At 53.6% G+C, this 55,470-nt stretch carries 59 protein-coding genes (2 of these 59 running past the window's edge); 27 read left to right on the forward strand and 32 right to left on the reverse strand.

Features of this window, described 5'->3' with window-relative positions:
• The 4 genes from Q1L85_RS08950 to Q1L85_RS08965 form a co-directional block, all read right to left on the reverse strand.
• Positions 1 to 158, reverse strand: the 5' end (the start) of a protein-coding gene (locus tag Q1L85_RS08950) for a sulfatase-like hydrolase/transferase (protein ID WP_300424990.1). 1,783 nt of this gene lie to the left of the window's left edge; 158 of the gene's 1,941 nt are visible here — the first part of the coding sequence; it begins with the start codon at positions 156 to 158; its stop codon lies off the left edge, out of view.
• Between the two features lie 55 nt (positions 159 to 213).
• Complete coding sequence (locus Q1L85_RS08955; RefSeq protein ID WP_300424992.1) at positions 214 to 678, reverse strand: prepilin-type N-terminal cleavage/methylation domain-containing protein; 465 nt, start codon at positions 676 to 678, stop codon at positions 214 to 216.
• Between the two features lie 282 nt (positions 679 to 960).
• Positions 961 to 1,812 carry a carboxylating nicotinate-nucleotide diphosphorylase gene (gene nadC / locus Q1L85_RS08960; RefSeq protein ID WP_300424993.1) on the reverse strand — a complete coding sequence of 284 codons (852 nt, stop codon included), beginning with the start codon at positions 1,810 to 1,812 and terminating at the stop codon, positions 961 to 963.
• 121 nt (positions 1,813 to 1,933) lie between these two features.
• Positions 1,934 to 3,271, reverse strand: coding sequence for a sodium:alanine symporter family protein (locus Q1L85_RS08965; protein WP_300424996.1), 1,338 nt, complete (start codon positions 3,269 to 3,271; stop codon positions 1,934 to 1,936).
• 107 nt (positions 3,272 to 3,378) lie between these two features.
• On the opposite strand from Q1L85_RS08965, the gene ampD reads away from it, so the two are divergent.
• Entirely contained in the window at positions 3,379 to 3,930 is a 552-nt protein-coding gene (gene ampD / locus Q1L85_RS08970) for a 1,6-anhydro-N-acetylmuramyl-L-alanine amidase AmpD (protein WP_300424998.1), read from the forward strand.
• Positions 3,931 to 3,933: 3 nt separating this feature from the next.
• Positions 3,934 to 4,809, forward strand: a complete 876-nt coding sequence (ampE, locus tag Q1L85_RS08975; protein ID WP_300424999.1) for a regulatory signaling modulator protein AmpE — start codon at positions 3,934 to 3,936, stop codon at positions 4,807 to 4,809.
• Here ampE and Q1L85_RS08980 read toward each other — a convergent pair.
• Positions 4,798 to 5,709, reverse strand: coding sequence for an ROK family protein (locus Q1L85_RS08980; RefSeq protein ID WP_300425001.1), 912 nt, complete (start codon positions 5,707 to 5,709; stop codon positions 4,798 to 4,800). The genes ampE and Q1L85_RS08980 overlap by 12 nt on opposite strands.
• Positions 5,710 to 5,766: 57 nt before the next feature.
• Positions 5,767 to 6,111, reverse strand: coding sequence for a PilZ domain-containing protein (locus tag Q1L85_RS08985; protein ID WP_300425002.1), 345 nt, complete (start codon positions 6,109 to 6,111; stop codon positions 5,767 to 5,769).
• A 90-nt stretch (positions 6,112 to 6,201) separates the two neighbouring features.
• On the opposite strand from Q1L85_RS08985, the gene Q1L85_RS08990 reads away from it, so the two are divergent.
• Complete coding sequence (locus Q1L85_RS08990; protein ID WP_300425004.1) at positions 6,202 to 6,828, forward strand: histidine phosphatase family protein; 627 nt, start codon at positions 6,202 to 6,204, stop codon at positions 6,826 to 6,828.
• Between the two features lie 2 nt (positions 6,829 to 6,830).
• Here Q1L85_RS08990 and Q1L85_RS08995 read toward each other — a convergent pair whose 3' ends face one another.
• From Q1L85_RS08995 to Q1L85_RS09070, 16 genes are all read right to left on the reverse strand, one after another.
• Positions 6,831 to 7,652: a methyltransferase gene (locus Q1L85_RS08995; protein WP_300425006.1), complete on the reverse strand. Its 822-nt coding sequence runs from the start codon at positions 7,650 to 7,652 to the stop codon at positions 6,831 to 6,833.
• 19 nt (positions 7,653 to 7,671) lie between these two features.
• Positions 7,672 to 8,613: a LysR family transcriptional regulator gene (locus Q1L85_RS09000; RefSeq protein ID WP_300425007.1), complete on the reverse strand. Its 942-nt coding sequence runs from the start codon at positions 8,611 to 8,613 to the stop codon at positions 7,672 to 7,674.
• A gap of 111 nt (positions 8,614 to 8,724) precedes the next feature.
• Positions 8,725 to 10,725, reverse strand: coding sequence for a TonB-dependent siderophore receptor (locus Q1L85_RS09005; protein ID WP_300432905.1), 2,001 nt, complete (start codon positions 10,723 to 10,725; stop codon positions 8,725 to 8,727).
• The gene (locus Q1L85_RS09010; protein ID WP_300425010.1) at positions 10,722 to 11,459 is read right to left on the reverse strand and encodes a hypothetical protein; all 738 of its coding nucleotides are present in this window, start codon (positions 11,457 to 11,459) and stop codon (positions 10,722 to 10,724) included. Before Q1L85_RS09010 ends, Q1L85_RS09005 begins: the two co-directional genes overlap by 4 nt.
• Entirely contained in the window at positions 11,456 to 11,938 is a 483-nt protein-coding gene (locus Q1L85_RS09015; RefSeq protein ID WP_300425012.1) for a DUF2878 domain-containing protein, read from the reverse strand. The genes Q1L85_RS09010 and Q1L85_RS09015 overlap by 4 nt, the downstream gene beginning before the upstream one ends.
• Complete coding sequence (locus tag Q1L85_RS09020; RefSeq protein ID WP_300425013.1) at positions 11,938 to 13,188, reverse strand: cyclopropane-fatty-acyl-phospholipid synthase family protein; 1,251 nt, start codon at positions 13,186 to 13,188, stop codon at positions 11,938 to 11,940. The genes Q1L85_RS09015 and Q1L85_RS09020 overlap by 1 nt, the downstream gene beginning before the upstream one ends.
• Positions 13,189 to 13,193: 5 nt before the next feature.
• A complete protein-coding gene (locus Q1L85_RS09025; protein WP_300425015.1) occupies positions 13,194 to 14,072 on the reverse strand; it encodes a DUF1365 domain-containing protein in 879 nt (292 codons plus the stop codon).
• On the reverse strand, positions 14,069 to 15,331 hold the full coding sequence (locus Q1L85_RS09030; protein ID WP_300425017.1) for an NAD(P)/FAD-dependent oxidoreductase: 1,263 nt from the start codon (positions 15,329 to 15,331) through the stop codon (positions 14,069 to 14,071). Before Q1L85_RS09030 ends, Q1L85_RS09025 begins: the two co-directional genes overlap by 4 nt.
• Positions 15,328 to 16,119 (reverse strand): SDR family oxidoreductase, encoded by a 792-nt coding sequence (locus tag Q1L85_RS09035; protein ID WP_300425019.1) that lies wholly within the window; start codon positions 16,117 to 16,119, stop codon positions 15,328 to 15,330. The genes Q1L85_RS09030 and Q1L85_RS09035 overlap by 4 nt, the downstream gene beginning before the upstream one ends.
• A complete protein-coding gene (locus tag Q1L85_RS09040) occupies positions 16,116 to 16,562 on the reverse strand; it encodes a nuclear transport factor 2 family protein (RefSeq protein WP_300425021.1) in 447 nt (148 codons plus the stop codon). Before Q1L85_RS09040 ends, Q1L85_RS09035 begins: the two co-directional genes overlap by 4 nt.
• Positions 16,559 to 17,506 (reverse strand): acyl-CoA desaturase, encoded by a 948-nt coding sequence (locus Q1L85_RS09045; protein WP_300425023.1) that lies wholly within the window; start codon positions 17,504 to 17,506, stop codon positions 16,559 to 16,561. Before Q1L85_RS09045 ends, Q1L85_RS09040 begins: the two co-directional genes overlap by 4 nt.
• A 23-nt stretch (positions 17,507 to 17,529) precedes the next feature.
• Entirely contained in the window at positions 17,530 to 18,954 is a 1,425-nt protein-coding gene (gene phrB / locus Q1L85_RS09050; protein WP_300425025.1) for a deoxyribodipyrimidine photo-lyase, read from the reverse strand.
• Positions 18,951 to 19,805 carry a MerR family transcriptional regulator gene (locus Q1L85_RS09055; protein ID WP_300425026.1) on the reverse strand — a complete coding sequence of 285 codons (855 nt, stop codon included), beginning with the start codon at positions 19,803 to 19,805 and terminating at the stop codon, positions 18,951 to 18,953. The genes phrB and Q1L85_RS09055 overlap by 4 nt, the downstream gene beginning before the upstream one ends.
• Positions 19,802 to 20,776, reverse strand: a complete 975-nt coding sequence (locus Q1L85_RS09060) for a DUF523 and DUF1722 domain-containing protein (RefSeq protein WP_300425027.1) — start codon at positions 20,774 to 20,776, stop codon at positions 19,802 to 19,804. The genes Q1L85_RS09055 and Q1L85_RS09060 overlap by 4 nt, the downstream gene beginning before the upstream one ends.
• 103 nt (positions 20,777 to 20,879) lie before the next feature.
• Complete coding sequence (locus Q1L85_RS09065; protein ID WP_300425029.1) at positions 20,880 to 21,278, reverse strand: CbiX/SirB N-terminal domain-containing protein; 399 nt, start codon at positions 21,276 to 21,278, stop codon at positions 20,880 to 20,882.
• The gene (locus Q1L85_RS09070) at positions 21,275 to 22,252 is read right to left on the reverse strand and encodes an NAD(P)/FAD-dependent oxidoreductase (RefSeq protein WP_300425031.1); all 978 of its coding nucleotides are present in this window, start codon (positions 22,250 to 22,252) and stop codon (positions 21,275 to 21,277) included. Before Q1L85_RS09070 ends, Q1L85_RS09065 begins: the two co-directional genes overlap by 4 nt.
• A 139-nt stretch (positions 22,253 to 22,391) precedes the next feature.
• Here Q1L85_RS09070 and Q1L85_RS09075 point away from each other — a divergent pair, with 139 nt between their 5' ends.
• The 5 genes from Q1L85_RS09075 to Q1L85_RS09095 all read left to right on the forward strand — a co-directional run bounded on the left by Q1L85_RS09075 (position 22,392) and on the right by Q1L85_RS09095 (position 28,738).
• Positions 22,392 to 24,161, forward strand: coding sequence for an acyl-CoA dehydrogenase C-terminal domain-containing protein (locus tag Q1L85_RS09075; RefSeq protein WP_300432911.1), 1,770 nt, complete (start codon positions 22,392 to 22,394; stop codon positions 24,159 to 24,161).
• 15 nt (positions 24,162 to 24,176) lie between these two features.
• Positions 24,177 to 25,082, forward strand: coding sequence for a TIGR01777 family oxidoreductase (locus Q1L85_RS09080; protein WP_300425035.1), 906 nt, complete (start codon positions 24,177 to 24,179; stop codon positions 25,080 to 25,082).
• A gap of 236 nt (positions 25,083 to 25,318) precedes the next feature.
• Positions 25,319 to 25,648, forward strand: coding sequence for a hypothetical protein (locus Q1L85_RS09085; RefSeq protein ID WP_300425036.1), 330 nt, complete (start codon positions 25,319 to 25,321; stop codon positions 25,646 to 25,648).
• 170 nt (positions 25,649 to 25,818) lie between these two features.
• On the forward strand, positions 25,819 to 27,345 hold the full coding sequence (locus Q1L85_RS09090; protein WP_300425037.1) for an FMN-binding glutamate synthase family protein: 1,527 nt from the start codon (positions 25,819 to 25,821) through the stop codon (positions 27,343 to 27,345).
• Positions 27,346 to 27,451: 106 nt separating this feature from the next.
• Positions 27,452 to 28,738 (forward strand): methyl-accepting chemotaxis protein, encoded by a 1,287-nt coding sequence (locus tag Q1L85_RS09095; protein ID WP_300425039.1) that lies wholly within the window; start codon positions 27,452 to 27,454, stop codon positions 28,736 to 28,738.
• Positions 28,739 to 28,740: 2 nt separating this feature from the next.
• Here Q1L85_RS09095 and Q1L85_RS09100 read toward each other — a convergent pair whose 3' ends face one another.
• From Q1L85_RS09100 to Q1L85_RS09120, 5 genes are all read right to left on the reverse strand, one after another.
• The gene (locus tag Q1L85_RS09100; protein ID WP_300432914.1) at positions 28,741 to 30,273 is read right to left on the reverse strand and encodes a deoxyribodipyrimidine photo-lyase; all 1,533 of its coding nucleotides are present in this window, start codon (positions 30,271 to 30,273) and stop codon (positions 28,741 to 28,743) included.
• Positions 30,274 to 30,275: 2 nt separating this feature from the next.
• Positions 30,276 to 31,643, reverse strand: a complete 1,368-nt coding sequence (locus Q1L85_RS09105) for a DASH family cryptochrome (RefSeq protein ID WP_300425043.1) — start codon at positions 31,641 to 31,643, stop codon at positions 30,276 to 30,278.
• The gene (locus Q1L85_RS09110) at positions 31,643 to 31,822 is read right to left on the reverse strand and encodes a DUF2256 domain-containing protein (RefSeq protein ID WP_300425045.1); all 180 of its coding nucleotides are present in this window, start codon (positions 31,820 to 31,822) and stop codon (positions 31,643 to 31,645) included. The genes Q1L85_RS09105 and Q1L85_RS09110 overlap by 1 nt, the downstream gene beginning before the upstream one ends.
• Positions 31,822 to 33,351, reverse strand: coding sequence for a cryptochrome/photolyase family protein (locus Q1L85_RS09115; protein ID WP_300425047.1), 1,530 nt, complete (start codon positions 33,349 to 33,351; stop codon positions 31,822 to 31,824). Before Q1L85_RS09115 ends, Q1L85_RS09110 begins: the two co-directional genes overlap by 1 nt.
• A 61-nt stretch (positions 33,352 to 33,412) precedes the next feature.
• Positions 33,413 to 34,318, reverse strand: a complete 906-nt coding sequence (locus tag Q1L85_RS09120; RefSeq protein WP_300425072.1) for a LysR family transcriptional regulator — start codon at positions 34,316 to 34,318, stop codon at positions 33,413 to 33,415.
• Between the two features lie 99 nt (positions 34,319 to 34,417).
• On the opposite strand from Q1L85_RS09120, the gene Q1L85_RS09125 reads away from it, so the two are divergent.
• The 6 genes from Q1L85_RS09125 (at position 34,418) to Q1L85_RS09150 (ending at position 41,488) form a co-directional block, all read left to right on the forward strand.
• Positions 34,418 to 35,680, forward strand: a complete 1,263-nt coding sequence (locus tag Q1L85_RS09125; RefSeq protein ID WP_300425049.1) for a 3-hydroxyacyl-CoA dehydrogenase — start codon at positions 34,418 to 34,420, stop codon at positions 35,678 to 35,680.
• A gap of 23 nt (positions 35,681 to 35,703) precedes the next feature.
• Positions 35,704 to 37,488: an acyl-CoA dehydrogenase C-terminal domain-containing protein gene (locus Q1L85_RS09130; RefSeq protein WP_300425051.1), complete on the forward strand. Its 1,785-nt coding sequence runs from the start codon at positions 35,704 to 35,706 to the stop codon at positions 37,486 to 37,488.
• A 48-nt stretch (positions 37,489 to 37,536) separates the two neighbouring features.
• Positions 37,537 to 38,700, forward strand: coding sequence for an iron-containing alcohol dehydrogenase (locus Q1L85_RS09135; RefSeq protein WP_300425052.1), 1,164 nt, complete (start codon positions 37,537 to 37,539; stop codon positions 38,698 to 38,700).
• A gap of 14 nt (positions 38,701 to 38,714) precedes the next feature.
• Positions 38,715 to 39,149 (forward strand): thioesterase family protein, encoded by a 435-nt coding sequence (locus Q1L85_RS09140; protein ID WP_300425053.1) that lies wholly within the window; start codon positions 38,715 to 38,717, stop codon positions 39,147 to 39,149.
• Position 39,150: 1 nt separating this feature from the next.
• Positions 39,151 to 40,578, forward strand: a complete 1,428-nt coding sequence (locus tag Q1L85_RS09145) for an aldehyde dehydrogenase family protein (protein ID WP_300425055.1) — start codon at positions 39,151 to 39,153, stop codon at positions 40,576 to 40,578.
• 112 nt (positions 40,579 to 40,690) lie between these two features.
• The gene (locus Q1L85_RS09150) at positions 40,691 to 41,488 is read left to right on the forward strand and encodes a DUF2059 domain-containing protein (protein ID WP_300425057.1); all 798 of its coding nucleotides are present in this window, start codon (positions 40,691 to 40,693) and stop codon (positions 41,486 to 41,488) included.
• A 13-nt stretch (positions 41,489 to 41,501) separates the two neighbouring features.
• Here Q1L85_RS09150 and Q1L85_RS09155 read toward each other — a convergent pair whose 3' ends face one another.
• The gene (locus tag Q1L85_RS09155) at positions 41,502 to 42,329 is read right to left on the reverse strand and encodes an outer membrane protein assembly factor BamD (protein WP_300425059.1); all 828 of its coding nucleotides are present in this window, start codon (positions 42,327 to 42,329) and stop codon (positions 41,502 to 41,504) included.
• A gap of 99 nt (positions 42,330 to 42,428) precedes the next feature.
• Here Q1L85_RS09155 and rluD point away from each other — a divergent pair, with 99 nt between their 5' ends.
• The 10 genes from rluD (at position 42,429) to Q1L85_RS09205 (ending at position 50,641) form a co-directional block, all read left to right on the forward strand.
• Positions 42,429 to 43,388, forward strand: coding sequence for a 23S rRNA pseudouridine(1911/1915/1917) synthase RluD (gene rluD / locus Q1L85_RS09160; protein ID WP_300425060.1), 960 nt, complete (start codon positions 42,429 to 42,431; stop codon positions 43,386 to 43,388).
• The gene (pgeF, locus tag Q1L85_RS09165) at positions 43,381 to 44,103 is read left to right on the forward strand and encodes a peptidoglycan editing factor PgeF (RefSeq protein WP_300425061.1); all 723 of its coding nucleotides are present in this window, start codon (positions 43,381 to 43,383) and stop codon (positions 44,101 to 44,103) included. Before rluD ends, pgeF begins: the two co-directional genes overlap by 8 nt.
• A gap of 330 nt (positions 44,104 to 44,433) precedes the next feature.
• A complete protein-coding gene (locus Q1L85_RS09170) occupies positions 44,434 to 46,158 on the forward strand; it encodes an acetolactate synthase 3 large subunit (RefSeq protein ID WP_300425062.1) in 1,725 nt (574 codons plus the stop codon).
• 2 nt (positions 46,159 to 46,160) lie between these two features.
• Positions 46,161 to 46,652 (forward strand): acetolactate synthase small subunit, encoded by a 492-nt coding sequence (gene ilvN / locus Q1L85_RS09175; protein ID WP_300425064.1) that lies wholly within the window; start codon positions 46,161 to 46,163, stop codon positions 46,650 to 46,652.
• 387 nt (positions 46,653 to 47,039) lie between these two features.
• Positions 47,040 to 47,303 carry a hypothetical protein gene (locus tag Q1L85_RS09180; RefSeq protein WP_300432920.1) on the forward strand — a complete coding sequence of 88 codons (264 nt, stop codon included), beginning with the start codon at positions 47,040 to 47,042 and terminating at the stop codon, positions 47,301 to 47,303.
• Positions 47,304 to 47,404: 101 nt separating this feature from the next.
• Positions 47,405 to 47,788, forward strand: coding sequence for a hypothetical protein (locus Q1L85_RS09185; RefSeq protein WP_300425066.1), 384 nt, complete (start codon positions 47,405 to 47,407; stop codon positions 47,786 to 47,788).
• 81 nt (positions 47,789 to 47,869) lie between these two features.
• Entirely contained in the window at positions 47,870 to 48,172 is a 303-nt protein-coding gene (locus Q1L85_RS09190) for a hypothetical protein (RefSeq protein WP_300425068.1), read from the forward strand.
• A gap of 758 nt (positions 48,173 to 48,930) precedes the next feature.
• Positions 48,931 to 49,338 carry a hypothetical protein gene (locus Q1L85_RS09195; protein WP_300427358.1) on the forward strand — a complete coding sequence of 136 codons (408 nt, stop codon included), beginning with the start codon at positions 48,931 to 48,933 and terminating at the stop codon, positions 49,336 to 49,338.
• 64 nt (positions 49,339 to 49,402) lie between these two features.
• The gene (locus Q1L85_RS09200) at positions 49,403 to 50,191 is read left to right on the forward strand and encodes a DUF2071 domain-containing protein (protein ID WP_300427359.1); all 789 of its coding nucleotides are present in this window, start codon (positions 49,403 to 49,405) and stop codon (positions 50,189 to 50,191) included.
• A 75-nt stretch (positions 50,192 to 50,266) separates the two neighbouring features.
• A complete protein-coding gene (locus tag Q1L85_RS09205) occupies positions 50,267 to 50,641 on the forward strand; it encodes a hypothetical protein (protein ID WP_300427360.1) in 375 nt (124 codons plus the stop codon).
• A 191-nt stretch (positions 50,642 to 50,832) separates the two neighbouring features.
• Here the strand turns inward: Q1L85_RS09205 and Q1L85_RS09210 are convergent, their stop codons facing one another.
• Positions 50,833 to 51,591: an SDR family NAD(P)-dependent oxidoreductase gene (locus Q1L85_RS09210; protein ID WP_300427362.1), complete on the reverse strand. Its 759-nt coding sequence runs from the start codon at positions 51,589 to 51,591 to the stop codon at positions 50,833 to 50,835.
• Between the two features lie 115 nt (positions 51,592 to 51,706).
• Between Q1L85_RS09210 and Q1L85_RS09215 the strand changes: the two genes are divergently transcribed.
• Both Q1L85_RS09215 and Q1L85_RS09220 read left to right on the forward strand, forming a co-directional pair.
• Positions 51,707 to 52,642, forward strand: coding sequence for a LysR family transcriptional regulator (locus tag Q1L85_RS09215; RefSeq protein WP_300427364.1), 936 nt, complete (start codon positions 51,707 to 51,709; stop codon positions 52,640 to 52,642).
• Positions 52,643 to 52,687: 45 nt separating this feature from the next.
• On the forward strand, positions 52,688 to 52,903 hold the full coding sequence (locus Q1L85_RS09220) for a hypothetical protein (RefSeq protein WP_300427366.1): 216 nt from the start codon (positions 52,688 to 52,690) through the stop codon (positions 52,901 to 52,903).
• Between the two features lie 87 nt (positions 52,904 to 52,990).
• On the opposite strand, the gene Q1L85_RS09225 is transcribed toward Q1L85_RS09220, so the two are convergent.
• The gene (locus Q1L85_RS09225) at positions 52,991 to 53,173 is read right to left on the reverse strand and encodes a DUF6435 family protein (protein ID WP_300427367.1); all 183 of its coding nucleotides are present in this window, start codon (positions 53,171 to 53,173) and stop codon (positions 52,991 to 52,993) included.
• A 241-nt stretch (positions 53,174 to 53,414) separates the two neighbouring features.
• On the opposite strand from Q1L85_RS09225, the gene Q1L85_RS09230 reads away from it, so the two are divergent.
• Positions 53,415 to 53,750 carry a zinc ribbon domain-containing protein YjdM gene (locus Q1L85_RS09230; protein ID WP_300427368.1) on the forward strand — a complete coding sequence of 112 codons (336 nt, stop codon included), beginning with the start codon at positions 53,415 to 53,417 and terminating at the stop codon, positions 53,748 to 53,750.
• A gap of 20 nt (positions 53,751 to 53,770) precedes the next feature.
• Here Q1L85_RS09230 and Q1L85_RS09235 read toward each other — a convergent pair whose 3' ends face one another.
• Positions 53,771 to 54,007: a hypothetical protein gene (locus Q1L85_RS09235; RefSeq protein ID WP_300427369.1), complete on the reverse strand. Its 237-nt coding sequence runs from the start codon at positions 54,005 to 54,007 to the stop codon at positions 53,771 to 53,773.
• A gap of 167 nt (positions 54,008 to 54,174) precedes the next feature.
• A protein-coding gene (locus Q1L85_RS09240) for a hypothetical protein (RefSeq protein ID WP_300427371.1) crosses the window boundary here: on the reverse strand, positions 54,175 to 55,470 show its 3' portion. 960 nt of this gene lie beyond the right edge of the window; 1,296 of the gene's 2,256 nt are visible here — the last part of the coding sequence; its start codon lies off the right edge, out of view — the gene reads right to left on this strand; it ends in the stop codon at positions 54,175 to 54,177.

The following is a 55,470-nucleotide window of genomic DNA, read 5'->3' on the forward strand; positions in this document are numbered from 1 at the left end:
AGAAAGTGGATCAGGTCGAAGAGAACAGCGCCGTTTACATACTGATCCAGTGAGATGTTATCCACCCGCTCAGGGAAGCGGATATCTTTAAATCCTATGTAATAGATCAGACCATAGAGGGAAAGAAAAAAGGCGAGTCGTGATGTCAGTATTTTCATAGCGGCCACAAAAGAAAGGCCGGCATATGCCGGCCTTTTACCTTACTGGCTGATTTTATTTCAGCTTAGGCAGGTAGATTGAATCGATTGGGTCAGCACCACCTACGCTGCTTGTCCAGATTACAACACCGTTAGAGTTGATGTTAGGCGTCAGCAGGTACGTTTTACCAGCCAGCTCAGCAGGTACATCAGCGGTAGAAGCAAACAGAACTTCCAGCTCACCTGTTGCGGAGGTAGTAATAGAAGCAACTTTACCGGCAGCGTGGCTTACTGCAGTGGTATCGATACCGGTGTAGGATTCCAGTTCAGCTGTTGAGCCAGGCAGGCTGGAATAACGGGCAGCGTATTCACCAACTGCCAGCTGCAGTGGACGTGCTACTGCCAGAGTGTTAGTGGCATCAGTACGCAGTACATAGTTCTGGTACTGAGGTACTGCAACAGAAGCCAGTATACCGATGATCGCGATAACGATCATCAGTTCGATCAGGGTAAAACCTTGCTGTGCATTCATCTTTTTCATAGGGGGTTCTCCACTCTCTTTCGAGATTTTGTTATTGGGCTGACTGCTTTCTGGCCGCTAAACAGTGTGAGTAGCGAAGATCCTTCCGGCGGTCTTACCTGTCATGTTTCATGACTGTGAGGGCAGTTTGCCAAGCTTCCTGACACCCTGCAAGCCCTTGAATCGGGCTTGGGTCACATTTTTTCAGGCGATTTTTTTTCGTGTTCAGATTATGAACAAATTGTGGTCAAAGACTGACAAAACTGGTCACTTTTGCAGCGCTTCTCATTCTCCATGAGGCTGTCAGCCAATCATTCTCATCGACAGGTCGATGGCTTTGCAGTCTTTGGTCAGTGCGCCAATGGAAATGAAATCTACGCCGGTTTCCGCATACTGGCGCAGAGTGTCTTTTGTGATACCACCCGATGCTTCCAGTTTTATGCGGCCTTCGCTGCGTTGACGGGTGTGTTCGACAGCACGACGCATAGTATCGGTGCTGAAGTTATCCAGCATGATTGTGTCTGCTCCAGCAGTAATGGCTTCGTCGAGTTGTTCCATCGTTTCAACTTCAACTTCGACGGGCTTACCGGGAGCAATCTCATGAGCCTGCTGCACGGCGGCAGATATGCTGCCTGCGGCCATGATGTGATTCTCTTTAATCAGAAAGGCGTCATACAGACCGATGCGGTGGTTGTAGCAACCTCCTACGGTGACAGCATACTTCTGAGCTACGCGCAGGCCCGGAATTGTCTTGCGGGTATCCAGCAGGCGGACATCCGTCCCCTTCACCAGAGTCGCGTAGTGGTGACACAGCGTCGCAGTGCCGGACAGACTCTGGAGAAAATTCAGCGCACAACGCTCGCCCGTGAGTAGCGAACGCGACAGGCCCTTCAGTTCGAACAGCACAGTATTTGGAGCGACGAGTTCGCCCTCTGTGACCTTCCAGATAACGTCAACTTCGGGGTCGACCTGACGAAATACTTCGTTGACCCAGGCTTGTCCGGCAATGACGGCCTGCTCGCGGGAAATAATACGGGCATGGCTGCGTTGATCGGCGGGAATCAGCATCGCGGTGATATCGCCGGTGCCTATGTCTTCGGCGATGGCGCGGCTGACAGAGGTCCGGATGTCGTCTTGGTACTGTTGAAGGTCCATGGTGTCGGGTTCTTTCTGATAAACAACAAGGGCGGTGATTTTACATGAAAACAGCGCTGGAGGCGTCCCTCATCTTGCACCGTCAGGGACGCAGCGAAGACGGTGCAGAGAGGGAGAGCACTTATTGTTTTTTCAGGTATTCCTGAGTCAGCCGGAATACCACAGGGCTGAGCAGAATAAGTGCAATCAGATTGGGGAGTGCCATCAACGCATTCAGGGTATCGGCGATAAGCCACACCAGATCAAGTTGCTGAGTGGCTCCCACCGGAATCGCGATGACCCAGATAAAGCGGAAAACAGGAACTGCCTTAAGGCCAAACAGGTATTCCGTGCAGCGCTCCCCATAAAAGGACCAGCCGATAATAGTGGTAAAGGCAAACACTGCCAGACCGAGCGTGACAATATATTGGCCGATGACCGGCAGTCCCGAATTAAAGGCAGCAGTGGTCAGCGTCGCACCAGACGCACCGGACTGCCATTCACCGGACGCCACAATGACCAGGCCAGTAATAGAACAGATAATGATGGTGTCTATAAAGGTGCCCAGCATGGCGATGGTGCCCTGACGGACAGGGCTGTCTGTCGTGGCGGTTGCATGAGCAATTGGCGCACTGCCGAGTCCGGCTTCGTTGGAAAATACACCGCGGGCAACGCCATATCGGATGGCGGCCCAGACCGTTGCACCGGCGAATCCGCCCGCCGCCGAAACAGGCGTAAAGGCGTGCGTAACGATGACTGAAAATGCTTCAGGCAGACGGTCTGCGTAAATTATCAGCAGAACAACCCCGGCAATCAGATAAGAAATCGCCATAAAAGGCACCAGCTTACCTGCGACTTCTGCGATGCGGCGGATACCGCCGATGAGAACCAGGGCGACAAGTGCTGCAACGGCCAGCCCTGTTACCCACTCCGGAATGCCCTGACCCCCAATCTCAATATGATGCATCGCGTCAGCGACCGAGTTGGCCTGCACACCGTTACCAATGCCGAAGCCGGCGAGCATACCGAAGAAGGCGAAGGTACCGGCCAGCCATTTAAATTTCGGGCCCAGGCCATTGCGGATGTAGTACATAGGGCCACCAACGAAATGTCCCTGCGCATTTTTTTCACGGAAGCGAACTGCGAGTACTGCTTCTGAGTATTTGGTCGCCATCCCGACCAGGGCAATGACCCACATCCAGAAAATAGCGCCCGGGCCTCCCATGGCAACCGCAGTCGCAACCCCCGCAATGTTACCGGTACCTATGGTGGCTGACAGGGAGGTCATCAGTGCATTAAAGCCTGAAATTTCTCCCTCTCCCTGACGATGACGGCCGCGCCAGAGTTCGGTAAAGCCGTTTTTCAGGTGGCGCACAGGGTAGGCTTTCAGGCCGATGGTCAGATACAGGCCCGTCAGTGCAATCAGAGCCAGCATAGGCGGCCCCCATGCCCAGCTGTTGAGGATGTTGATAAAGTCCATGAAGTATCCGTCTTATCTGTATTGTTCTCTGTATTGACTACGGACTATATCGGGATGCCCTGTTTATGCCAAACTGCAGGCTCGCGAATCGTACACTATGGAAACTTATGCACGTCGAAGATGGACGTCTCACTGACGCAGTCTGGATACCTTCGCCGAATTTTGGTCCGCGCCCGGACCCGGCTGATATCTCTCTGCTGGTGATCCACAACATCAGTCTGCCACCCGGGCAATACGGTACCGGGTGTATCCCTCGCTTTTTCTGCAACACGCTGGATTGTGAAGAGCATCCGTATTTCCGCGAAATAGAAGGGATGCAGGTATCGAGTCACCTTCTGATCGAACGTGACGGCCGGGTGCTGCAGTTCGTCCGGTTTGATCAGAGGGCATGGCACGCTGGGGTGTCCACGTTTGGCGGCAGAGAAAACTGTAACGACTATTCTGTAGGTATTGAGCTGGAAGGTACTGACACCGATCCATACACCGATGCGCAGTATCAGGCACTTGCTGACGTCACTTCTGCGTTACAGCAGGCCTATCCCGGGATTTCCAGTGACAGAATTACCGGGCACGAGCATATTGCTCCCGGCAGAAAAACCGACCCGGGTGAAGCCTTTGACTGGTCGAGGTACCGACGGTCATATCAGCAGGGAGTTTAATGTATGAAGTTTTTAGTCCTGTTTGTCGTTTTACTCTGGCAGATCCGTTTTCCGCTGCCGCACCGCAGCACCAGTAGCCGGACGTTTGCCCGCTGGCTGGGTGCACTGGAGAAACTTCCGGGCTTTTATCGTTTTCCCCGGCACATGCGTTACGCCCTGGTGGTTGTTCTGCCCACCGTCGTTATTACGCTGACGATGTTACTGGCCGATCCTTATGCGTTCGGTCTGCTCAGTGTTGCGTTAAAAATCCTGTTGCTGCTGTACGTTCTGTCTCATATGAGCATCGGCAAACATCTGCAGGCCTATCGCAGCGATCTGCGGCGCGGCGATACCCAGGGCGCGTATCACTGTGCAGAACAGTATCTGGCGGTGCCCGAAGTGAATGTGACTGATGATCTTGAAGCAATGAATCATCAGGTGATACGAGCACTTCTGCACCGCTGGTTCGAATATTTTTTCCTTATGGTGTTCTGGTACATGGTGGCAGACGTCGCCGGTATTCTGCTGGCCTGGTTCAGTCTTCAGTACGCCAGGGCGACGCGTTGCGATGCTGAAGGCTGGAGATATCTGCACTGGATCGAATGGATTCCGGTGCGTCTGCTTGGCCTGACGTACGGGCTGGCGGGTAATTTTCTGCATGCGTTTCCGGTCTGGCACAGTTATCTGTGGAATCGCAGCGCCAACAGCTCTGAGGTGCTGTACCGGGTCGCCGAAGAATCACTGGAGTCCAGTGCGAAAGAACGGCGCTGGCATTCTGTCAGGGAAAACAGTGAGGTGGCTGCGGCCGAGCTGGATGAGTGGCAGCGCCTGCACATCCGCTCGCTGTCTGTCTGGATGGTGATTATTGCCGCGGCGACCGTGGGAGGATTACTGCTTTGATGCCTGCTGGCTCCCCAGCCATGCGGCACCGCGGACACCACTGGAATCTCCATGCACCGATCTGAGCAAGGGGGTTTCCACCGTATCAGAGAACACCCACTGAGGGAGCAGTGCGGGGACTTTCTGATAGATTGAGGTCATATTGGAGGCTCCACCGCCCAGCACAATCGCATGGGGGTCCATGAGGTTGATGACCGACGCCAGTGCTCTGGCAATGCGGGAGTGATAGCGTTCAAACACACGGATGGCTACTGGATCGCCCGCTTCGTAAAGGCGGTCCCATTCTACCGATGTTCTGTCTATACCGGTTTCAACGAGTGCCTGTCGGCGGAATCCGGTGCCGGACAGAAGCGTCTCCAGACATCCTTTCTGACCGCAGTAACACTCAGCCTCTGAGTCTTCGTCATCCCGCCAGGGCAGCGGGTTATGCCCCCATTCTCCGGCAATGGCGTTAGGGCCAGAGATCAGCTGACCGTTGACGACCCAGCCTCCGCCGCAACCTGTGCCTATGATGACGGCAAAGACCGTCGGATAGTCTGCGCCAGCGCCATCGGTTGCTTCTGATAACGCCAGACAGTCGGCATCGTTGGCAATCACGATCGGGTGATTCAGGCGGCGCTCGATGTCACCTTTCAGGTCGTTGCCGATCAGGCAGACGGTGTTTGCGTTTTTAACCAGACCGGTCTGGTAGGAAAGGGCGCCGGGAATACCAATGCCAAGAGTGTAGGGCTGAGAGAATCTGTCGCGGGCTTGCTCGACCAGGGTACAGATAGTGTCGACGATTGCCGGGTAACTGGTGCTCGGAGTTGGCGCGCGCTCACGCAGAAGTTCGTCGCCCTTATCGTTCAGGACAATGATTTCGGTTTTGGTTCCGCCAAGGTCAATTCCGAACTGCAACATGATACCGGTTTCCTAAGATGGTCACCGGAATCATGTTAACGGCTGACCAGGTTGGTGTCAGCTGTCGTGGCGGTAGTCTTTCATCATCACATCCAGCATCTCAGAGCCAGAGATGATTCTGCAGCCGTTGCCGAACAGGCTGGGGGTCAACTCCTGGCTCCAGACAACTTCGACTTCGCAGGGCGCGGTGCGGCGGTCTTTATCCTTGATAATATCGACCAGCTCTATGCTCAGTTTCTCGCCCAGTTTCAGCGGCTGATAACCGGAAAGCATCAGGCCATTTTCTGACCAGTTGACCAGCAGGCCAATGCATTCTTTGTTGCCCTGAATAAAAACGCTGACAGTACTTTTGAGTTGCCAACGTGGCTCCATACGCATTTCTGCAAAGGATTGTGCACTCATAACGGGTAGCCTTTGTTCTGTTCCTGATTCCGTGGGATATACTCGTGAAGTGTAGACCGCCTGCGAAGCTTCGCCTGCCGAGAGAGTAAAATGAGTACAAGAGTCACCAGAATTGATGTTATCCGCCATGGCGAGCCCGAAGGTGGGGATGTGTTCAGGGGTCATACTGACCACGAACTGACCGAGCGCGGGCGCCGTCAGTTTGAACATCGCCTGCAGCGCAATCCGGCCCGCTATCAGCGGGTGATATCCTCTCCGTTACAGCGTTGCTATTACAGCGCATCATGGCTGGCAGGTGAGTGTGCGCTTACTCATGAGGCGGACCAGCGGTGGGCAGAAATTCACTATGGCGATTGGGAGAATCGTCCTGTGGCTGAGGTGATGACTGACGACGCCGAAATTGCCCAGCAGTTGTGGCAGGACCCTCTGAATTTCTGCGCTCCGAACGGAGAACCGGTTACACGGCTGCAGCAGCGGGTGTTGGCTGCCTGGGATGATCTGCTGGATAACCACACGGGCGAAAGCCTGCTGGTAGTGAGTCACGGCGGGGTAATGAGGGTGCTGGCTCAGCACCTTCTCGGACTTGCCCCGGAGGCCATGAGCCGGTTGTCCATTCCTTATGCCGGGCTTCTTCGCTTCCGCATTGACGAGGTGTCGGATGGGCAACGCTTTGTCACGCTTGAGACCTTAGATGGCGCCTCTCTGGACCATCTCTGAGGTCAGGGTTTGCGGAACTTCAGCGTCATACGATCGCTCTCGCCGATGCTTTCAAAGTAGGTCAGGTCTGTATTGCCGCCACGTAATGTCGGGGGCAGTGACCAGACGCCGTGGGGATGAATCCGGGTATCTTTGGGGTTGGCGTTTATCTCGGAATGTCCTGCAGGTTCAAAGCCTGCGTTGATCGCCAGTTGGGTCACGTAGGCCTCGGTGACATAGCCGGTTTCGATCATCTGTTCGCGACCAAAATCCGGGGGGGCACGGTGCTCAACGACTCCGAAAATGCCACCCGATCTCAGGGCAAGGTAGGCGGCGTCAAAAACTGCCTGTTCCTGATCATTCCGCATCCAGTTATGGACATTACGGAAGGTCAGAACCCGGTCTGCTTCTCCCGGCGATGCGATGCTCAGTTTTTCTGGTGGCATAAGTTCCGTGAGCTGAATTTTACCGTAGACATCGGGATTATTTATAAATCTGTCTATGTAGCTCCGCCGGGTCTTCTGAAAAAACGGAACCTCGGTCGACGCGGAAAAGTGTGCCGCGATCAGTTGGCCTTCACGCTTCAGATATGGGCCCAGTACCGCAGAATACCAACCTGAGCCCGGCCAGATCTCGACGACCGTATGGTCAGGCTGTACTTCGAAATACATCAGGGTTTCGGCAGGGTGGCGGTACTTATCCCGGGCGCGCTCAGCTGCAGTACGTGCAGGGTAGCTGGGCGCTTTGGGAGCGACGACGTCTGTGACCGTCTGGTTGTTGTCGCTTTTTTCACAACCGCTGAGCGGAATTGCCGCCAGCATGACTATCAGAAGTGTGCGGATCATCCCTGTGCCATCCCATGTTTCAGTCTGAAGGAGTGTCGCCTAATTCTACCTGCCATGGTGGTGTCGGGCGTACTGCTTCGATAACAAAATCCACAAAACTCCGTACTTTGGCCGATAAGTGGCGGTTACTCGGGTACAGAGCGTGCAGAGGACTGGCTTCAAAAGGCCATTCCGGCAAAACCGGGACCAGTTTGCCACTGCGGATAGCGGGGGCTGCAATCATAGTCGGAAGAGGAGCAATACCACTGCCCGACAGCGCCAATGTGTAGAGACTGGCGAAATCATTCACCTGAATACGGGCTTTGACATTCAGGTTGTACGTGTCGTTATCCGGGCCGCTCAGCTGCCAGGAAGGCCACTGGGACAGAACCATCAGCGCGTGCTCATGCAGTGAATCCGGATGCTCAGGTATGCCGCGGCTTTTGATGTAGTCCGGGCTGGCACATAGGATAGCGCGGACATCTCCGAGGTGGCGGCCGATAAGGGACGAATCTTCGAGCTGTCCGACGCGGAAGGCGACGTCGATACCGTCCTGAACCAGATCAAGGTTCTGATCAGTGAGCACCATGTCGACGCTTACCTGTGGGTGTTGCTCAAGGTAATCGGCGACCATGCCAGACAGTACAGTAGAGCCAAAAAGCACCGGAGCCGTAATTCTCAGAGTACCGGTTGGGGTGCTCTGCATGCGGGTCACAGCGACGTTGGCTTCTTCAATTTCGCCCAGAATGCGCGCGCACTGGCTGTAGTAAGCATTACCAGTATCGGTCAGACGCAGGCTACGTGTTGTTCGCTGAATCAGGCGCACCCCGAGGCGTTCTTCAAGCTGGGTGATTTTGCGACTGACGGTCGATTTAGGCAGGCCCAGGTTACGGGCGGCGCCGGTAAAGCTGCCAGCTTCCACCACATGAACGAAAATCGCCATTTCATTCAGGTCAAATTCTTCCCGCTTACCTATCTGCATGCCGGTGCTCTCTCATCGTGTTTGTGGGGACAGTATGCCCCTGATTGCTTCTATTTGGAACATAAATGAGACAATCATATGTAAAGAAACGCCATTCGCCCATTTGTCACGTCAGAAAAGCAGGCGCACACCCACCGACGCCAGCGGCGGCAGGTCAGTCACATCTTCCCGCTCACTGTAGTCTGCATTCAGATAGCGGTAGCCGACGACGTTCTCGCGGGCGTAAAGATTAATCACTTCAAAGTAGAGATCCATATCGGCATTGCTGAAGCGGAAACTCCGGTCCGCACGGAAATCGAGTCGATGATAGGACGGCAGGCGCTCAGAGAAGGGATCTCCGTAGATCGGGTTGTACAGTCCCGCAGTGTCCGGATCTTCTTCAGCGCCCTCGAGAGGTGTGACCAGCTGCCCACTCTGATAGCGCCATTTAAGGCCCAGAGTCCAGATATCGGAAGCGCGATAGCTGGCAACCATATTAATCACCAGAGGCTGATCGTAGCTGTAGCGGAAGTCTTCGCCGGTGCGGTCGTTACTGCGCTCTGTCCGTGACAGAGTGACAGAGGTCCAGCCATACCAACGTTCGCTGAAGTCGGCATTGAGAAGCATCTCAATGCCAAAGGCACGACCGCTTGCATCATTGTTGTATCTGACGCCATCGCTGGTATCCGCTGGCCGGGCCACAATAATGTCGGTGATATCTTTGTAGTACAGCTCGGTGGTCAGCATCAGGCCGTCACGCAGTTGCGCTTCGAGCCCCGTGACGTAATGAGTAGCGCGGGTTTCATCCAGATCCGGATTACCGAACTCTGGTGTGTACTGACCCGGGTTTGCAGGCATGGAGTGGTAGCGGCCATACCCAAGTGTCCAGCGCAGCGCGTCAGTCAGCTGATATCCCTGGCTGATACGGGGTTCGACATACTGATTACCGGTGTAAGAGTCGTCACTGAGATGGAGCCCCGGGATCAGCTGCCAGCGCGCGGTCACGCTCCAGGTGTCTTTAATAAACAGATCTGTCTGACGGATGCGCAGTGTACCGCTGCCCTGCAGGGTTTCTGTGGCGCGCACCAGGCGGCAGTCGGCGGTAAATTCATCACAGGGAGGTGCTTTGAAAAGGCCCCGGTAATCCACCAGTCGTTCAGAGTATTCCAGGCCCCATGACACTTCGTGATCCAATTCCAGTGGATAGCTGAATTCGCTGCGGATGCCGTAGCGGTGACTGTTGGCATCAATATAGTTGCCCTGACCCAGTGTGAAATCGAACGCCTGTTCGAGATGAGAAATGCCAATGCGTGAACTCAGCCCCGACGGTGATACTGAATCAATCACCACGCCCTGACTGTTAAACATCTGTTGAGCTTCCAGACCACCAGTCAGAGCTGGGTCCTGGGCTGTAAAGTCAGACTCTTCAGTGAAATCCAGACCGGCTTTATCGCGCGCGCCGACAAACTGAAAACGAACGCTGGTCAGGTCACTGGGGCGATATTCGTAGCTGCCCTGGTAATCGTAAAACTCCGGTACCGTCGTGAATTCAAAATCGTCTGAGTCGACAATATTTTTCAGGTAATACTGAAACAGGCTCATTCTGCCACTGAGATAAAACCCCTGATCGTCAGACACAGGCTGATCAATCAGAAAGCCGGCGCGGAGAAGGCTCAGGTCAATAATCTGTTGGCTGTCACGTAATGGGCTGCGCGACTCTGCGGTAATGACGGCACCCGTGGCACCGTTAAACTCAGGGCCGAACGCCGCCGGATAAAGCTGAAATTCGTCGGTCAGAGAATCGCTGAGAATGCTGGAGCCGTCGTTATGAAAAAGATACCCAACCGGAAGAAAATCCAGGTAGTAGGCGTTATCGTCGGGTGAAGAGCCGCGCACAGCGGGGCGGGCATCATTCCCCTTCCCGAACACAACCCCAGGCAATGACTCAAGTGCCCGCAGCGGATCATTTCCTGCCCCGGGTACGACCAGTAATTTGCGGGTCTCGGGTTGTGATTCCGTAACAGCAGGCGCTTGTGTGGTGACTTTATCGAGCTCGATTTCTTCTGCCTGAGAAGCCGTGGCAAACGTTACTATTGTGGAAGACAGAAACAGAAAAGTAGTACTGCGTTTCACTGCGGAGACTCCTTGTGAGACAGATCCGGATAAGTGTACCGGATCTCAGCATAAATACCCTCGCCGCTTTCTGTCCGGATATTGGTTAAACCCCGGTAGCGCAACAGACGCTGCGTTTTCAGATCGTAGGTCAGTTGCACAGGATCAAGCAGCCATGACAGAAGGCGGGACTTCAGACGCATTTCTACGTCAAGTGTATTGCCGCTTTGTTGCAAAGGAATAAGACGGAAGTCTATCCATTCCAGGCGGGAGGCCACAGCAAACGAAAAACTGGCGGTTTTTCCTGCTATAAGACGTGGCCAGCTTGCCCGGACAAACTCGTCGAAACCAGCATCGATCACTGGGGTATAGTCAGGTTTGCCCACCGTTCGCTGGTCGGATGTACCCGCTTCTCTGAAACCGAATGTCCAGCGATTACCTTGTGCGGACACCGACTCACGGTAGTCTGACCGGCTATCGTCGAGTACAAAATCCGGAGTGGTCGGAGTTGCCTGATAGCGGTTCGATTTGGTGGCAAACAGCGCGCCGTCGCTGTCGAAATAGCGTACTTCGCGTGAGATGGGTTTCTGACCTTCTGTCCGCAGTTCGTGTTCTTCGCGATAAAGTAATTTTTCGCCGTCGAGAGATACGGCGGTGCCGCTGTAGATCAGTGTCTCAGCACTCATACTTTCTGAAGAAAAAAGACACAGAAACAGCCACACAGGCGCTGTGCAGCGGGCGATGAAGGATCTCATAGTGTTACCTTTTTCCAGACCGTCGCAGCAATAAACATCAGGAGCGCCCAGCTGATCGCAATGACCACATAACCTGACTCCGAAATCTCCAGCGCCCCGAGACGGCTACCGGCGAAGTAACTGATGGGCGCGCTGACGGCGGCCGCAAGAGCAAGCAGTGCCGGCCGGGCAGTCAGCCAGCGGAGCGAATGCAGCAGGGTCGCAGAAAAGGCGCACCACAGCAGGGCCAGCCACAGAGGGATAACCGGCAGAGTCAGATCAGCGAAGGTGATCAGGCCGATATTCAGCCAGGCTGAATCGAGCAGAATTCCGCCGACAGACAAGAGTCCGATCAGCCACCACTCATTCTTCTGACTCTGGCGCAGGTGCCAGAGCAGAAAGATACTGACGGCAGGAAGCGCGACAGCGCTTCCTCCGACAACACAGGCAAACCAGCACAGCTGAAAGCCAACAGCATTGATTACCTGTGGTCTGGTCATCAGAGCATTCCCAATACCGGATTACGACGGTTAAGAGGCTTGGAGAACATCAGCTGAACGTCGCCGATCACCCGTTCTGCAAAGCCACCCTCACAATAGGCAAAGTAGAAATCCCAGAGCCGGATAAAGTCGTCACTGTAGCCCTGTGACTTAATGTCTTCGGCTTTGCTCAGGAATTCCTTGCGCCATTCCGCCAGTGTTCTGGCGTAGTGCGGCGTGATGTCTTCCATGTGCGTCATTTTCATATCTGACGTGCGGGTGACTGAATTCTGAATTGCCGTAATGCAGGGAATAAAACTGCCCGGAAAAATATAACGCTTGATAAAGTCCACTTCATTTTTCGCCTGCTCATAGCGCTGATCATCAATCGTGATGGCCTGAATAAGCGCAACACCATCGTCTTTTAACAGGCGGTTGATGGTGGCGGTGTAGGTATCAAGGTATTGCCAACCCACGGCTTCAATCATTTCGATTGACACCAGTTTGTCGAATTTACCTTCCAGCGCGCGGTAATCTTTTTTCAGCAGAGTGATGCGTTTTTCCAGGCCTTCTTCACGGATGCGTCGCTCTGCCCATTCGTATTGCTGTTCTGAAATTGTGGTGGTGGTCACCTGACAGCCATAGTGCTTGGCGGCGTGGATTGCCATCGAGCCCCAGCCCGTGCCTATCTCCACCAGGTGATCATCTTCACAGAGTTGCAGTTTCTGGCAGATACGATCCATCTTGCAGATTGATGCTTCTTCCATCGTGGCGTCTTCGGCTGGAAAGATTCCGCTCGAATACATCATGGTCGGGTCGAGAAACAGTGCGAACATGTCATTACCGAGATCGTAATGCGCCGCGATATTCCGGCGTGAGCCTTTTTCCGTGTTGCGGTTCAGCCCGTGGAATACTTTCAGTGCAGCTTTCCCCAGGTTCGCGAGCCCGCCATCAATGTTATCGACGACGTCTTTATTACGAGCCAGCAGGCGGATCAGGAGTGGCAGGTCTGGGCTGCTCCAGTCGCCGGTCATGTAGGATTCGCCCGCGCCGACACTGCCGCTCAGCGCGATACTACGGTAGGCCTCACTGTCGTGGATATGAAGTTGCGCATTGAGTTCGCTGTGGGTATTGCCGAACTGATACGTTTCGTCACCTTCAACCACTGTTAATGAGCCGGTATGAAGCTTCTGCAGGGTAGAAAACAGGCCGCTGCGACAGAAGCGGTCAATCCATGGCATGGAATCAGAACGTACGGTTAACGTTTTCATGGGAGTTACTCCTGTCGTGCTTTAAGTGAATCTCTGAGAGTCTGCTCCGGCAGATTCTGAGGATGGTCGTAAAAAGGTGCCCGCTTGAACCACAGTCGCGCGGCATTGCTGTAGATGCCCCACAAGACCTTCATAGTCATCAGTGGAAATCTCCAGAGCACAGTACTCATGGTGAACGCCGTCAGGGGCTCGCGTTTCATCGTCATGGTGGCATCGAAATCGAGATTGCCCTGGTTCAGAGTCTGCATATGAATCAGACACTGCTCATGAATCTCAGGCATGCTCCAGACATACTCCATATCAAGTGGGTTGAACGGAGAGACATGGAATACCTTCGGAAAACGGAAGCGGAAACGTTTCAGGCCCGATGTGTTTCTGTGAATATGCTCAGGATTGATTGCCCGGGCAGACCGTCTGAAACCAGTGCTGAGCGTATAATGGAAACGTTCATTCCACGGCGTATTGGTAATTTCGGCAATAATGCCGAGTAACTGACCGTCATGTCGGTAACCGTAATAAAAAGTGACAGGGTTGATCAGGTAACCGAAGTAGCGCAGATTGGTCATCATGCACACAGTGTCCGGACGCTGACCGCAATCTTCTTCAAAGCTGTCGCAGACCTGAGATTTGAGATCAGAGAAGTCTTTACTGGCTGCCATGCCTTGCGGGCAAAAATAGTCCTGGCGACGGAAACAGACAGGCGACCAGCGGGACTTGCCCCAGAACGGGTGACGCGCAAATATATCCTCAGCGTCATCGAGATTCAGCCACACCATAAATGCCCGGTAGCACAGGGTATGTTCAACGGGCAGGAAACGCCGGTGGCGGACCTGTCCGGTGAATATTGCGCTCTCCATCACCTGATCTGCCGGCAGCGATGTCATGGCAGAGGCACTCCGAGCGCTTCGGTCACACGTAATGCGCTGACAACGCCGTCTTCATGAAAGCCATTAAACCAGTAGGCGCCGCAGAAATGGGTGCGGTTGATTCCACTGATGTCTCCGTGGCGTTGTTGCGCGGCCATACCTTCGCGGGTAAATACGGGATGAGCGTAGCGGAAGCGACGCAGAATTGTGTTTTTGTCGATATCTTCGGTTTTATTCAGGGTGACACAGAAATCGACCGGAGCATCATCAAAGTTCTGAAGCCGGTTCATGTAGTAGGTCACTGCAACACAGTCCTGAGTTTCCATGCCTATGTGGTAATTCCAGGCGGCGCGGGCCAGTTCGCGTTCAGGTAAAATCCGGCTGTCGGTATGAAGCACGACATCGTTCATCTTGTAGGGAATAGCGCCAAGAATTTCCTGCTCATCCATACTTGGAGCGTCAAGCATCTTCAGGGCCTGGTCGCTGTGGCAGGCAAATATCACCTGATCATACGACTCGCAGCCGCGCATCGAATATACATCGACCTTGTCGGCTGAACGGACGACTTTTTCAACCGGAGTTTTAATATAAACCTGATCTTCCGGTAGATCCTGCAGGATGCGCTCGACATAGGTGCGCGAACCTCCGGAAATCACTTTCCATTGTGGACGGTCATCAACACTCAGCATGCCGTGGTTATTAAAGAATCGCACAAAGAAATACAGTGGAAATTCCATCATCATTTCTTCGCTTGCAGACCAGACCGCAGCGCCCATCGGAATAATATAATTGTCCCGGAATGCGCGGCCATAGCCCCGGCGGTTAAGGTAACTTCCGAGGGTCTCACTGCGATCGAGAGTGTCGTCAGACAGCGCTTTCCGGGTCTCTTTATTGAATCTGAGAATATCGCGGATCATGCCCCAGAAAGACGGCCGGAAAATATTGCTTCGCTGGGCGAACAGAGAATTGAGCGTATGACCGTTGTATTCCAGCCCGGTTTTTTCGCATTTCACACTGAAGCTCATATCCGAGTCTTCACTGGCCACACCGAGTAGTTCCATCAGACGGATGAAATTCGGGTAGGTCCAGTCATTGAATACAATAAAACCGGTATTCACAGGCCAGGTACGATCGCCGATAGCTACATCAGTGGTCTGTGTGTGCCCACCTGCATAATCGTTCTCTTCATAGAGGTGAACCTCATATTTTTCGCGCAGAAGCCAGGCAGACGTCAGCCCAGAGATTCCCGCACCTATGACCGCAATTTTTTCTTTCATTGTTCAGTCTCCTGAGCTGATGTTCCGGTCCGGGACATTGCCCGGGTAAGGCGGTGGCGTAGAAATGCCGGAAGCTGTCCAAGACACCAAAGGACAAAAGTAAAGCGTTTCGGAAAATGGATATGCCAGCTGCGTCGTTCGAGCCCTTTAATCGTCGCGACCGCCGCTTCATCAGCGGTAATCCTCATCGGCATGGGAAAGTCGTTGACGTCGGTCAGCGGGGTTTTAACAAACCCGGGGCTGACGACAGATACGTCGATGTTTAAGGCTGCGACATCGGCCTTCAGGCTCTCCAGAAAGTGAGTGACGGCGGCTTTACTGCTGCCATAGGCTTCGGCACGTGGCATGGCCAGCATGGCCACACTGCTACTGACTCCGACTATGTAACCTCTGGGGCTGTTGCGCAGCAGTGGCAGGGCGGCGCCGACTGTGTTGACGAGACCGAAAAGGTTTGTTTCATGCACACGGCGGAACATAGCGGGCTCAAACGCCTCAACATCCACGTATTCACAGGTGCCGGCGTTGGCGATCAGGGTGTCCAGGCGCTGGTGGTTTTCTCTGATGATTTCTGAAGCCTTGGCCAGAGACGTCTCATCGGTAATGTCTGCAGGCAGCGCAGTGACGTTATTAAATCCGGCCGCCAGTGCGTTGAGTTTATCGGTGCTGCGTGCCGAAATATAAAGATGCCTGCACAAGGGTGCCAGGTGACGGGTCAGTGCCTCACCTATGCCGGACGACGCACCGGTCAGCCAGATTACCTGTTGCGACAATGGTAATGTTCTGCTCATTGCATTCTTTCCTTCAGCTTGCGTATTACCCAGCCCAGTACCGGAAGGTGCTCGTACAGCAGTGCGCCGGCGTCGAAAATATCCTGATGCGCGATAATCAGATCGTCCTGCCAGCGAAGAATGCTGGTGCCTTCCACCGAAATACGTTTTTTACCCCGTAAAATGCGGGGGTGACGGAAATGCATCGTCCAGTGCGCGATGGTCTCTGAGTCCTTATTCAGGGTGCGGTGAAATTCGAACTCAATATCGGAAATATTGCGGTACAACCCATCAAAATACTGTGTCAGCTGGTCCAGCCCTCTCACGCTATGCAGCGGGTCGGAGAACACAATGTGGGGTGCATACACAGACTCAAGCTGAGCCCGGGTTACCGGGCCGGGCTGCAACTGCTCATAAAGGGCAATAAACCGTTCCGAGGGTGACAGCGGCGCTGTGGTATTCATAGCGAACTGTCCTTTTGTTTGCGTCCTTCCTCCAGAACATGGCGGGGCACCGGGCTGAGATCATAAACAATGCCGACCCAGCTCATGGCTTTCAGCACCATGTAAGAAATATCGATTTCCCACCAGTAAAATCCCTGTCGGGCTGAGACAGCCCAGCGGTGATGGTTATTGTGCCAGCCTTCGCCAAGCGTCAGTAAGGCGAGCAGCGCGTTATTGCGGCTGTGATCTTTCGTGTTGAAGCGCCGGGAACCCCAGATATGGCCCAGAGAATTAATCGTCACCGTGGCATGAAACAGAAATACCGTGGAAATTACGAAACCCCAGACGACGAGTTGAAGGCCGCTGGTCTCCAGCTGAGGTGCCCAGACTGCCAGTGCTTCGCCGGATACAAACAGCAGAACGATCAGTAGCAGGGGCGCGAAGCTGTCATAGCGGTCCAGAAACCGCAGCTCAGGAAAACGGGCGAAGTCTTTTATACGGTGCAGTTGAGTACGGAAGCTGGCATCGCAGGTAAACCAGCCCATATGGCTCCACCAGAAACCGCGCTGGACCGGAGAGTGCAGGTCTTCCTCAGTGTCCGAGTGCTGGTGGTGCGCGCGATGGTGCGCAGCCCACCAGAGCGGACCACGCTGTGCTGACATATTTCCGAGTAGCGCGAAGATAAATTGCCAGAAGCGGTTGGTCTTATAACTGCGGTGCGCAAAATACCGGTGGTAAAAGGCGGTAATTGCGAACATCCGCACCCAGAAGAGTGCCAGGCAAACCACCACCGCTGTGGCACTGGTGCCGGTAATCAGTACCCCGGCACACGCCAGGTGCAGCAGAATAAATGGCACGACTCGTACCCAGTTAAACTCTGTGCTGGTCATGTTTTCTTCCGCACCCGCGTAAGAATCGAACCAGCGTACGATGTTAAGCAGGGGCTTACGCAGGACTGTTGCCATAGGATTTCGCAGGGTTGGTTCCCTTACGCCTCCAGAGTCTGTTTAAAGGCTGTCAGTGCGCGTTCGCGCGCTGACTTATGTTCTACAATCGGGTCGCAGTATCCATACAGCGAGCGCTCACCAGCGCTTGGAAAATGTTTCGATTTAGCACTGAGTTTTGCCAGTTCGGGCAGATAACGTGAAATAAACAGGCCTTGTTTATCGAATTTTTCCGATTGCGTGGTCGGGTTAAAAATCCGGAAATAAGGAGCACCATCTGCACCGGTCGATGCGCTCCACTGCCAGCCACCATTGTTGGATGCAAGATCTGCATCGACCAGTTGTTCGAAGAACCAGGCTTCTCCCCAACGCCAGTCGATGAGCAGATGCTTGGTAAGAAACATGGCGGTGATCATCCGCAGCCGATTGTGCATCCAGCCCTGGTCGAGCAGCTGTTTCATGGCGGCGTCCACAATGGGGTAACCGGTTTCGCCCCGGCACCAGCGATCGAAATCGCTTTTGTTATTGCGCCATGGCACGCCTTCCGTTTCCGGCTTGAACGCTTTGTGTTTGCAGAGCTGAGGGTAAGCGACGAGTAAATGGCGGTAGAATTCGCGCCAGATCAATTCGTTGATCCAGGTGTCGATGCCCTGTTCGCCGCCGCTCAGCATGCAGTTATTACGTTGCCACGCGGTGTGAATACATTGTCTTGGGGACAGGATGCCGAGCGCGAGATGAAAAGACAGACGACTGGTGCCTTCTGCATCGGGCAGGTCGCGGAGATCGTGATAGCGCAATACATCGCTGTCGAGAAACTCTGACAGACGCTGGTGCGCCGTATTCTCGTCTGTGCTCCATAGCGGGTCTGAAACAGACTCCGGCAGAGCATGTCTGTCATTAATCAGGTCGCTGACGGCGGCAGAAATAATGTCACTGGCCTGGGGAGCCGGAGCACCCAGAGGCGCAGGGCAGTAGTCCTGCATCAGACTCAGCCAACTGCGGCGAAACGGTGAATACACCCGGTAGGGGTCATTATTCTGAGTCCGTACTTCTCCAGGTGCTAACAGGCACTGATCGTGAAATTTGTTTGTGCTGACCTCATATTCCTGACACAGACGGCATACGCTGATATCCCGGTGGCGTTCGTTGATTTCGTATTCAATGTTGTAATTAAGTTCAGAAACATCCAGCGCACCCAGCACGTGCCTGAGGTCATTCTCAGAGTCTTTGAACAGGTCAGACTGAATGACCAGAAGCGGGATGCCGAGTTTCTCCAGCGACCGATGAAGGCCGTTGATTGCCTGTTTGATCAGATTTATGCGTCGGTCACCGAGGCCATGTCGACGCCATTGGCTCTCGCAGACAAACGTAATAGCCAGACAATCTTCCTCGTTGTCACGACGGGCATGCATCAGAGCAGGGTTATCATGTACCCGGAAATCATTCCGGAACCATACCAGCCGTGTCATACAGGTTCTCCAGACGTAGTAATAAATTGTGTGATCATTGCGCCGGTACGTTCTGGCATCACATAAAGTTCGCCCGGAGCACCGTTACTGTCTCCGGACAGAAACACAGGAATCTGTCCGTCGTTGCCTATGCTGTGCCAGGCTCTGCTCTCGCCGGCGCCCGCCGGGTGCAGATGCAGCCATATCCATGACACAGATACGACCGGCGCGAGAATCCGGATGTCTTCGGGCTGTAATTCGCTGCCGAAGTACTCAACCCGAAACCCCGCTGCACCCAAAGCATAGGTGATCGCCAGAACCTGTAGCTCGGCATCGCTGTGATTGGTCGCCATTAACAAGGTCCGCCCTTCGCTGTGTTTCTGCTGCAGGGCAATCAGGCTGTTCAGCTTCCGTTTCAGCAGGTATTCAAAGCTTTTCAGAACTGGGCCGCTGTGGCTGTCGGCGCGCAGATGTTCCAGCACAGGTTGCAGGCAGCGTTCCCAGTACACCGCCATCGGATAACTGGCGAGGCCCTGCTGCAGCAGGTCATCAAGACCGCGTGCGCTGAAGCGTGAACAGGCGCGCAGAATCTGATCCTGCTGCGTATGCCAGTCATCGGCATCGTCCTGATGGCTGGAGGCTGGGGTCTGCAGCAGAAGTTTTACCTGGCGTATCGGATAACCCTGCTCCAGCCAGTAAAGGATATTGCGCACAAGCTCGACGTGATCATCGTTATAGAAGCGATGACCTTTGGGGGTGCGCAGGGGCCTGATGATGCCGTAGCGTCGCTCCCAGGCCCGGAGAGTCACCGGGTTCACACCAGTGAGCCGGGAAAACTCGCGGATCGGATAACCGTCAGGGGTATCGCTCACAGCGCGTTCCTCAGGCCAAGCTCGTAGGGGTGTGGATTCAGGTACACCTGCTGACGGGCATAATCGTGTACGCCGTCGTGGTGATTGAGATGATGTTTCAGGAGCGTCAGAGGGACCACGAGAGGAATGATGCCGTTGCGATATTCGTGAATCAGATTCTCCAGCTCGCGTTTGTCTGCTGGTGACATCCAGTTTTTCAGATAGCCCTGCAGGTGCATCAGCGTGTTCGTATGCATTTTGCGACTTGCGGGTTTGCGCAGCGCGGTCATCAGATGCTGAATATACTCGTCGGCGATCCTGTCGGCGTCGTTGCTCAGGTTGGCGAGCAAACGGCCGATGGCTTTGTATTCCACCAGACTGTGCGCCATCACCAGGTATTTGTAGCGGGAGTGGAAGTTGATCAGCCCCTTCGCGGTGACACCTTCCCGGACGAAGTTTTTCCAGTCGCGGTAGGCGTAAACTCTCACCATAAAGTTTTCGAGCAGAGCCGCGTCGTTCAGTCGGCCGGCTTCTTCAACAGGAAGCAATGGATTCAGGCGGGAAAACTCGGCCGCAAACAGCCCCTGGGCTTTGCCTTCCGGGTGACCATTCGGCAGGTAGCGTTTTACCCCGAACAAGCCACAGCTGGGACTCTTCTGCATGAAAATAAATCCGCACAGATCGTCGAACTGTTGCGAGACGGTGTGCGCGTAGTCAGTGAGCTGATGAGTGACATCGAGTTCAGGCGAGTCTGTGCCGACCGCACGGATGACAGAGTCCTCCGGCGTTTCTGATACAAGACGTATAGGTTCGCGTGGTACTGACATGCCGATGGCGACTTCAGGGCACACAGCTCTGAATTCAAAGTAGCGGCTGAGTGTGTCAGTGCAGAAGCGGGAGCGTTTGTGACCACCGTTAAAGCGTACGGTCTGCCCCATGAGGCAGGCACTGATGCCCACCGGAATTTTGTCTGAAGATACTGCCTGAGCCATTTGTACAACTCCTGAATAGAATGCTGTATAGGTTCATTCTGGCAGTACCTTCTTGTACAAGTCAATAAAAGTTGTACAAGAATTTTATTTTCTGTACAAAAAATCAGGACTCAGCTGACACCTGGCGTATAACGATGTTACTGATCGCCGAAGAAACCTCCGGCTCAAGACCGACCGGCGGGTGCAGGATCAGTTCGACCTGGGTGCCACTGTCCGCCAATGCCGCTTTCAGGGTGTCCAGCTGCCCCGGAACGTCCTTGCGCAGGTGGCGGCCGGCAGCAAAAAACAACGGCAGGATATCAATTTTGCTGAATCCTTCTGTCGCCAGTTGGCGGATCTGATCTTCCATCGAGGGGTGTGCCAGCTCCATGTAGGCCAGCTCGACACGCTGTGTATCCAGACCTGAGCGGATCCGGATAAGCAGATCGTTGAAGGGAGCCAGCCAGTTGGCGTCGCTGCTGCCATGGGCGAGCAGGACGGTGGCGTTTTTCTGTGCGGTCATGCAAACATCTCCAGAAGTTGTTGTGCGGCATGATTACCGCTGATCCAGGCGCCTTCCACAGAGCCGTGCTGACACCAGTCGCCCGCGAGAACCAGTCTGCACTCCGGATCGCTCAGCGAGCCCAGCCCGGGAGACTGGGCGGGCACCGCAAACAACCAGCGATGCAGCCACTGTGAACGCACCTCCGGGAGTGGGGAGCTGCAGAGTTCTGTAAAGCTGGCGATCATAGCATTCTGTATCTGATCCCGGGGAGCGTCCTTATGCAGTGCGCTCCAGGCGTGGCTTGCCTGAATCACCCAGGCATCCGTATCTTCCCGGCCCGGCTTGCTGTTGTTGCGGGCAACCCACCCCAGTTTACTGTCGCGAACAAAGGCGGCATCAAAAGGAACGTCGAGCGGGCTGGTGAAGCTCATCAATAAGGTCCAGCAGGGCAGCATGTCGAGTGACCCGACCGTGTCAGCCAGGGCTGTTGCTGGCGGCAGCAGCGGCAGGGACTGCTCCGGCGGTACATTAATAATCAGGCCGTCAAAGGGGCCGAATGCCCGGTCGTTTTCATCCCAGAGCGTCCAGGCTTCGTCATAGTGGGTGCGTACGATTCTGCAGGATGCCTCAAAGTGATGAGCCGCTCCGATTAACTGGCGGCTCAGCGCTGTCATTCTCGGCGCGGGCACGTATCTACGGGTGTTATCCGGGGATGGCCCCCGATGCTCTGAGGTGATCAGCCAGGGGTTCACCTGCCACTCCTGAATCAGATCTTCATTCTGCCACTGCTCAAGCGCGTGGCGGAACTCGAGCGAGTGTGCGCGCAGAAACTGTGCTCCCATGTCCCAGGAGTCTTCACCGACCCGCTTGCTGGACAGGCGGCCGCCAGGCCCTCTGGCTTTATCAAATACTGTGACTTCGGCCTGATCTTGCAGGCGCTGAAGAGCGGTAAGCCCGGCCACTCCGGCTCCGATGATCGCTATCTTCTTCATAGTGAGTGCTTTGTATAAGAAGTTCGTGCTGAGTGTACGCTGATTGATCCGGCATATGCAAAACTATTGTACAGAAAAACCTTGTGCTGTATAACTAATGTATAGTTTTTAGCAACCCAATCCCCGATAGGAGATACCCATGAGTTACAAAGCCCCTCTGCGCGACATGCAGTTTGTATTATATGAAGTGTTGAATGGTGACACCGTCCTGCCTGCGCTGCCGGGTTTTGAAGACGCCACCCGTGAAATCATGGATGCCATGCTGACGGAAGGTGCAAAACTGGCTGAAAATGTATTGGCGCCGCTGAATACCTCCGGCGACCGCGAAGGGTGCCAGTACGACCCTGAAGCCAAAACTGTTACGACACCAAAGGGCTTCCGTGAGGCATATCGTCAGTTCGCTGAAGCTGGCTGGACCTCTCTCACCGGCGATGTGAACTACGGCGGTCAGGGCCTCCCGCACACGCTGAACACCCTTGCAGAAGAAATGGTGTGCTCGGCCAACCTGTCACTCGGTATGTACCCGGGCCTGACTCACGGCGCTGTTAACGCACTGACCAGCTACGGCTCTGACGAACTCAAAGAAGCTTATCTGCCTCGCCTGATCAGTGGTGAATGGACAGGCACTATGTGCCTGACTGAGCCTCATTGCGGTACAGATCTGGGTCTGATCCGCACCAAAGCCGAGCCTCAGGCCGACGGATCCTATGCCATCAGCGGTACCAAAATCTGGATCACCGGCGGTGAGCACGACCTGGCTGACAATATTGTTCATCTGGTTCTGGCGAAACTGCCGGACGCTCCGTCTGGTTCGAAAGGTATCTCCCTGTTTCTTGTGCCTAAGGTACTTGAAGATGGCAGCCGCAATCCTGCGTTCTGTGGTGGTCTTGAACACAAAATGGGTATCAAAGGCTCAGCCACTTGTGTGATGAACTTCGAAGACGCCAAAGGCTGGCTGATCGGCGAACCACACAAAGGTCTGCAGGCCATGTTTGTGATGATGAACTCTGCCCGTCTGATGGTGGGTCTGCAGGGGCTGGGTATCGCAGAAGCGGCGTATCAGGTGTCCCTGGGCTTTGCCAAAGAGCGTCTCCAGTCACGATCTCTCAGCGGGCCGAAAGAACCTGAGAAACCAGCGGATTCCATCATCGTTCATCCGGATGTCCGTCGTATGCTGTTGCGTCAGAAAGCCACTATTGAAGGTGGCCGTGCCATGGCGTACTTCACGGCCATGCAGCTGGATATCGCTCACAAAGCAGAGACTCCTGAAGAACGCGAGCAGGCCGACGACCTGGTGCAGCTGCTGACGCCTGTCGTGAAAGCGTACCTGACAGACGAGGGTTTCTTCTGTGCTAACGATGGTCTGCAGCTGATGGGCGGTTCCGGATTTACCCAGGACTGGCCGGTCGAGCAGTTTGTCCGCGATTCGCGCATCACCCGAATCTATGAGGGTACCAACGGTATCCAGGCGCTGGATCTGGTCGGGCGCAAACTCGGTCACGCCGGTGGTCGGGCGATCAAGCGTTTCTTCGCCATGCTGGATCATTATCTGAAGACTGATGGTGGCGTTCCTCATGCGGAGGAACTGCGGGCGGCGGTGACACGTCTGCAGAAAGCGACCATGTGGCTGGTCCAGAACGGCATGGCAGACCGTGAGCAGGCGGGGGCAGCAGCCACGCCGTATCTGCGTCTGTTTGCTCTGACGTCGCTGGCGTACTTCTGGAGCCGCATGGCACAGACTGCTCAGCAGAATCTTGACGAAGGCTCGACAGAAATCGATTTCTATCAGTCTAAAATTAAGACTGCAGAGTTCTTCATGCACAAGCTTCTGCCGCAGCAACTGGCGCTTATGGCAGAAATAGAGAATGGCAAAGACTCTCTGATGTCTCTGACAGCAGAGCAGTTCTGAGCCTGAGGAGGCGATATGAGTAAACGCGTTCTTATAACAGGCGGCAGTGGCTTTATCGGAAGTCGCCTCACCGCACGCTGGCTCGCTGAGGGCCATGAGATCGTCATACTCAGTCGCCGTCCTGACGCAGTTGCACGTCGCTGGGAAGGGCGTGTGACTGCGGTCTCTGAACTTGCAGAGCTTGAGGGCCGCTTTGACTGGCTGATTAACCTCGCCGGTGAAGGTATCGCTGATCAGCGCTGGAGCGAAAGCCGTAAAGAAGTATTGCGCGACAGCCGTGTTGCACTGACCGAACGCCTTGGGCGCTGGGCTCAGAGCACCGACCAGCAGTTTGAGGTGGTGCTGTCCGGATCAGCGATCGGTTATTACGGTGGTTTTCCGGGAGCACAGCCTGCCCTGACAGAAAGCTCGTCGGCAGGTAAGGATTTCGCTGCGAATCTCTGCATCGACTGGGAGAATGCGGCGGCACTGTTGGCCGAGCGTGCAGAGCGGCTGGTATATCTGCGAACGGGTGTCGTACTCGGAGCACGACAGGGGATGCTCGCGCGGATGTGGTTACCCTTCAGGCTCGGTCTGGGAGGGCCAATCGGTTCCGGGCAGCAGGTGATTTCCTGGATACATATCGAAGACTATTGCCGTGCGGTCGATTTCATCCTCAAGTCATCGCTGACAGGGCCGATAAATATGACTGCTCCAGAGCCCGTGGCCAACGCCCGTTTTTCCAGACAGCTTGCCGGGGCTATGTCACGACCTGCCTGTCTGCCGATGCCATCGTTTGTGACCACACTGGTGTTCGGAGAGTTGAGCGAACTTCTGTTAAAAGGGCAGAACGTGATTCCGAAGGTGTTGTCAGACGAAGGCTTCTCGTGGGTTTACAGTGATTCCCGCGAGGCGTTAGAGGCCGTCGTCCGTGTGTGGTAGTCTGCGCAGGTAACAGTCTGTGTACCGACTGTACAGACCACGGATATTTGACACCTGTCTTAGGTAGCATTTGTACCACTCAGCGCGTTTTTTACGCCCTGTAACCTGCTGAAAACACGGAAAAATGACGTTGGCAGGTTTCCTGTAGTTTTCTGTTATCAGCGATGGCAAAGGGAGTGATCGGCAGCTAAACCTAAAACTGTAAACAGTTAACACCGCTGCAGGTAACGACCATTATGAGCATCAGTCGTCAAACACTCGATCAGTACTTATTTGAATTCGATAACAGTTATCGGGTCAGCTATGTCAATTTCTCCCGCGCGACTGAGCTGGCCGATGCTCAGTTGATCATGACATTAGAGCGCGGCTGCGAACGTAAAACCTTTGCTTTCTCGCAGCCACACTTTAATGACGTAGACAAAAATCTGGTTGCGAGCAAAGGCTTATATATCGCCGCAGTCAAAAGTTCTCCCCTGGCGCCCAATCGTGTGGAAGTCGGGGATATCGAAGGAGGCTTTGCCTACTTCTCGGCGAAGAATGTGAAGAACATTACCCCCATGGCATGATGCCCGGGAAGAAAGACAACCGCCACAGCACCCTATTCAGAGCAGCCTTCGGGCTGCTTTTTTTGTGCCCGCATCCGGCGCATTAAAAAGTTGCGCATCACGCGGATTTTTCTGACTTTCATGTCATCCGATACTCCATTACTCTGACTGCCTGATCTGAGGGGAGTGTCATGACGGACGACGTTTTCTACCTGGCCGCCTGGGGCGTGCTGATATTGCTGGGCCTGTTTCTTACCGCACTGGTTGTCGGATCGGTCTGGTTTCTTATTGCCTATGTGATCGACCGGCGTCAGACCCGTCACACAGTCAGGCGTAACTTTCCGGTCATCGGCCGCTTCCGGTACTTCTTTGAGCACCTTGGTGAGTTTTTCCGCCAGTATTTTTTTGCCATGGACCGCGAAGAGTTGCCCTTTAACCGGGCCGAGCGCAGTTGGGTATATCGTGCAGCAAAGAACGAGAGCACGACCGTTGCTTTCGGCTCGACACGGCGACTGGATACTCCCGGCACAATCATGTTTGTTAACAGCCCTTTTCCCTCTCTGAGCAAAGACCTCAGCGAATCGCAGTCTCTGGTGATCGGAGAGCATTGTCGTCACCCCTATGCCGCTGCATCGCTGGTCAATATTTCCGGCATGAGTTTTGGCGCCCTGTCGAAACCGGCGGTGCAGGCGCTTTCCCGGGGAGCGGCGATGGCGGGGTGCTGGATGAATACCGGGGAAGGGGGTCTTTCGCCCTATCACCTGGAAGGTGGCGGTGACATCGTATTCCAGATAGGCACTGCCAAATATGGTGTGCGCAGGGAAGACGGTTCGCTCGATGATGAGAAGCTGCTGGAAATCGCTCATAACCCTCAGGTGAAGATGTTCGAGCTGAAGCTGAGTCAGGGCGCCAAGCCGGGCAAAGGTGGCATTCTTCCCGGTGGAAAGGTGACCGAAGAAATTGCCCGCATACGTCATATCCCCGTTGGGGAAGACTCCATCAGCCCCAATGGCCAACCGGAAGTGCGCTCGGTCGAAGATCTGCTCGATATGATCAACCATATCCGTGACCTCACCGGTAAACCGACTGGTTTTAAGGCAGTGCTGGGCAGCAGTGACTGGATCAGGGACCTGTGCCGGGAAATCCGCCAACGCGGCATAGACAGCGCGCCGGACTTTATTACGTTAGATGGTGCCGAAGGTGGCACAGGTGCAGCTCCCCAGTCATTGATTGACTACATGGGATTACCGCTGGCTCAGGCATTGCCCATGCTGGTGGATACACTGGACGAATTCGGGCTGCGCCCGCGCATCCGTGTGATTGCCTCCGGAAAACTGATTACCCCGGACCGCGTAGCCTGGGCGATCTGTGTTGGTGCTGATTTTATTACGACGGCGCGCGGCTTTATGTTTGCGTTGGGCTGCATTCAGGCCCTGCAGTGCAATAAAAACACCTGCCCGACCGGGATAACCACGCATGATCCCAGATTGCAGCGCGGGCTGGTGCCAGAAGACAAGGCTCAGCGCGTCGCGCATTTTGCCCGTTCGCTGGTGCAGGAGGTGGGAATCATTGCTCATAGCTGTGGCGTGGATGAACCACGGCAGCTGCAGCGCGTCCATGCCCGTATGGTGCAGCCAAACGGCGAGGCCCGCCTGCTTTCTGAGCTGTATGGCCGGGAAGGATTTCACCCGCCGACAGAAGGTAGCGTTCCGGACTGACGCCGGCATTTCTGGCCCACATAACCATGTAGAAATCTTCAGAGCGACTACACTTAGTCAAAGAGGACACTTTTGTGTATCAGTATTGCATCTGGAGGCGGGCCCTATGCGGGATATGTGGAAAAATTATTCAATCAGGAAGCGTCTTACTTTTCTGTTAGTGCTGGTCTGCGTTGTCCAGTTATCGGCCACCGGATTTATTTTTCGCGAGCTTCAGGTCGCCGAAGGGCATCTCACGAGTATCATGGAGGCCGATGGGACGGTCGTGGTCTCTGATGCAGGAGCTGAAACCGTGGCGGGGGTGCGCGCTGAAATCCGTCGGATAGAAATGCATCTGGCACTCGCTGCGCTGGTGTCGGTCGCCGTGGCTTTTGGTATCGGTTTGCTGACCATTCGTGGCATTGGTTATTCGCTGGACCGGGCTAAGCGCTTTATCAGTGGCATCGCTGGCGGAGACATGGAAACCGTGATCACTCCGGGTGTGAATGATGAAATCGGCGATCTCCTCAGACAAACCGAGCATATGCGCCAGCAGCTCGCAGGGCTGATGAACATTATCCGGGTGTCAGGCAGCCAGGTGGCCGAAGTGATTCAGGCCCAGTCTCAGAGTGCAGGAGAGATCCGCGAGTGTACTGATCTGCAGAGCACCGAAATTCAGCAGGTCGCCACAGCCATCCAGCAAATGGCAATCGCCGTCCAGGAAGTGGCCGAAAATTCAAACCGTGCTCACCAGGCCACAGAAGAAGTCGTTCAGCTGGCCGTCAAGGGGCAGACAGCTAACAGAGAGGCGAGCAGTAAAACGTCGGAACTGGTGACCAGTCTGGGCAGTACTGCGGAGGCTCTGGCCGAGCTTGAGCGCAACAGCCACAGCATCTCTAAAGTGCTCGACGTGATCAAAGGCATTGCCGAGCAGACCAACCTTCTGGCCCTCAATGCTGCGATTGAGGCTGCGCGTGCAGGCGAACAGGGGCGGGGCTTCGCGGTCGTAGCCGATGAAGTACGCACGCTGGCGCAGCGCACACAGGAATCGACTGTGGAAATTGAGGGGATGGTGTCTCAGTTTCTGAGTGGTTCACAGGCGGCGGTTTCTACAATGAGTAAAAGCAGCGCGCTGGGTGAAGAGACCATCCGTCATTCCAGTTATGCGGCCGATCAGATGCAGAAAATCACCGACTCAGTGCGTTCAATTAATGACATGAATATGCAGATCGCATCGGCCGTTGAAGAGCAGACAAGTGTGGCCGATGAAGTGAACGGTAATGTCACACGCATCAGCAGCGCCGCCGCAGATATTCGTGAAGAAATAAGCACATCGACGGGCAAAGTGGATGGACTGTTGAGCACAACGTCAGAAATGAATCAGGCACTGATGTGCTTTAAATTACCTTCCTGAGCTCAGAATAACGACATCTGGCCCGCCTCGCGGGCCTTTTTATTCTCCTGTTTCATGCGGGGGCCAGCCTTTCTGCTGCCACGTTTACGCGACCCGTGCTTCTCACCAATATCATTGGCCTGTTGGCGAAAATTGTCGTCCCGTATTGCGGTCAGCCTTGCCTTTGCCTGTCGGGATGCCTGACTGAAATCGACCAGTGGCATCGGGTAATCGTCGCCGATCACGACCTGTGCTTCCCGTTGCTGCCTCTGTGACATGAGCCAGGGCTGATGTATCCAGTGATTACTGACGGATCTCAGTTCAGGTACCCAGCGGCGGATAAAGTGACCTTCCGGATCGAGGCGCTGTGCCTGAAGTGTCGGGTTATATATCCGTGGGATATTAATTCCGGTGGTCCCGGCCTGCATCTGTATCTGTGGATAATGGATGCCAGGTTCGTAGTCGGTGAACAGACTGGCGAGCCAGTGGGCGACGGGCTGCCAGGGTTGCCATAAGGGGTAGGTCGCCACCGAGACAAGCATGGCCCGCATGCGGAAATTCACCCATCCGTGGTGGATCAGGTAACGCATACAGGCATCCACCATCGGCCAACCGGTTTTTCCTTCTTGCCAGGCGGTCATCATGTCCGGGTCGTATTCCCGGTCGAGCTGATTCGTCGCCGGATGCAGATTCTGTATTTCCATTTCCGGTTCGTCTTCCAGTTTCTGGATAAAGTGGCAGTGCCACCAGAGGCGTGATTCAAACGCCGACAGACTGGTATTCCAACGAACTGAGCGGGAACGCGCCCGCGCCTGCCGCAGACAGGTCACCAGCTCACGCATACCGATGCAGCCTGTTGCCAGATAAGGGCTTAAGCGCGAACAGCCGTCCTCCGCCGTCAGCGGTGAGCTGATCGAGCCCCGGTAAAACTCTCCCCGAGTATTGAGAAAACTCTGCAGGATATCGAGCCCCTGACGTCTTCCTCCTGGCTGACGACCTGGGCAGGGCAGGCGGTTGTGAGGGTGCATCTGTTGCGGCCATTGCGAAGGCGGGAGGCTTCCGGGCGCCGAGAACGCCGGAATATGCTCAGGTGCCCCAAGGCAGGGTTGCGACATCCATTTCTGCCAGTGTGAGGCCCAGGTATCACGGTCATTGCCGGCGCGCCTCACGCCCATCTGAGCATGCTCACGCCAGACGGTGTCGTGCTGCCTGCACCATTGCGCGACCGCTTGGTCACGCTCGTACGTCCAGAGGTTGCCGGTTTCTTCATGGCTGTGCAGGCAGAAACGTCCACACTCCGCATAAATCCGGTCGAGAATCTGAACTACGTCGCCTCTCGCAACCGACAGAGTGCCCTGTCGGAACTGCAGTTCGAGGTGAAGATCCTGAAGGCACTCACGGATAAAATCCCATTGTCGCTGGCTGGTATCGGCCAGCGCCCAGTACTCGTCTTCGATGACATAGAGACAGATCACCGGGCCACGGGCGAGTGCCTCGGTTAATGGCCGGTGATCATACAGGCGAAGGTCGCGTTTGAACCAGACAACCTGCAACATGCTCAGTCGCCGTCCGGGGCGGGTACGACAGGGGCAGGATACAAGGGCAACCTCTGTTCGCCGGTCTGATGACGGATAATATCTGCGGCATTTTCGCCATTGAGTTCCGGGCACCAGTAGTGGATATGCTCTGCGTGGGGATCATACTGGCGTAACTGCCGGTTAAGATTAAACTGCCGCTGCGGTCGTGGGTCGTGGCCACACCCTGCGATATAGGCCCAGTTACCGTAGTTACTGGCGACATCTGCATCCGCTAGGTACATCTCGAACCAGCGGGCACCCAGTCGCCAGTCCAGCTTTAACTGGTGAATAAAATAACTCGCCATATTCTGGCGTAGCCGGTTAGAAATATGCCCGGTGTGGCGAAGCTCGCGCAGCCCGGCATCTACCATAGGAACACCGGTAGTGGCATTACACCAGGCCTGCCATCGTGCCGGATCAGGCCGACTCTCAGGTGTGCGACTGGCAAGGCCGTTGGGTTGAAAGAGCTGCTTGCCGTGGTGGCGGAGCGACCAGTGAAAATACTCCCGCCAGAGCAGTTCGAACCTCAGCCAGTAGGTATGTTCTGACGCCCCCTTGGCTGCTTCGTATTGCAGAATGTCGTGCCAGATCTGACGCACTGACAGGCAACCCCAGGCAAGAGCGGCACTCAGGTGACTGCTGCTGTATTTTCCCATTAGCTGATTGCGGGTGGTCTTGTAGTGGCTGACGGCATCACTTTTCAGGTAATCAGACCACCAGAGTTGTGCGCCGCGCTCTCCACCACTGACCGGTAGTTTTACCTGATACGCCGACTGTGGCCAGCTGACAGGCGATTGCAGTCGTAAAGGTTGTTCATGAACGCCCAGTAGCGGGGTGTCGACCGGTGTTTTTACCTGCCATAAACTAGGGTCACCTTCTACGATGTTTCTGAAGCGGGTGAACGGGCTTGGGTAGCTGCTTCCCAGCGTCTGTATCTTCTTTTCTGTAAAAAGTGTCTGAGCGTTGTAGGTGGTCACGGGCATACCCAGATCACGTATGCCGGTAATCCAGTCAGACTCTTCCGGCGCCTGTGCTTCGGCGGTCAGCAGGCGGAAGTCGGTGCCGGTAAATTCCGCCTGTATGTCTTTAAAAATCTGCAGCGGATCGCCAGAAAAAATATGCAGGTCTATGGTCTGGTCTTCAAGCTGGCGATGCAGGTCGATCAGTGCTGAGCGCAGATAATGAGACTTTGCACTGCCGAGGCGATTCATGCCGGCATCATCGTTCGTGAGCCATTGCTGAGGAAGAATAAAAATAACCGCCAGCGGTGCGCCATGTCCGGAGGCCAGCCGGAAACCTTCGTGATCGTGCAGACGCAGATCATTGCGTAGCCATAACAGCTGAACCATCAGAATTCATCCTCTACCGACCCCGCCGCGCAGATATTGGGCGGCGCTTTTCGGGATGAGCGGCGACACCGCTCAGAGCAGTACTTAACGTCTTCCCAGCACTTAAGCCATTTCCGCCGCCAGGAAAAAGGACGTTCGCAGACCACACATAATTTCTGCGGGAGATGCTCTTTTTTCATCAGAGTTCCTCCAGGTGAATTAACAGGTGCTCTGCGCGATCAAGTGTTCGCTGGCGTTCGTCTTCCTGCATTTTTGCGAAAGACCGGTAAATCATCGCCATGCGCGGGTTTTTACTGAATTCTTTTTCATGCCGGTGAATAAAATGCCAGTAAAGACTGTTGAAAGGGCAGCTGTCGCTGTCGCTGCGGGTTTTCACCTGATAGTCGCAATGTTTACAGTAGTCAGACATTTTATGAATGTAATTACCGGACGCAGCATACGGTTTGCTGCCGAGATAACCGCCGTCGGCGTGCATTACCATGCCGAGGGTGTTGGGCAGTTCGACCCACTCGTATGCGTCGGCATACACCGCCAGATACCACTCACATATTTCTTCGGGAAGTATGCCGGCCAGCAGAGCAAAATTACCCGTGACCATCAGACGTTGAATGTGATGGGCATACGCATTATCAAAGGTGTTGCGGAAACAATCCGCCATACAGGCCATGCGGGTGTCGCCGTCCCAGTAATAGTGCGGCAGTGAGCGACTGTTTTTCAGGGTGTTTTCTTTCGCGTATCCGGGCATGTGCAGCCAGTAAATACCGCGCACATATTCGCGCCAGCCGATGATCTGGCGGATAAACCCTTCTACGGCATTTAACGGTGCCAGCCCTTCCCGCCAGGCCTGTTCGGCAGCGTCGCACACTTGTCTGGGGGTGAGTAATCCACAGTTGATATACGGTGAGAGCAGGCTGTGGAAGAGCGCTTTTTCGTTACGCACCATGGCATCCTGAAAATCACCAAAGGCGGGCAGGGCGTTTTCGATAAAGAAGCTCAGCGCCTGCTCCGCCTGCTCTCTGCGGGTTGCCCAGGGGAAGTGGGTCAGGTTGCCTGTGTGATGGGAAAAGTGTTCTCTGACCAGCGCCAGGACGTCGCGGTCGATGTCGTCGCGGCTGAATACCGGCGCTTCAGGAAAGGGCGTTTTCCCATCCCAGCGTTTGCGGTTGTCGGAATCGAAATTCCACTGGCCACCTTCTGGTTCGCCATCCTTCATCAGATATCCGGTGTCGCGGCGCATCTCCCGGTAAAAATACTCCATGCGCAGTTGTTTACGCCCATCCGCCCAGGCGGCGAACTGCGATGTGCTGCATAAAAAACGATCGTCGCCATAAATAGTTACCGGAATGCCCAGGTGGTCCTGCCACTCCATATCCATCGCATGTTGCAGGCGGTATTCGCCGCATTGAGTGAGGACCAGCTCTGAAGGGGCGTCCGACCTGACTCTTTCTGTCACGACATCCAGCAGTGAGCGGTACTCACTCTGAGGATCGTACTTGTGATAATGAACCTTCCAGCCCACCTGACGCAGTTCGTCGGCGAAATGGCGCATGGCGCTGAAGAGTAGGGCGATTTTCTGGGGGTGATGACCAACATAGGTCGCTTCATCCACCACCTCAGCCATGATGAGCTGATCGCAGGCAGGGTCGAGTACACGCAGCGACGCGAGCGACGGTGTCAGTTGGTCTCCCAGTATCAGGCCAATACGCACAGGTATACATTCCTATTCATTGTGTATAGGTAGTGTATAACTATGACCGTATAACTGCCAGTCAGAGAGCCGTAAACTGGTGTCGCAGAATTTTAATCAGCCACTGCAGGGCGGCATCATCATTGCGCAGGGCAGACGTAATGATATCGACATCGAAAGGCGGTATCGGCAGTGGCAGAGGGACACAGCGGATAGGAAGAAGGTTGGCGTACTCATCGGCCATCCGTTTAGGCAGGACAACCGCCATCTCAGAACCAATCACCAGATGCGGTGCTCCGAGGTAGTTGGGCGTCACCATGACGATATTGCGTTCCAGACGGTTTTCATCCAGCCACATGTCGACCACGCCCCGTCTCTGGCCGCCTGACACCCAGATGTGCTGCAGGCTCAGAAAGGTGTCCAGGCTGAGATCGTTTGTGATCTGGGGGTGTTCTGCATCGCAGGCAACCACAAGGTGCTCTTTCAGAAAGGGGGTCCGACGTATTCTTGGAGGCAATTCACCAAAGCGTCCGATACACAGATCCAGTTCGCCATCTTCCAGGGCCTTGGTGGGCGTTTCCGGTGGCAGATCCAGAATATCAAACTGAATTCCGGGCGCCATGGCGCGCATGTAGCTGAGCAGGCGCGGCATCAGTGCCAGCTCGGCATAGTCGGTCGTCGCGATTCTGAAACGTACCTGGCTGCTTGAGGGATCGAACTGATTACGGCCGCTGAGTGTATGTTCTATCTGTTGGATGGCCTCCCGCAACGGCTCTTCAAGTTCCAGCGCGAGGGCGGTAGGTTGCATACCCTGTGAGGTACGTACCAGCAACTGATCGTCCAGCAGGGTGCGCAGGCGGTTCAGGGCATTGCTGACCGCCGGCTGGCTGAGAGACAGCTTTTCAGCCACACGGGAGACGTTCCTCTCCCGCATCAGGGCATCGAAGATGACCAGCAGGTTGAGGTCAAAGTTGCGGATATTCACCATCACAATATGCTATATCACAAAGTTTAATTTCATCAGCGGTGCCACTTTTCTTCAGAATGTGGCTCTCTACATACTATCCGAATAATAACAGGCCAGACTATGAGCACAGATTTTTCCCCGGTAAATGCTGCAGACATTCAACAGGTTGCCGTCATCGGTGCCGGTACCATGGGGCGTGGCATCGCGATTTCATTTGCCAACGCAGGTATTCAGGTAACGCTGGTCGATCTGAATGAGGACGTGCGTCAGCAGGCCCTGACCTATATCCAGGGCATCTATGCCAGTATGGTCAAGCGTGAGCGCATCACTCAGGCGGACGCAGATGCCTGCCTCGCACGCTTCAGCCTCAGTGGCGACTATCAGGATATCGCCGATGTGCAGCTGGCCATTGAAGCCGTATATGAAAACATCGACCTGAAGAAGAAAATCTTCCAGCAGCTCGACAGCACGCTTAATCCAGCGGCCATTCTGGCAACGAATACCTCGTATCTTGATGTTGATGCGATCGCTGCCGTGACCTCGCGTCCGCAGCAGGTGCTCGGGCTGCACTTTTTCAGCCCGGCGCACATCATGAAACTGCTGGAAATTGTCCGCGCAGAGAAAACGGCTCCGGCGGTCATTCAGCTGGCTGAAGATCTTGGCTCCCGTCTGAAAAAAGTTGCTGTGGTCGCCGGTAACTGTCATGGCTTTATCGGTAACCGCATGCTGGAGCCGTATGTGTTCGAAGCCCGTCGTCTGCTGTTAGAAGGCGCTTTACCCGCGCAGGTCGATAATGCACTGCAGGCATGGGGAATGGCGATGGGGCCTTTCCGTATGTACGACGTCGTCGGTATCGACCTGGAGTGGCGCGCCCGCCAGTTGTCGGGCACAGTTCTGGAAGAAGGCTCAGATGCAGAGATGAATGTCCGTATCGATAACCGCCTGTGCGAACTGGAGCGCTTCGGTCAGAAATCAGGCCAGGGGTACTATCGCTACGAAGCCGGTAGCCGCGAGGCGCTGGTGGATGACAGCGTGAATGCTCTCGTGATTGAAGAGTCTGGTAAAGCAGGCTTTGAGCGTCGTGATATCAGCGATGATGAAATCGTCAGCCGCTGTATTCTGGCGCTGGTCAATGAAGGCGCGAAAATCCTTGATGAAGGCATTGCCCGTAACAGCGCTGACATTGATAAGGTGTATCTCAATGGATATGGCTTCCCGAAAGAGCGGGGTGGGCCCATGGCCTGGGCCGACAGCGAAGGCCTGGTCGGCGTGCTGGCCGACATGAAAGATCTGCAGCAGGCGAACGGCAGTCGCTGGGAGCCAGCTGCACTGCTGAAATCCCTGGCAGCCGATGGCCAGACATTTTCCAGCATTAAAAACTAAGAATAATAACAGGACATCCGATTATGACGGCTTATAAAGCACCTCTGCGCGATATGCGTTTCGTAATGCATGAAGTACTGAAGGCGAGTGAACACCTGCAGAACCTCGGGCGCTCAGACCTGACCGCAGACATTATCGACGCTGTGCTGGAAGAAGGCGCAAAATTTAATGAAGGCGTACTGGCGCCGCTGAACCGCAGCGGTGACGAAGAAGGCATTCAGTTCAATAACGGTGACGTTAAAACGCCAGAGGGATTTCCGGACGCTTACCGTCAGTTCTGTGAGAACGGCTGGGCGTCTATGACCGGCAGTGAAGACTTTGGTGGTCAGGGATTACCGATTTCTGTGGCGGCACCGTTTCAGGAAATGATGATGAGCGCCAATCTGTCATTCCGCGTTTATACCGGCTTAACCGACGGCGCTGTATTTGCGCTGACCACGCACGGCAGCGACGATCTGAAAAATGCCTATTTGCCCAAGCTGATTTCCGGTGAGTGGACGGGCACCATGTGTTTGACGGAACCCCATGCGGGTACTGACCTGGCCCTGCTGCGAACAAAAGCAGAGCCTCAGGCGGATGGTTCTTACGCTATTTCCGGCACCAAGATTTTTATCAGTGGTGGCGAGCAGGATATGTCAGAAAATATTGTTCATCTGGTACTGGCCCGTCTTCCGGATGCACCCGCGGGTGTGAAAGGTATTTCCCTGTTTTTAGTTCCGAAAATTCTCGACGATGGCAGTCGCAACCCGGCCGTCTGTGGTTCTGTTGAGCATAAAATGGGTATTAAAGCCGCGGCCACCTGTGTAATGAATTTCGATCAGGCGAAGGGCTGGTTGATCGGCGCGCCGAATAAAGGTCTGGCCTGCATGTTCACTATGATGAACGACGCGCGTTTTCAGGTTGGCCTGCAAGGTCTGGGGATCGGCGAAATGGCTTACCAGGGGGCGGTGGAATATGCCATCGACCGACTGCAGTCGCGTTCTCTGAGCGGCCCGAAACAGCCAGAAAAACCGGCGGACCCGATTATCGTTCACCCTGATGTGCGGCGCATGTTGCTGACTCAGAAAACGCTGGTCGAAGGTTGTCGCATGCTGGCTTATGAAGCGGCGCAGGCACTGGATAACGAACAGCATCATAGTGACCATGAAACGCGGGAGCTGGCCGCCGCTCGCGCTGCACTCCTGATTCCGGTCGTAAAATCTTTCCTGACCGATATGAGTGCCGAAGCCGCTAACCTGGGTATGCAGGTATATGGCGGGCATGGCTTTATCCGCGAGTGGGGGATGGAGCAGCTGGTACGTGACGGACGCATTACTCAGATTTATGAAGGCACCAATGGCATTCAGGCGCTCGATCTTCTGCGCCGTAAAGTCATGGGCGATCAGGGCGCTGAGCTGAGTCGTCTGCAGAATGAAATAGATGCTTTCTGTGAAGCCAATGATCTCGATGATGGTCAGCGTGGCAATATTGCACAGTTAACTTCCGTGAATGCCCACTGGCGTAAGCTCTCTCAGGATATTCTCAGTCGTGTCGCTGAAAACCCGGAAGAAATTGGTGGCTGCGCAACCGATTTTCTGAATTTTTCTTCGTATGTTCTGCTTGCGTATGGCTGGGTACGTATGGCTCTTACCGCACAGGAAGCCCTGGCACAGGGGGCGGCCGACAGCGATTTCTATCACGCTAAAATTGCATCGGCGCGTTTCTATTTCGACCGTATTCTGCCCCGTGCCGAGTTGCACCGTCAGGTTCTTCAGACGCCGGTCGATAACCTGTTTGGTCTGACTGCTGAGCAGTTTGTCCGTCAGTGACAGGGACGCTCCGCGCAAGCGGAGCACGTCATCCCAGGGAGAAAAATAATGACAACATTTACCTTCACAACGACCCGCACGATTATTAATGAGCCCGGCGCCGCCAGACGCCTCGTCAGCCTCTGTGAAGAGCAGGGTGCACGCAGTGTCATGCTCGTGACAGATCCGGGGTTGTTAGCCACAGGATTGCTCGAGCCGGTATTCGCAGGCTTTTCCGATTCGGCGCTACAACTGACCGTGTTCAGCGATGTCGAAGCAGATCCAGCAGACAGCACTGTTGAGCAGGCCGCTGCGCAGGCCCGTCAGGCGAATGCTGACTTTATCGTCGGGTTTGGTGGTGGCAGCTCTATGGATGTTGCCAAGCTGGTGGCGTTGCTGGCGCATCCTGATTGCCGGCAGGCCTTAAGTGATATGTATGGCGTGGGGAATGCACATGGTGTCCGTCTGCCTCTGCTGCAGGTGCCGACGACGGCGGGTACCGGCTCTGAAGTCACACCGATTGCCATCGTTACTACGGGGGCAACGACTAAGGCTGGTGTGGTGTCTCCGGTACTGCAACCGGATATCGCTCTTCTGGATGCCGAACTGACCAAAGGGCTGCCTGCGCATGTTACGGCAGCTACGGGCATCGACGCGATGGTCCATGCGATTGAAGCCTATACCAGTGCCCATAAAAAGAACCCTGTGTCTGATCTGCTGGCGCGCGAAGCGTTGCGTCTGCTGTCGTCGGATCTGCTGACGGTGGTCCGCGAGGGGCATAACCTTGATGCCCGCGGAAATATGTTACTCGGTGCTTTATATGCAGGGCAGGCGTTTGCCAATGCGCCGGTCGCTGCGGTACATGCACTGGCCTATCCGTTAGGCGGACATTTCCACATTCCGCATGGCCTGAGCAACTCTCTGGTTCTGCCTTATGTTATGCGCTTCAACGCCCCGCAGGCGGCGCCTCTGTATGCCGAGCTGGCACCCTGCATCATGGGCGATGCTGTGGTTGATGGCAGTGTTGCAGACATCACTGAGGCTCTGATTGTGTGGCTGGAACAACTGATTGCGGACTCCGGTCTGCCCGCCCGTCTGCGTGAGTGCGGCATTAAAGAAGATGACTTGCCGATGCTCGCATCAGAAGCCATGAAGCAACAGAGATTGCTGATTAATAATCCGCGAACAGTCAGCGAAGAAGACGCCCTGGCGATCTATCGCGCCGCCTATTGATAAAAGGACAGAGCATGAGCACTGAAAAACCTGTACAGCGCAGCGATTATAAGCGCTTTTTTCCGATCATTACGCGCTGGATGGATAACGATATTTATGGGCACGTAAATAACGTTACTTACTACTCATACTTCGATTCTGCGGTAAACCGCTACCTGATCGAGGAAGGCGGACTGAATATTCACGATGCCCCTGTCGTTGGTTTTGTGGTGAACTCCCATTGCAATTACCTTGCTCCCATTGCCTATCCTGACGCCATTGAAGTCGGGCTGCGGGTGAATAAACTGGGCAACAGCTCAGTGACTTACGGCGTAGCTATCTTCAAAGAAGGTGAAGAAAAAGCCTGTGCCTATGGCGATTTTATTCATGTGTTTGTCGAACGCGCAGCGAATAAATCCGTCGCAATACCTGACGGTATCCGAAATGCACTTGCTGAACTGGTGATCTGAAATGACAAAAAAATACCCGTATTACCTCGCCAACGAAGCGGTTTTTGCCAACACCGATCTGAAAGTCACAGATAAATTCAGTGGCGAAATCGCCTATGAAGTACCGCTGGCAACACCGGACGTTCTGGATCGGGCCATTGCCGCGGCAGAAGCGGCGGCAGAGCCTATGCGTAATATGACAGTGTATGAGCGGCAGGCGGTACTTGAACACTGTATCAGGCGATTTAAAGAGCGTGCCGATGAACTGGCTGAAGCGTTGTGTATTGAAGCAGGTAAACCGATCAATGATGCCCGGGGCGAAGTAGGCCGCTTAATTGATACCTTTAAAATCGCCGCAGAAGAAACGCCGCGTCTGCTGGGAGAAACGTTACCGTTAGATATCAGCCCACGCGCAAAAGGGTATCGCGGTATGACGCAGCGGGTGCCGATTGGTCCGTGTGCGTTTATCAGTCCGTTTAATTTCCCTCTCAATCTGGCCGCTCATAAAGTGGCGCCTGCGATTGCGGCGGGTTGCCCGTTTGTATTAAAGCCAGCCAGTATGACTCCAATCGGAGCGCTGCTGATTGGTGAAATTCTTGCTGAGACCGATCTGCCCAAAGGTGCATTTTCGGTATTGCCTTGCCGCCGCGACAGCGCCGATCTGCTGACAGAGGACGATCGCCTGAAACTGCTGAGCTTTACCGGCTCACCCGATGTTGGCTGGAAGCTCAAAGCCCGCGCCGGAAAAAAACCAGTCATCCTGGAGTTAGGCGGCAACGCGGCCTGTGTGATTGATAACGACTGGGATCTTGATGATGCCGTCGCTCGCGTCATTATCGGTGCGTTTTATCAGTCAGGTCAGAGTTGTATTGGTGTGCAGCGCTTGTTTGTTCACAGCGATGTGTACGATGTGTTTAAAGAAAAGCTGATCGCAAAAACCAGAACGCTTAAAAGTGGCGACCCGAAAGATCCGCAGACCTTTATCGGCCCGATGATTTCAGAAGACGAAGCAGAACGTCTGCATAACTGGATCAACGACGCGCTTAACCGGGGTGCTACTCTGCTGTGTGGTGGTGGGCGCGATGGCAATATGCTTCAGGCAACGCTGTTAGAAGGCGTCCCTGCCGATTGTGACCTGAGTGCTGAAGAAGCCTTCGGCCCGGTGGCCATACTCGAACCTTTTGACGATTATGACGCGGCTCTTAAGCGTGTTAATGACAGTCGTTTTGGCTTACAGGCGGGCATCTTTACCCGTGACCTGTATAAAGCGCAGAAAGCCTGGGACACTCTGGATGTCGGTGGCGTTGTGATTGGGGATGTACCGAGCTGGCGCGTGGATCATATGCCTTACGGCGGCGTGAAAGACTCCGGGCTTGGCCGTGAAGGTATCCGTTGGGCGATGGAAGACATGACCGAACTCCGCCTGATGGTGATCCGCACACCACAGTAGTTGCCACCATCTCTCCCACGAATCAGGCCGGATGACATTTTCCCGTCCGGCCTGAATACCCGTCGGCTAAGTGATATAGTCTTCTGACAAATTTATAAAAAGGACGTCAGGGATGTTCCGTTATCTCACCTCTTTTCTGCTTCTGTTTATTCTTGTCAGCCCTGTTCAAGCAGGCAACGCCAAGCTGAATCAGATACTTGAATTATCCGGCCTGAACGAACAGCTGGACATGATTCCGGGCATGATCACCAGTACGGTTGCACAGGGTGACCAGCGTGCGCCTGAAGAAGTGGTGGATAAAGCGGAAGCGATATTCCGCCGTGCTTTTTCTTCTGAGCGCCTGCGTCGTCAGGTAGTGGATGAACTGAGCGGTCAGTTCAGTGATGCTGAACTCAATGGACTGCTGACCTGGTATGAGTCGCCACTGGCGAAGAAAATCACCGCCGCAGAGCACGCAGCGGCAAGCGTAGATGCCGCCGAATTGCAGATGGTTGTGGGGGCGCTGGGAGAAAATCAGCAGCTCGTCGAACTGGCGGTCGAGGTTGAGCGGCTGACAGGCATAACCGATCTGATGATGCGGTTTCAGGAGCAGGCTGCACTGTCTCTGTACACCACAGTGGCGGCCATCATGCAGCCGGGGCAGCCATTAAACTATGATCAGATGCAGGCAGGTATCCGCCAGCAGATGGGGGGTGCCCGCAGTCAGACCTACAACTACATGCTTGCGATAATGATGTACTCGTGGAAAGACATTTCTGTTGAGGAACTGCAGCAGTACCGGACTTTTTTAAGAACAGATGCCGCATCGCGGTTTATGCGACTGGCATCGAAAGGAACACTGGACGCGATGAATCTGGCGTTTTCAGATGGCGTGGCTGAGTTAATGCAGTCGCTGAAGAAGAACGACTGAGCAGCATCGCCGCTCAGTCAATCAGCCCGAAACTGACGATGTTCCAGAAACTGCGGCGGTCGACTTCCGTCAGGCCGCTGCTTTCAAATGTACCGCTCGCAAGCTGGGGATGATCCGGATGGTTCAGTGTCAGCAGAGCCAGCGCCTTTTCAGATTCCTCTGTTAACCCCAGCAGCTCATAAGCCTCAGTCATGATGGCCAGTGCATCCGCCACTGCGTGGGTTTTCTGATAGTGCGTCAGAACTTCTTCGCCCCGGTTCGCGGCGGCCAGATAGGCGTGACGCTTCATGTAGTAACGGGCGATTTCCATCTGATACGACGCCAGGCGCTCGCGCAGATAAATCATCCGTGCACGTGCATCCGTATTATATGCACTGTCAGGGAAGCGTTTGATCAGCTCGTCAAAATACGCGAACGAGTCCTGCAGGGGCACCGGGTTGCGCTTATCTGTACCGTCACCGAAGTAGCGCTCAACAAAGGCAAAGCCCATTTCGTAGGTCGCCAGGCCACGCATGTAATAGGCGTAATCCACCTGAGCGTGCAGTGGGTGCAGACGGATAAAGCGCTCTGCCTGGGCCAGCACTGACTCCATATCTGCCATACGGAAGTGCACATAAATCAGTTCCAGCTGGGCCTGTTCGGCGTACTTGCCGAAAGGATACTGGCTTTCCAGCCGGTTCAGCCGGTCTTCGGCGACCAGCATGTTGTTGTCTTCAATGGCTTCCCGGGCTTCGCGGTAGTATTCCTGCTCGGTGAGGATGTCGCGTTGCGGATTGGAAGAACAGGCGCTGATCAGAGCTGCAGTGAATACGATCAGGCCGAGTGACTTTATGGAGTGCATTAGCGTACTTCTATACAATGTGCAGATTGCCGTATTAGAACACACCTGAGCCGCTTCATCACCCACAGGTCATGAGGTCAGGTTTACTTCAGAGTCATTATGTCCAGTCAGATTTCTCATACCGTCGAAGTTCCCTACGAAGAGGGAAATAAACGTCTTGATCAGGTTGCTGCCCGCCTGTTTCCGGACTTCTCACGCTCCCGCCTGCAGGAGTGGATTAAGAGTGGTCAGCTGACCGTCAATGGCGAGGTCATGCGCGGCCGCGATAAGGTCGTTGGCGGCGAGACACTGGAGCTTAAAGCCGAGCTTGAGGCTGAAGGCGACTGGCAGCCTGAAGAGATTGATCTGGATATCGTCTACGAAGACGACGATATTCTCGTGCTCAATAAACAGGCGGGCCTGGTGGTGCATCCGGCGGCTGGTAACCGTACTGGTACCCTGCTGAACGGACTGCTGTTTCATTGCCCCGACCTGATCAATATCCCGCGTGCCGGGATTGTTCACCGGCTGGATAAAGACACCACCGGCCTGATGGTGGTCGCCAAGACTCTGCAGGCACAGACGCATCTGGTGGCCCAGCTGCAGGATCGCAGCATGGGACGTGAGTACGAAGCCGTCGTTCAGGGGCATATGATCAGTGGCGGGACCGTCGACGAACCCATTGGTCGTCATGGCACTCAGCGCACCAAAATGGCCGTGAACCCGATGGGTAAAGAGGCTGTGACTCACTACCGGGTGCTGCACAAATTTCCAACGCACACCTATATCCGCTGCAAGCTCGAAACCGGCCGTACCCACCAGATCCGCGTACATATGGCACACATCGGGCATCCGCTCGTGGGCGATGCCACCTACGCCGCACGTCAGCGCCTGACCAAAGGTATCGGGCCTGAGCTGCGTGAACTGCTGGTGTCGTTTCCTCGTCAGGCCCTGCATGCCAAGGCACTGACCCTGATGCACCCGCGCACGGAAGAGACCATGGAATGGGAAATCGAACTGCCGGATGACTTTATCGAACTGCTCAACACCATGGCAGACGACGAAGACAGGGATGACTGAACTCTACCGTCCTGACTGGGCGCTGCCTGCCGGTGTGCAGGCCCGATATTCCGGCCGCGCTGGCGGGGTATCGGTCGCCCCCTATGACACCCTTAATCTGGGGGACCACGTAGGTGATAATCCTCAGGCCGTCGCAGAAAACCGTGCACGCCTGCTGGCACAGCTGCCGGGCTGCGATGACATTCAGTGGTTGGAGCAGGTACACGGCATTGACGTCGCCGAGGCCCGCCCTCAGGCGCCGGTGGTATGTGCTGATGCCTCTGTCAGTGCTGCTGCCGGAGTCGCGTGTGCGGTTCTGACCGCCGATTGCCTCCCGGTGTTATTCTGCGCCCGCGATGGTTCCCGCGTTGCCGCCGCACATGCCGGTTGGCGTGGTCTCGCGGGCGGTATCCTGCCAGAGACGCTGAAGCAGTTCTCAGACCCCGGTGACGTACTGGTGTTTCTGGCGCCCGCCATCGGGCCCGAGGCTTTTGAAGTCGGCCCGGAAGTGCGCGAAGCCTTTGCCTGGGCCAGCGATGCCTGCTTCAGGGCAGGGCAGGGGGATCGCCTTTATGCAGACATCTACGCCCTGGCCCGCGAGCAGCTGCAACAGGCCGGTGTCACCTCCGTGGTGGGCGGCACAGAATGTACTTTCTCGCAGCCGCAACAGTATTTCTCTTACCGTCGCGACGGCGTTACCGGCCGACAGGTCAGCCTGATCTGGCGTTCTCTCTGAAAAAACCGAGCGCTGTTCTGGGGTATTGAGCGCGAGCCCTTGATTTTACAGGGATTAAGTGGTTCCAACTCGCTCAGTCTGCTGTTAGAATATGCGACGCTTTGTCAGCTGGTACATGCCCACACCCGGCGCAGTGCCCCTGACAATCACGGCCTCTGATGCGGTTATCCTCCGCATCCGGTTTCCGCCCTGACGTCCCGGAACGGGAATCGGGTTTCTGATGACGAACTAAAAGTGACTCATCCAGCCTAATCGGGACTGCGCGAGGCAGGCCCTGTTCGAAGGTTTACGAATATTGCCCAACGTCGGGCATCGAAAGAGGATACAACGGTGGAATTGATTTCCGGCGGAGATATGCTGGTTCGTGCACTGCATGAAGCTGGTGTTGAATATATTTATGGTTACCCAGGCGGTTCGCTGCTGCACGTATACGATGCTGTTTACAAGCAGAGTGCAGTAAAGCACGTACTGGTACGTCACGAGCAGGCCGCTGCTCACATGGCGGATGGTTACGCACGTGCGACCGGTAAACCGGGCGTAGTGATGGTGACTTCTGGTCCGGGTGCGACTAACACAGTGACTGGTATCGCTACTGCGTTTACTGACTCTATCCCTATGGTTGTCATCTCCGGTCAGGTGATGAGCCATCTGGTGGGCGACGACGCCTTCCAGGAAACCGACATGCTGGGTGTGTCACGTCCTATCGTGAAGCACAGCTTTGCGGTACGTCGTCCTGAAGACATCCCTGAGATCGTTGCTAAGGCGTTCTACATCGCCAGCACCGGTCGTCCTGGCCCTGTTGTGATCGACATTCCGAAAGACATGACCATGCCGAACGAGCGCTATGAGTATGTCTATCCGAAGAAGATCAAAATGCGCTCTTACACGCCGCCTCAGCGTGGTCACTCCGGCCAGATCAAAAAGGCCGTCGAGATGCTGCTGGCTGCTAAGCGCCCGATCATCTATGCCGGTGGTGGCGTTATCATCGACGGTAGCTCAGACAAACTGCGCGCACTGGTTGATCGCCTGAACTTCCCATGCACCAACACCCTGATGGGCCTTGGCTGTTACCCGGGTACTGGCGAGCGCTTCGTGGGCATGCTGGGCATGCACGGTTCGTATGAAGCCAATATGACCATGCATAACGCAGACGTTATTCTGGCTGTTGGCGCGCGCTTCGATGACCGTGTGACCAACGCAACCAGCAAGTTCTGCCCGGACGCCAAGATCATTCACATTGATATCGATCCATCGTCTATCTCCAAAACCATCATCGCTGATGTGCCGATTGTCGGCCCGGTCGGTGCAGTTCTGGACGAAATGATGGCGCTGCTGGATGAAGCTGGTGAAACTCCGGATGCCGATGCACTGGAAACCTGGTGGAAGCAGATCAACGAATGGCGTCAGCGTCATGGCGGTCACTACGACAAGAACGACAGCCAGCTGATGAAGCCACAGGAAGTGATCGAAGCCATGTGGACCGCGACCAAGGGCGATGCCTTCATCACCTCAGACGTAGGTCAGCACCAGATGTTTGCCGCTCAGTACTACAAGTTTGATAAACCAAACCGCTGGATCAACTCCGGTGGTCTGGGCACCATGGGCTTTGGTTTCCCAGCGGCGATGGGCATCAAAATGAACTTCCCGGACGACATGGTGGTATGTGTGACTGGTGAAGGTTCTATTCAGATGAACATTCAGGAACTGTCTACCTGTCTGCAGTACGGCATTCCAGTAAAAATCCTGTGTCTGAACAACGGCTCACTGGGCATGGTTCGCCAGTGGCAGGACATGAACTACGAAGGCCGTCACTCACACTCTTACATGGAATCCCTGCCTGACTTCGTCAAGCTGGTAGAAGCCTATGGTCACGTGGGTATCCGCGTTGAAGGCCGTGATCAGCTGCCTCAGGCGCTGGAAGATACCTTCGGCAAGTACAACGACCGTCTGGTATTCCTGGACGTCGCCGTCGACGAGACCGAGCACGTGTATCCAATGCAGGTGCCAATGGGCTCTATGCGTGATATGTGGCTGAGCAAGACGGAGCGTACGTGATCATGAGACACATTATTTCTATCCTGCTTGAAAACGAACCGGGCGCACTGTCACGCGTTGTTGGTCTGTTTGCACAGCGTGGTTACAACATCGAAACCCTCACGGTGGCACCAACCGAAGACGAGACACTGTCGCGTCTGACCATGACCACCACAGGTGACGAGCGTAAGATCGAACAGATCACCAAACAGCTCAACAAGCTGATTGAAGTGGTAAAACTGGTCGACCTGTCCGAAGGCCCACACATTGAGCGTGAACTTATGCTCATTAAAGTGAAAGCCATTGGTGCGCAGCGTGCAGAGATCAAACGGACTGCGGATATCTTCCGTGGCCAGATCGTCGACGTGACCGCCAGCGTTTACACCATCCAGCTGACCGGCACCAGCGACAAGCTGGAAGCCTTTATTGAAGCGATTGGTGCAGGTTGTGTACTCGAAACCGTACGTACCGGTGTATCTGGTATCGCACGCGGTGAAAAAGTACTGAGTCTGTAAGCGTTAACGCTGCAAACTTTGAAAAGGGCCTTCGGGCCCTTTTTTATTGGCCAGATAAAAGGCCGCTAAATGTAAATATGGCAGGTCTATACACCGTATGATTTGGGCTTTTCAGGCAAATCAGGCACGCTGTGTTTTCGTGCTTGCGCGTTTTGTCGGAGCGGGGTACCGTAAACATCAGTCTAATCAAAGAGTTATAAACTTGGTTTACAAGTTTATGTGCAAGCCCTCGTCAAAATGACAGGCGCGCACGTTTTTCTGGAAGGGAGATTTGAATTATGGAAAATTCTTCAATGCAATCAATAAGTTATCTCGGAAACCTCGAAAGAGTATCCCGGGATAAACGCGCACGCACACTAACAAGCTGTTAAATATAAAGTTAAGAATATGCCACACCATCCAGTTGAAGTGATTTTAGGTAATAAGACATACCTCTTGGATATTGCTCAATCAATTTTCTGGTCTTGTGTGTTTGTATTTTATTTTTATATGAAGAAAAGAGAAAATGTCTCATATCTAGAGGCTGTAAAATACGTAGTTGGCGTTAAAAAATTTAAGCACGATATGTATACCATGGGCTTGGCTGTTATTGCTGTTGGGGGGTTCTTCGGTTTAATTATGTATGGAAATTTTACGAGAGGCAACATTTAACAAGCCGCTGAAATTCGTTACGGCCACAAAAAAGCGTGGCCTTCACTAGGACTTGCTTCGCTCGCCGTCTAGCGGGGCGTTATGTATAGTATGGGTGATGAATGAAGTCCTATAAAATACTATTTGTGGTCGGCATATTCTTTTCAGTTCTAATTATAGTGGTAGGGTTAACCCCATTTGATATGCCACGATCGACTTATGGCGATGCATATGTTTTTGTGGGTGTGTTGATTTTTATATATTCATCTTTTAACTTGCATTATTTAAGAAACCGCAGGCCGAAGAAGTTATTGGCAATCTTATTCCCTACGGTGTGTATCTGTGCAGCGCATTTTCTTACAATTGGATTAGGTGGTTATTTTAATTACTGGATGCCTCTAGCTGAGCATGAAGTCTTTAGTCGAAACCTGATTTATGGAGGCGCATCTTTGATGATTTTAATTGTTGGCTTGCTTGGTTTTAAAATCGGGTACAAGCATGCATAAAAAGGCGGTCAAGAACTGTTCCGCTTCGATTCACTGGACGCAGCTGACGCTGCGCCTTTTGCCGCGGTGTTAAATATTTCTATGAATATACGTAAGATTATCAGCGGATTACTTTTTGCGTTCACCGTGACGTTATTTGGGATTTCATTCAGTTCTTACTGGGATGCTATGTTAGTCGGGAAAAGAATTCCAGTGACGATAGATTACTTAATCGATGCGGGGCTCATATCAGCTACAGTGCTTTGGTTATGGATGCTGGGAAATTTTTTTCAGTCAGGTCCTAAAAAAGCTCGTGTTGCTATCGGCTTTGCTATGTTATTTTTTAATATCATGGCCGCTCCAATATACTGGGCAACTTACTATGTGCATCAGTCAAACACTTAACAAGCGCAGGCAAAATCGCACACTTCGTGTGCTGGACTTGCAACAAGTTGCTCGCCTTTGCTGCGGGCGTTAATTGCTAAAGGCGTATGAGAAAGATATCTGATATCAAAAGAGGCCTAGCTAATAGATCTGTCTACCCATCTGAAGTGAAGAGGTGTCTTTCTACCTTCCTTTACTCTTTGGATTTCGAACTGGCGATTCCTGTAGAATCAAACCTGTTTGAAAGGGAGGTGCAAGACTTTGATAATAGACTTGAGCGTATTATCTACAGCCTCCCAGAAGAGGATCAGATCACGCAAGTGCTTGACGTCCTGGATGAAGCAGAGTTATTTCTGTCTAGAATGAAAAACAGGGAAGAAGGAGATTAACAAGCCGCTCAAATTTTTCACGGCCACAAGAAAAGCGTGGCCTTCACTAGGACTCGCTTCGCTCGCCGTCTAGCGGGGTGATCTGTAACCACTTTTATGGACAGTTTTTTCTGTTCATTAAAGAGGTGCAGTGTGGAACAAACAAAAAAGAGAAACTATGATCGCTATACGTTGGCTATTAAACTTCAAGCCGTTAAGTTAGCGAATCATCCTGAAGTTAGGTCGAAGGATGTCGCTGAGTCTTTAGGTGCTAAAGTTGTTCTGCGGTACGCTATCAAAGCCCGGTAGAGTATAAGCAGAAATATAGCGAGAAGTGCGTCAGAAATGGTTTCTGGTTTTTTGGTAGAATCAGTTAATTCAACAGAGTTTTGGATGTATGAGGAGAATAATATGCTGGAGCAGGTCCATTCTCACTTGGTAAAAGAAATGGAGCAGGCCGCACGAGGAGATACCATATTTCTTGCAAGTGCAGTGATTTTTAACCTGGTCGTTTTAGGCGTTAATTCTGCGGTGGCAGCCGGAAAATCTTCATTGAGTATTCTGGTGTTTGCAATTTTTGTTGTGGGCTCTATTGTGATGACTATTTCAGCCATTGTAGCTCTAAGAAATGGTGCCAAAGCGTGCTCTATATACCGTCAAGCTCTATTGCATTTATACGAAGAAAATAATGTGGCTAAATACTGGCCACATGAATTAGAGTTGAGGTCAAATCTTAGATTCAAGCTCTATTTTCTAATAATTAGTCTCACTGGTTTCATGGCTGTTCTTGTTCCGGTCTTGGTCGAGTGGTCTACTTAACAAACAGAAGCTGAGGATGTATTCCACGCATCAGCTTCTGGCGCTAGATTTTTGAGGATGCACTGTGCAGGAATCGCGAAAGTTACATGATTATTTGATAGATCGCCCGAAGCCTAAGGGTATAGATGTTTTATGTGGCTTGAAGCATTTCGCAATCATTACTTATGCTGTTCCTGTCGATAGGTTTCAAGGGATTTTTCCTGACCGGTTTCGATTAGACACGGTTGAAGTTGATGGTCAACTAATGGGGCTGATATCCGTAGTTCCGTTCATTGATGTAGATTTTACTTCAGCGGTTTTCCCATTCCCTAAGTTTACGATGGGACAGACAAACTATCGAATCTACATAATCGACACTGAGACAGGTGAGCGATGTGTTTGGTTCCTCGGCACTGTTCTGGACTCCTGGACGCTTGCAGTACCGAGATACCTTTGGAGCCTTCCCTGGCATTCGGGGAAAGTTAGTTTTGATTGTGCGGTAAACGAAGTATCTGGCTTATATGATAAGTATCACATGGAAACTACTTCCGGTTGGGCAGAAGCCTCGGTCAGCCTGACTCAGGACGAGTCCGATCAGTTATACTTTCCTGGTTTTCCTGATAATGAATCCGCTCTTGTTTACTTGACACACCCTTTGGCGGGCTTCTATTACCGCAGAGATGGCAAGCTAGGAACATACCGAGTGTGGCATAAAGAACTTCAAGTTAGGCCTGCTAAACTAGTGTCCGCCAATTTCAAGCTTTTATCCAATCTTGGCATCGTTAATCAGTCCGATCAAAATGCACCATATAGTGTATTAATTGAGCCATTGAATGAGTTTACTATTTATTTACCTCCAACGGTTATTGGATGAATAATTTAGTAAGTTAGATTATGCGGAGCAGCCAAACGTCGTCTGTTATTGAGAATTTAATATTAAGGAAGAAATATGAAAATAGGATGTTATCTTGTATTAACTGTTCTGATTTCAGCTTGTGGTGGTGAGTCTTCAAGTCCAGAAAACGTTGTCGTTGTTAAGTCTTCTGAGACAATTCAATGCGAGGGGGGAGGCTTTACTCTTCAAGAGATCGAAACTCCTTTGAGTGAGGCCGGGATCAACGTTCTTCAGAGCAGGTGTGGTTATCTGAAGGGGGTTGCTAATGCTGATGTATGCGGTGCTCCGACCCTTGATGTCTACCTGTTTACAATCCCTCGCAGCAGTCTCGATACAGCAGAGGCTATGGGGTACATGCTCGGTAGCGATGAAGACGATCCAGGCGATGACGAAATAGCGTATGGAGTTAGCGAGTGTGGCGACGTTTGACGAGCCCCTGAAATTTCTATCGCCACAAGAGTAGGGCCGCTACCAGGATTCGTTTCGCTTGCCTTTTAGCCGGTTGCTATGAGTAAGAGAAACTAACGAGAAAGCCAGATCGGGGCGACTACATCGCCTCCGATCGTTTGCGAACATGCTGAATGAATCTCTTCCTGTATCACTTATGTTTTAAGTCAGTATCAGAGGAACATTCCGCCAGATATCTCGATCCGTTGCCCATTCACCCAACGATTGTCGCTTTCAATCAGCGCAGCAATGGCCGGGCCAATATCATCCGCTTCTCCCACTCGCCCCAGCGCTGTGAATGACGCTACGGTTTGATTGATCTGTGGGTTATCCCGCACTTCTCCGCCGCGGAAGTCTGTTGCTATCGCACCAGGCGCGACCGTATTAACGCGGATACCTCGCGAGCCAAGCTCTTTTGCCTGATAGCGGGTCATCACTTCGACTGCACCTTTCATTGCGGCATATGCGGAGTAGCCGGGCAAGCTGAAGCGCGTCAGGCCGCTGGCGATGTTCACTACAGAGCCACCGTCCCGAATGATCGGTAACAACGTCTGTGTGAGGAAGTAGGGCCCTTTCAGGTGAACGCGATACAGGGTATCGAATTCATCTTCTGTCTGGCTATCAATGGGCGCGGTGTAACCATGGCCTGCGTTGTTGACCACGATGTCGAGCGTCTGGCGTTGCCATTCTTTTTCCAGCAGTTGCTGAAGGGTTTGGCGAAATTCAATAAAGGTGCGGCTGTCGCCTGTGTTCAGTGGCAGTGCGAAGGCTTTCGCACCTTTGGCGCTGACTTGTTCAATAATCGCTTGGGCTGCCTGGTTATTCGATTGGTAGGTAAACACGCTGTCGATGCCTTTACTGGCCAGTGCCAGTACGGTACTGGCCCCGAGCCCCCGGCTGCCACCTGTTATCAGTGCAATTCGTTGAGTCATCTGCTTCTCCTGATATGAATGAACCTGATCGGTAGATGTACGATAATTGGTTTAATTATCTGTATAAATATTGATAATCTGTTATTACCTGTCAGAAAAACTGGATAATTGGCAAATGAAAGATCTCAATGCCATGCGGATACTGCTTCAGGTCGCGGAACAGAAGAGCTTCTCTGCAGCAGCTGAGGTATTGGGGGTGCCGCGTTCATCGGTGTCCGCTGCAGTGGCTCAGCTGGAAGAAGAGATGGGCACGCGATTGCTGATGCGTACGACGCGACGGGTAGAAGTTACTCGTGATGGTGAGCTGTTTATTGCCCGGGCGCATGATCTGTTAGCGGGGCTGGATGACCTGAAGAGTCTGTTCTGTTCAGATGCGCAGGCACTTGAAGGTGTCGTGCGTGCAGATATGCCCGTGCCTCTGGCGAGGGATCTGGTGATTCCGAAGTTGCATGAATTCCAGCAACGCTATCCACTCATCGGGATCGAACTCAGTTGCACCGATCGGCGGGTTGATCCGGTAGCGGAGGGCTTTGACCTGGTGATCCGGGTTGGCGAGTTACATGACTCCAGTCTTGTCTGTCGTCGTCTTGGTGAGCATCAGATGGTGAACTGCGCGAGCCCTGCCTACCTGGAGCACTATGGCATACCCCTGACCCCGGAAGATCTGGTACGGCATAAGGTGGTGGGTTACTCTCAGACGCTCGGGCGACATGCTGGCGATTTTGACTACGTATTGCCCAGTGGCCAACAGGGGACGGTGGCCGTCCCGGCTACAATCAGTGTGAATAATGCTGATGCTTACACCGCAGCCTGCCTGGCGGGTTACGGTATCATTCAGTCACCGCGTCTTGGAATGATGCGCTTGTTGAGTGAGGGGTTGCTGTGCGAAGTACTGGCCGATTACCCGGCACCTGCTATGCCGGTGTCGATGCTTTTCCCTCAGCGGCGTCTGATCCCACAGAGAGTACGGGTGTTTATGGACTGGATCAGCGAATTGATTACTGATCAGCTGAATACAGGTGGTGCTGTTGGCGCTTTTTCAGAGCACTGAACAGTTTAATAAAAATTATCGACCGGATGTTTCTGAGACTTAAGCGTGCTATTTCTTCCTATTCAACAAGAACTTGATTGTATTACTGACGATGGCCGTATTCTCGGTAAGATCCGTTACGATGATGCTCAGCGTCACCACATATTCTATTCGCCTGAAGGCGAACCAGAGCTTTCAATCTCTGAGAGGGCAATGATCGACGAGCGTCTGTCGGGTCTGGATTCTGGTCTATATTCGATCCCAATGCAGGATGATGACTGAGGCGCTCTTCTGGTGCTGAGGCCGGGCGATGCGTCATTCGCACGACAGCGTCTGCCCGCCCGGACAATGGATATATGCCTGGTGTTGTTATTTTCTCTCTTCAGATGCCTCTATCTCCTGAATTTTCTTATAGGCCTCCTCAGCTTCAGTCGATAGCCTGGAGTACGTGCGGATATCGCCATTTCTCTGGGCGTGCATAGCTTTCTCAAGCAGCGCGGCGCGTTGCTGTCGGAGTTTCTTCGTCGGGTCACTTTTTAAGAACGAGAACATGAGGGGCTCCTGTTGGTGGTTGCTGCTCATCGTTTGAGGTCGGATCAGTTTCTATTGTGTACGAGAAGTGGTTTCAGAGGCTAGTACTTATACATAAGTTATACAAGAAGAGAGGGCAAACCCGGTAGCTATAGCTCTTAACTTCATGTGGGCTCAGTCGCAGTCAGAATGTTGTTTTCCCATGTCAGTTGTATGGGTATTTGGTTATACTCCGCGCAGTATTTCTTCTTGAGTTGATCTTATGTCTTTTCCTCCTTGCCCTAAGTGCGCCTCTGAATACGTTTATGAAGATCAGGCGAATCTGCTTTGCCCTGAATGTGGCCACGAATGGAACCCAGCGGACACCTCTTCAGAGGATACGTTTGTAGTCCGCGACTCAAACGGGACAGTACTGGAAGTAGGTGATGCCATCACTCTGATCAAAGACCTCAAGGTGAAGGGCAGCTCGCAGGGCCTGAAGATCGGCAGCAAGACTGTGATCCGCCGTATTGTCGAAGGCAAGGATCACGAGCTTGACTGCAAGTTCGCCAGTTTCGGTGAAGTGATGGTCACAGCAAAGTTTGTGAAAAAGGCCTGATCGTCGCCAGTAACCTGACTTTACTCGCTGTCTCTTTCGAGAAAGGCAAAGCTCATAAAGCTGGTGAACATGACGATGCCCAGTACGGCTGCCAGGTTTTCGACTGCGAGCATGGTGACGCCGCTGATGATCCAGCCGGTTTTCACCTGTTCCAGTCTTCGTCGGTAGGTCTCTGTCTGAGTCCACTCTATGTCCGGATGGTGCTCCGGGAGTCTGTAAAAACGGCGGATACGGCTGATGATGCTCCGGTGAGTCATGGTGTCCCTCCTGCATTAGGCATACCTTTAGCCTAGGAGATATGACAAGCGTGGCACGTCAGAACGCGGCCTGATAGCCATTTGTTCTATCAGGTGCGATGTATATCCAGTGAGGGTCTGAACTGAAAAGGTGCATGGGCACAGTGCACTGTGCCCGTTCTGGTATTTCACTGGCGGGTGAAGGTGATCAGCTCTCGGGAGGTTGTGCCGTCGTTCCATTCGATCCAGAAGGCCGGACCTTCCTGACGCAGTGTACCTGAGGGATTCGTACTGCAGTTTTGCCCGAAGGTGACGAGGTCTGCACTGAACAGATTATCATCTCGTGGTTGAACATTCTGAATCTCATTCAGAAAGCTCTGATCCGGATATTTCAGGGCCTCAAATTCATCGGCTGCAGTGTTGAAGTAGTAGTATTTGTCCTGGTATCTGATGTCACCACTGTACAGTGGAGGCCAGTAGTTATTGCTCCAATCCAGGTTCAGCAGTTGCGGCAGTTGGTATTCTTTTAACGTTTCGGTGCCGCTTGAGAAACTGGTGAGTCTGATATCCCCTTTCCACTTGATGCTCTCTGTGACGAATACCGTGTCTTTCCAGATCTGATAGCCTGTTCTGCGGTTTTCTTCTATTTTTGGGAGAAGGGTCGTATTTCCCATTGGTGACCTGACGTACAACGCCATTTCCTGTGGGAAAGTATAAGTGCTCCAGTCACCTGGTAGCTGATCGGCCATCAGTTGCCATTCTCCGAAATTCCGGTGCAGATACAGTGGCGTGGTAGAGGTACTGAAGGTGTTGAGATCTACCATAAGAGTATTTCTGTCACCAAATGCTTTCCGTAGATAAAGCACACCTGAATGATCATCATAAACTGCTGCAAAAGGGCCCGAAGAGGGTTCAAAAAGAGAAGTGCGACTGAAACTGTAGCTGTGCAGCAGCACAGGCGCCTGGCCATAGGCACGGGATTCGAAATTGAGTGTTTGTGTGTAGGTTGCTTCGTCAAAAAAAGTGGAAACGTAGAGAAGCTCTCCATTGTGCTGTACATCAGCGACGTAGGTATCGCTTCCGCTTGGGGTGTGATCAAGCTCTTCGCCTGTTTCGAGATCCATTAAAGTATAAACGGATGTCGCAGGGCCATCTGCAGGATTCAGATGGTATCTGATTCTGGCGAAGTCACCGAGTAGCCAGAGAGCGTAGTACGAGTAGTCCGCATAATCACCTTTTCTGCCCGGCTCGATGCGATGGTATTCGAGAGTGTCAGGGTTGAAGTAGAATGCCCGGTCTTCTGCCATGGTGTTCTGTTGTTTCAGTGCAATGCTGCCGTATACGCCAGTAGGTAAGGCATAGAAGGGTAACGTCAGCTCGTGGCTATCAGAGCCGTCTTTGTAGGTGACGCGTAATTGTGTTTCGTAGGTCCCCGTAGCTGAGTTGATTTCTGTAATAGCATATTGGATGACAATATCATTGAA

The organism is uncultured Thalassolituus sp. (genome assembly GCF_950066645.1).
Classification (GTDB): domain Bacteria; phylum Pseudomonadota; class Gammaproteobacteria; order Pseudomonadales; family Oceanobacteraceae; genus Thalassolituus.

What these genes read in the sequence shown, in the direction of transcription:
- ampE (WP_300424999.1), top strand. Translation starts at nt 3,934, where the DNA reads ATGAAGTTTTTAGTCCTGTTTGTCGTTTTACTCTGGCAGATCCGTTTT.
- Q1L85_RS08965 (WP_300424996.1), bottom strand. Translation starts at nt 3,271, where the DNA reads ATGGACTTTATCAACATCCTCAACAGCTGGGCATGGGGGCCGCCTATG.
- Q1L85_RS09190 (WP_300425068.1), top strand. Translation starts at nt 47,870, where the DNA reads ATGAATATACGTAAGATTATCAGCGGATTACTTTTTGCGTTCACCGTG.
- nadC (WP_300424993.1), bottom strand. Translation starts at nt 1,812, where the DNA reads ATGGACCTTCAACAGTACCAAGACGACATCCGGACCTCTGTCAGCCGC.
- Q1L85_RS09215 (WP_300427364.1), top strand. Translation starts at nt 51,707, where the DNA reads ATGAAAGATCTCAATGCCATGCGGATACTGCTTCAGGTCGCGGAACAG.
- rluD (WP_300425060.1), top strand. Translation starts at nt 42,429, where the DNA reads ATGTCCAGTCAGATTTCTCATACCGTCGAAGTTCCCTACGAAGAGGGA.
- Q1L85_RS09070 (WP_300425031.1), bottom strand. Translation starts at nt 22,252, where the DNA reads ATGAAGAAGATAGCGATCATCGGAGCCGGAGTGGCCGGGCTTACCGCT.
- Q1L85_RS08985 (WP_300425002.1), bottom strand. Translation starts at nt 6,111, where the DNA reads ATGAGTGCACAATCCTTTGCAGAAATGCGTATGGAGCCACGTTGGCAA.
- Q1L85_RS09035 (WP_300425019.1), bottom strand. Translation starts at nt 16,119, where the DNA reads ATGAGCAGAACATTACCATTGTCGCAACAGGTAATCTGGCTGACCGGT.
- Q1L85_RS09150 (WP_300425057.1), top strand. Translation starts at nt 40,691, where the DNA reads ATGTTCCGTTATCTCACCTCTTTTCTGCTTCTGTTTATTCTTGTCAGC.
- Q1L85_RS08990 (WP_300425004.1), top strand. Translation starts at nt 6,202, where the DNA reads ATGAGTACAAGAGTCACCAGAATTGATGTTATCCGCCATGGCGAGCCC.
- Q1L85_RS09205 (WP_300427360.1), top strand. Translation starts at nt 50,267, where the DNA reads ATGAAAATAGGATGTTATCTTGTATTAACTGTTCTGATTTCAGCTTGT.
- Q1L85_RS09180 (WP_300432920.1), top strand. Translation starts at nt 47,040, where the DNA reads ATGCCACACCATCCAGTTGAAGTGATTTTAGGTAATAAGACATACCTC.
- Q1L85_RS09235 (WP_300427369.1), bottom strand. Translation starts at nt 54,007, where the DNA reads ATGACTCACCGGAGCATCATCAGCCGTATCCGCCGTTTTTACAGACTC.
- ampD (WP_300424998.1), top strand. Translation starts at nt 3,379, where the DNA reads ATGCACGTCGAAGATGGACGTCTCACTGACGCAGTCTGGATACCTTCG.
- Q1L85_RS09120 (WP_300425072.1), bottom strand. Translation starts at nt 34,318, where the DNA reads ATGGTGAATATCCGCAACTTTGACCTCAACCTGCTGGTCATCTTCGAT.
- Q1L85_RS08995 (WP_300425006.1), bottom strand. Translation starts at nt 7,652, where the DNA reads ATGATCCGCACACTTCTGATAGTCATGCTGGCGGCAATTCCGCTCAGC.
- Q1L85_RS09145 (WP_300425055.1), top strand. Translation starts at nt 39,151, where the DNA reads ATGACAAAAAAATACCCGTATTACCTCGCCAACGAAGCGGTTTTTGCC.
- Q1L85_RS09000 (WP_300425007.1), bottom strand. Translation starts at nt 8,613, where the DNA reads ATGCAGATAGGTAAGCGGGAAGAATTTGACCTGAATGAAATGGCGATT.
- Q1L85_RS09100 (WP_300432914.1), bottom strand. Translation starts at nt 30,273, where the DNA reads ATGTTGCAGGTTGTCTGGTTCAAACGCGACCTTCGCCTGTATGATCAC.
- Q1L85_RS09155 (WP_300425059.1), bottom strand. Translation starts at nt 42,329, where the DNA reads ATGCACTCCATAAAGTCACTCGGCCTGATCGTATTCACTGCAGCTCTG.
- Q1L85_RS09210 (WP_300427362.1), bottom strand. Translation starts at nt 51,591, where the DNA reads ATGACTCAACGAATTGCACTGATAACAGGTGGCAGCCGGGGGCTCGGG.
- Q1L85_RS09105 (WP_300425043.1), bottom strand. Translation starts at nt 31,643, where the DNA reads ATGGTTCAGCTGTTATGGCTACGCAATGATCTGCGTCTGCACGATCAC.
- Q1L85_RS09130 (WP_300425051.1), top strand. Translation starts at nt 35,704, where the DNA reads ATGACGGCTTATAAAGCACCTCTGCGCGATATGCGTTTCGTAATGCAT.
- Q1L85_RS09025 (WP_300425015.1), bottom strand. Translation starts at nt 14,072, where the DNA reads ATGACATCGCTGCCGGCAGATCAGGTGATGGAGAGCGCAATATTCACC.
- Q1L85_RS08980 (WP_300425001.1), bottom strand. Translation starts at nt 5,709, where the DNA reads ATGTTGCAGTTCGGAATTGACCTTGGCGGAACCAAAACCGAAATCATT.
- Q1L85_RS09095 (WP_300425039.1), top strand. Translation starts at nt 27,452, where the DNA reads ATGCGGGATATGTGGAAAAATTATTCAATCAGGAAGCGTCTTACTTTT.
- Q1L85_RS08955 (WP_300424992.1), bottom strand. Translation starts at nt 678, where the DNA reads ATGAAAAAGATGAATGCACAGCAAGGTTTTACCCTGATCGAACTGATG.
- Q1L85_RS09060 (WP_300425027.1), bottom strand. Translation starts at nt 20,776, where the DNA reads ATGGCTCAGGCAGTATCTTCAGACAAAATTCCGGTGGGCATCAGTGCC.
- Q1L85_RS09065 (WP_300425029.1), bottom strand. Translation starts at nt 21,278, where the DNA reads ATGACCGCACAGAAAAACGCCACCGTCCTGCTCGCCCATGGCAGCAGC.
- Q1L85_RS09045 (WP_300425023.1), bottom strand. Translation starts at nt 17,506, where the DNA reads ATGGCAACAGTCCTGCGTAAGCCCCTGCTTAACATCGTACGCTGGTTC.
- Q1L85_RS09020 (WP_300425013.1), bottom strand. Translation starts at nt 13,188, where the DNA reads ATGAAAACGTTAACCGTACGTTCTGATTCCATGCCATGGATTGACCGC.
- Q1L85_RS09225 (WP_300427367.1), bottom strand. Translation starts at nt 53,173, where the DNA reads ATGTTCTCGTTCTTAAAAAGTGACCCGACGAAGAAACTCCGACAGCAA.
- Q1L85_RS09195 (WP_300427358.1), top strand. Translation starts at nt 48,931, where the DNA reads ATGCTGGAGCAGGTCCATTCTCACTTGGTAAAAGAAATGGAGCAGGCC.
- Q1L85_RS09230 (WP_300427368.1), top strand. Translation starts at nt 53,415, where the DNA reads ATGTCTTTTCCTCCTTGCCCTAAGTGCGCCTCTGAATACGTTTATGAA.
- Q1L85_RS09085 (WP_300425036.1), top strand. Translation starts at nt 25,319, where the DNA reads ATGAGCATCAGTCGTCAAACACTCGATCAGTACTTATTTGAATTCGAT.
- Q1L85_RS09135 (WP_300425052.1), top strand. Translation starts at nt 37,537, where the DNA reads ATGACAACATTTACCTTCACAACGACCCGCACGATTATTAATGAGCCC.
- Q1L85_RS09185 (WP_300425066.1), top strand. Translation starts at nt 47,405, where the DNA reads ATGAAGTCCTATAAAATACTATTTGTGGTCGGCATATTCTTTTCAGTT.
- Q1L85_RS09010 (WP_300425010.1), bottom strand. Translation starts at nt 11,459, where the DNA reads ATGAGATCCTTCATCGCCCGCTGCACAGCGCCTGTGTGGCTGTTTCTG.
- Q1L85_RS09075 (WP_300432911.1), top strand. Translation starts at nt 22,392, where the DNA reads ATGAGTTACAAAGCCCCTCTGCGCGACATGCAGTTTGTATTATATGAA.
- phrB (WP_300425025.1), bottom strand. Translation starts at nt 18,954, where the DNA reads ATGACACGGCTGGTATGGTTCCGGAATGATTTCCGGGTACATGATAAC.
- Q1L85_RS09040 (WP_300425021.1), bottom strand. Translation starts at nt 16,562, where the DNA reads ATGAATACCACAGCGCCGCTGTCACCCTCGGAACGGTTTATTGCCCTT.
- ilvN (WP_300425064.1), top strand. Translation starts at nt 46,161, where the DNA reads ATGAGACACATTATTTCTATCCTGCTTGAAAACGAACCGGGCGCACTG.
- Q1L85_RS09090 (WP_300425037.1), top strand. Translation starts at nt 25,819, where the DNA reads ATGACGGACGACGTTTTCTACCTGGCCGCCTGGGGCGTGCTGATATTG.
- pgeF (WP_300425061.1), top strand. Translation starts at nt 43,381, where the DNA reads ATGACTGAACTCTACCGTCCTGACTGGGCGCTGCCTGCCGGTGTGCAG.
- Q1L85_RS09015 (WP_300425012.1), bottom strand. Translation starts at nt 11,938, where the DNA reads ATGACCAGACCACAGGTAATCAATGCTGTTGGCTTTCAGCTGTGCTGG.
- Q1L85_RS09110 (WP_300425045.1), bottom strand. Translation starts at nt 31,822, where the DNA reads ATGAAAAAAGAGCATCTCCCGCAGAAATTATGTGTGGTCTGCGAACGT.
- Q1L85_RS09030 (WP_300425017.1), bottom strand. Translation starts at nt 15,331, where the DNA reads ATGAAAGAAAAAATTGCGGTCATAGGTGCGGGAATCTCTGGGCTGACG.
- Q1L85_RS09140 (WP_300425053.1), top strand. Translation starts at nt 38,715, where the DNA reads ATGAGCACTGAAAAACCTGTACAGCGCAGCGATTATAAGCGCTTTTTT.
- Q1L85_RS09125 (WP_300425049.1), top strand. Translation starts at nt 34,418, where the DNA reads ATGAGCACAGATTTTTCCCCGGTAAATGCTGCAGACATTCAACAGGTT.
- Q1L85_RS09080 (WP_300425035.1), top strand. Translation starts at nt 24,177, where the DNA reads ATGAGTAAACGCGTTCTTATAACAGGCGGCAGTGGCTTTATCGGAAGT.